Genomic DNA, 57,671 nt, shown 5'->3' on the forward strand with positions numbered 1-57,671 from the left:
GAATAAGTCCGAAGACCTGCCAATTGCACATTGTGTAATGATTCTCTTTCGAGGACGAGAGAACACATATTTATCTTTTTAATGCAATTGACCTTAAAGAAGTCACGGTGTTTCATGCCGTTGTTTGTGTGGATGGTTCTGCATTCGTTGAGTGCGGAGGCTGCCGTTGCTTCGGTGCCCGATGACTCCATAACGATGCAGCGCATTGACGATGTAGTCATAGAGGCCCGACGCTCTCCCATAAAGGTTTCTACGGCGGCTCCTGTGCAGACTCTCTCAGGAACGGAGCTTACCCGGCTGGGTATCCAGAACATGGCCGACGCAGTGCGACGCTTTGCCGGTGCCAATGTGCGTGACTATGGCGGCGTGGGAGGATTGAAGACGGTGTCGGTGCGTAACATGGGTGCGGCCCACACAGGAGTGAGTTACGACGGAGCGCCTGTAAGCAATTGTCAGGCGGGACAGATTGACATAGGGCGTTTTTCGCTCGACAATGTGTCGATGCTGTCGCTTGCCATCGGGCAGAACGAGGATCTGCTACAGCCCGCAAAGCTCTATGCATCGGCGGGAGTGCTGAGCATCGTTACCCAGCGGCCCGTATTCGACGGCGACGACAAGTCGGCATTTCAAGTGAAGATAAAGGGCGGCTCGTTCGGCTACATAACTCCCGCAGTGCGTTGGTGGCAGAAGTTGGGCGAAAACACCGTCACTTCGCTCGAAGGCGATTACATGAGAGCCGATGGCAACTATCCCTTCAGGCTTGTCAACGGAAAGTATGTCACCGAGGAGCGACGCAACAATTCGGCGATAACATCATGGCACGGCGAAGGCAATCTGTATCACACATTTGCCGACAGCAGCAACTTGCAGGTAAAGGGTTACTACTATTACTCCAAGCGAGGACTGCCCGGCCCCGTGACATTGTATAATCCCGTTTCCGATGAAACGTTGTGGGACAAGAACGCATTCGTTCAGGTGAAATACCGAAAGGAGTTTTCCGACAAGTGGAACTTTCAGGCTCAGGCCAAGTATAATTACGGATGGAATCGTGACCGTGATCTCGGACCGCAGTATTCCGACGGAGTATATTCGGCCACACATCGCCAGAACGAGTACTACGTGACGGCTTCGGCCGTGTATCGTCCCGTGCAGCCCCTTCAGATTGCATTGGCGCAGGATGCTGCCGTAAACACTCTCCACAGCACTATGCCCGAATGTCCGTTCCCTACGCGTTACACCTCACTGACTGCGCTCAATGTGCGTTACCGCCTCAATGGGCTCACCGTCAACGGAGTGTTGCTCGGAACCTATATCAACGAAAGGGTTAAGGCGGGCAAAAAGCCCGACGACCTGAGCCGGCTCTCGCCCGGAGTGTCGGTGAGCGTGCAGCCTTGGCGTGACGAGCAGCTCTATTTCAGGGCAATGTACAAGAGCACGTTCCGCACTCCCACGTTCAACGACCTCTACTACTATCGCCTCGGCAATCGCAAGCTGCGTCCCGAGAAGGCCGATGAATATAATATAGGTGTGACATGGAGCATTCTGCCGGCATCGTTCATGGATTACCTCTCGTTTACCGTCGACGGATATTTCAATAACGTAACCGACAAGATTGTCGCTTTCCCCACAACCTATGCATGGACGATGGCCAACTACGGCAAGGTGCATGTGACGGGAGTCGACATCACGCTTGCCTCGGCATTCTCGTTAAGCCGCAAGGTGCAGCTGACGCTTTCGGGTGCCTACACGTTTCAGAAGGCTGTCGACCTCACCGATCCCGACTCAAAGAGCTACAAGCATCAGTTGCCTTACACTCCCAGGCACAGCGGGAATGTGTCGGCTGTAATCGACATGCCCTGGGTTGATGTGGGCTATTCGATAGTGGGGGTGGGCAAGCGTTACTGCCTGTCGCAGAACATTCCCGTGAATAAGATTGACGGATATGCCGAGCACACCCTCACATTGTCGCATGAATTCCTGTTCCGCGGGTACAGACTTGACCTGCAGGGCGAAATAATAAATCTCACCGACAAGCAATATGATGTCATAAAGTACTATCCCATGCCCGGACGGTCATGGCGTGTGACTGGTACGTTCAAATTTTGATAGAGCATAACAATCAACTTAACGTAATAACCTTATGAAAGCAAAAAAATTATTTTTGAGTATGCTCGGTGTGCTTGCAATGGCAACCGCATTTACTTCTTGCAGCAGTGACGATGATGACGATTGGAACGATGACGGCTCGAAGCTCGTGCTTCCGAAGGCTCGTGCCTATATAATGAATCAGGGCACTCAGTCGGAGAACAACTCGGGAATTGAGTTCTATGCTCCCAATCACGACGGTGAAATAATCGATGACATATTTTACAAGCAGAACGGTGCCCGTCTTGGCGACACAGGACAGGCTATGATAGAGTACGACGGCAAGGTGTTCATAGCCGTACACGGCTCCAACTATCTTTCGAGAGTTAATGCCGCTTGCGTCGAGGATGGCCGCACAATGTTCTCGGCCGATCCGGAGCTGAAGGGCGGTGTGCGCGCAATAGTCGCCGAGGACGGTTATGTATACGCTTCGTTCTATGGAGGTATCGTTGCCAAGATCAACGCATCGACCATGAAGATTGAGTCAAAGCTCACCAACGTAGGCAAGAATCTTGAGAACATGGCTGTGTGTGACGACATGCTCTATGTGTCGAATGCCTACGAGATTGTCGACGGCAACTTCATTCACCTGAACAATGTCGTTGTCATCGATCTTAACACCTTCAAAGTGAAGGAGAGCATCGAGGTGACGCCCAATCCCAACCAGCTGGTTGAGGAAGACGACAAGGTGTTCCTCATTTCATGGGACTACTCGGCTGAAAGCTATGTGCTTCAGATGATTGATCCGAAAAACGGCAACAAGGTGTCGCGCATCGGTTATGCAACTGAGATGGCTCCCAACGACGGCGTTGTCTACCTGCTTGACTCACGCACCGACTATTCAAACTGGCCCGATGTGTCGACTATCAACACCTTCTCGTCCTATAACGTGAAGACCGGAACTATGAATAGCACATCGTTTTTGAAGAATGCCCCCGCCGAACTTATGTCGACAAGTATCTCGATGATTTCGATTAATCCCGGAAACGGTGACATCTACATCGCTACCACTTTCTACAACAAAAGCAACGGAAATGTGTACCGTTTCAAAAAAGATGGTACTTTTGTAGAGAAATTTGATTGCGGAGGCCAGAATCCTAAGGCTGCCGTATTCTTCAACTGATAATTGATGACCGGATTATTAAAGTTTTTATATTGTTTTTCATTCTTGCTTCTTGCCGCTTGCAGTGGCGGAGGCAAGAATGTCATTGTTGAGGCGTTGCCCGATGTGCCGTTACGTTATGCCGAAAACATAACGCTGAAGGATGCCGGCGATTACACGGTGGCAGTGGTGCGTAACCCGTGGGACACCACCAAGGTGTTGCACACATATATACTGGTGCCTTCGGACACGGAGATGCCTTCCGACCTTCCCGAGGGGACTGTCGTGCGCACACCTCTTGAGAGTTCGCTTGTGTATTCATCGGTTCACAGCAGCCTCATAAGCGAGCTTGGAGCCGGCGACGCCATAACGGGCGTGTGTGACGCTCAGTACATCCATACGCAGCGGCTTGCCGAGCGCATCGACTCGGGCATTATCGCCGATTGCGGCAGCGGAATGTCACCCAACATCGAGCGCATTATCGAGCTGCATCCTCAGGCGATATTGTTGTCGCCTTACGAAAATTCGGGAGGTTACGGGAAGATTGAGCAGCTCGGAATACCCTTGATCGAGTGTGCCGACTATATGGAAACGACTCCGCTCGGTCGCGCCGAGTGGATGAAGTTCTATGGAATGCTTTACGGCCGTTACGACGAAGCCGAAAAGCTGTTCAACGAAACCGAACACGGCTACAACTCATTGAAGAGCGCGGTTGACTCGATTGCCCGCCGACCCAAGGTCATGATGGACAAGAAGTATGGCCAGGCGTGGTATGTGCCGGGCGTAAATTCCATCGTGACGCATTACCTCAACGATGCCGGTGGTGCCAATCCGTTTTCGGTCAATGAGAATCGGTCGGGCAGCATCGCGCTGTCGCCCGAGCAGGTGCTTGCCGGCGCTCAGGATGCCGACATCTGGATACTTCGTTACAATCAGGCCGATGACATGACGCTCGCTTCGCTGAGCGCCGACGATGCGATATACTCGCAGTTTGAGCCGTGGAAACGCGGAGTGGTCTATGGATGTAACACCAACTACAGACACTACTATGAGGAGGTTCCGTTTCATCCTCACTGGCTGCTTAACGACCTGATGCGCGTGATTCATCCCGAACTGTCGCTGACCAATCCTGATTGGCCTCACTATTTCTCAATCATAAAATAGGCGGTGTCATGCGGTTTATAATACTCACTGTCACTCTTCTGTTGCTGTTTGTGATGAACCTTTACTTCGGTTCGGTGGCAATATCGGCAGCCGATGTCACGGATATACTTCTGGGACATGACGGTGATTATGGTGCCGCACGGTTCATTGTCACGGGCAGCCGGTTGCCTCAGGCTGTCACAGCGCTTCTTGCCGGTGCCGGACTGGCCGTGTCGGGACTTATGCTGCAGACCGCATTCCGCAATCCGCTTGCAGGTCCGTCGATTCTCGGTATCAATTCGGGCGCAAGCCTCGGAGTTGCAATCGTGATGCTGTTTCTTGGCGGAACGATAAGCGCCGGCGGCTATTCGGTGGGCGGTTACGTTGCCGTCATGGCGGCGGCATTTGCGGGCAGTATGCTCATCATGGGGCTCCTGCTTCTATTCTCGTCATGGCTTAAGAACGACCTGATGCTGCTCATAACCGGTATAATGGTGGGCTACATGACCTCGTCGGTAATATCGCTGCTCAACTACATGTCGTCGGCCGACGGCGTACAGAGCTATGTAATGTGGGGAATGGGCAATTTCAACGGTGTGTCGTTGAGCCGGTTGCCGCTGTTTGCCCTGATTACGCTGGCCGGCATAGTGATGGCTCTCCTGCTCATAAAACCGTTGAACATAATACTCCTTGGCTCCAACTATGCGCGCAATCTCGGCATAAGCATGCGTCGTGTGCGCAACCTCCTTTTACTTGCCACCGGATTGCTTACAGCCGTTATCACGGCCTATTGCGGGCCTATATCATTCATCGGCCTTGCCGTGCCTCACATAGCCCGATTGCTATTCCGCACCGACAATCACCGGGTGCTGATGCCGGCCACCCTGATCTCAGGCGCAATCGTGGCGCTCGGATGCAATCTTGTGTGCGTGCTGCCTGAAAGCACGATACTTCCCATCAACGCCGTAACGCCGCTTGTGGGAGCTCCCGTAATCCTTTATGTGATACTGCGTGAACGGCACGGCCGTCATTGATGCGTCATGTTACTGATCCTTCTCCGAGAGCTCGAGCCAGCGCATCTCCTTCTCGTCGAGCAAAGCCTTTATCTCTTCATATCGTGCCGACTTTTCAATAATGTCGTCGACCACCTCGCCGCTGTTGAACACTGCGTCGAGTGCAGCCTTCTCGGCATTAAGTTTCTCTATTTCATTGGTCAAAGCCTCAAATTCGCGCATCTCCTTGTAGCTCATGCGGTTGTCGGAACTGCGTCGGGGGCGTTCGCGCACCGTTTTGGCTGCCTGCTTTTCGGCCTCGGCCTGAGGCTTGGGCTGTGCATTGAGCCATGTGCGGTAGTCGGTGTAGCCTCCGGGGAAATCCTTGATTGCACCGTCGCCCTCAAACACAAATAGATGGTCGACTATGCTGTCGAGGAAGAATCGGTCGTGACTCACTACAATCAGGCATCCCTTGAACTTGGCGAGGTAATCCTCGAGGATGCCGAGGGTCATGATGTCGAGGTCGTTGGTAGGCTCGTCGAGTATCAGGAAGTTGGGCGACCTCATCAACACAGCCGCAAGGTGAAGGCGGGCGCGTTCGCCGCCACTGAGGGTGTGGATGTACTTCTGCTGGTCGGTAGGCGAGAAGAGGAAGTGGGTGAGAAACTGCATCGGGGTGTAACGCACATCGCCGTTTACCACGATGTCCTCGGCTATCTCGGTGATTGCGTCGATGACGCGCTTGTTGTCGTCAAACTCGATTCCCTCCTGGCTGTAGTAGCCGAATCGCACCGTTTCGCCAACGTTCCACTCTCCGCTGTCGGCCGGCACTATGCCTTGCAGCATCTTGATGAATGTCGATTTGCCGGCTCCGTTGTGGCCTATTATTCCAAGCTTTTCGTAACGTGCGAATGTGTAGTTGAAGTCGTCGAGAATCACCTTGTCGCCAAACCGCTTGTTTATGCCCTTTGCCTCGAATATCTTTGAGCCGATGTAGGATGACTTCACGTTAAGCTCAACGTTGTCGTCCGACAGGTCGACATGCGAGCGCTTCTTCAGGTCGTAGAATGCGTCGATTCGATACTTGGCCTTGCCGGCGCGTGCCTGAGGCTGTCGGCGCATCCACTCCTGCTCCTTGCGCAGGGTGTTTTTCACCTTTGCCAGCTCCGATGTCATGGCATCGATGCGTTCCTGTCGGCGACGCAGGTAGTAGTCGTAGTTGCCTTCGTAGGTGAATATCTGCTGACGGTCGATTTCGATTATCTTGTTGCACACACGGTCGAGAAAATAGCGGTCGTGGGTCACCATCAGCAATGTCACGCGTGAGCGTGTCAGATAGTTTTCAAGCCATTCGATTATCTCGATGTCGAGGTGGTTGGTGGGCTCGTCGAGGATTATAAGATCGGGTTCGCCGAGAATCACGCGGGCGAGTGCCACTCTCTTGGCCTGTCCGCCCGAAAGATTGTCGGTCGATGCCGTTATGTCGTGTAGATTCAGTTGGCCGAGCAGCTGCTTCATTTTGTCCTCGTAGTCCCATGCCGATGCTGCATCCATGCCGTGTATGGCCTCGTTGAGCCTGTCGTTGTCGCCCGAGAGCAGGGCGGTTTCATATTCGGCGATTGCGTGACACATCGCGTTGTCGCCGAGCAGGCATGCGTCCATGATCGATGATCCGGGAGCGAAGCGCGGCGTTTGCTCCAGAATACCCACCTTAAGTCCGTTGCGGAATGTGACATCGCCCGAATCGGCGTTTTCAATGCCGGCTATGATGTTGAGCAGTGTCGATTTTCCCGTGCCGTTTTTTGCGATAACGCCTATCTTGTCGCCTTCATATACGCCAAACGTGACGCCGTCAAACAGCATCCTGTCGCCGTAACTTTTAGTGAGATTGTCAATCTGGAGGAAGCTTGTGGCCATATACCATTAAAATTTTGTACAAACTTACGTATAATTATTGGTATAGTGTGGAATATTATATTTAAATTTGCAATAAACCAATCTTAAACAATGAGGAAATATCTGACCCTTCTGTTATTACTGACCATAATCCCCGGTATGATGTGTGCGTCGACATTGCGCAAGGTGAGCGTGCCGAGCCGTGTCATGGGTAAAAACGTGGATGTAAATGTCATCACACCCGACTCCGAAGGCCGTCATCCTGTGGTGTATCTGCTGCACGGGTGGGGCGGAGGCTGTGACAACTGGCTCGGCGTAAAGCCCGAAATCAAGCGCATAGCCGATGAACGTGACATGATAATCGTGATTCCGAGCGGAGAGAACAGCTGGTATTGGGACAGCCCCGTGAATCCGGCTCTGCAATATGAAACATTCACCGCCAAGGAGCTTGTGAAGTATATCGACGATAACTTTCCCACGCTGCCGTCACGCGACAAGCGCGCGATAACCGGCTACAGCATGGGCGGCCAGGGTGCATTGTGGCTGGCTATGCGTCACCCCGACACATTCGGAGCCGTGGGCAGCCTTAGCGGGGGAGTCGACATAAGACCGTTCCCCAACAACTGGAACATGAAGGATGCCATAGGGCCGAAGTCGAAGTATCCCGAGCGGTGGGAGCAATACGCATTGCCCAACCACATCGACGACTTTGCCAAAGCCAATCTGGCAATCATCATATCATGCGGAAGCGACGACTTCTTCTTTGAAGTCAACGAGGAGTTTCATAAAGCATTGAAAAAGGCCGGAGTGAAGCACCACTTCATCGACAGTCCGGGAGTACACGACAGCAAGTACTGGAACGAGCTTACCGACTATCAGCTGGAATTTTTCAACGACTACTTTGACGGACTGTTGTGACACTCAGGTAAAATTTTTTGCCTGTCGATGCTACTTTTTTCGGTTTTAAGTGTTACTACTATAGTTATACTATTATCAACAAATAAATAATCAATAAAATGAAACCATTACACATCGTTTTAGCAGTAATAGGCGGTGCAATCGCCGGTGCAACAGTAGGATTACTTCTCGCCCCCGAAAAAGGTGACACAACACGCGACAACATCATGGAGTTCCTGAAGAGCAAGGGCATCAAGCTCCACAAAAGCAAGATGGAAGAACTCGCTGACGAAATCGTTGAAGAAATTGGCAAGTAATTAATAACATACTTTACTGAATAGAACAATGAACAACAATCTTGGAATACTATATGCATTTCTCGGCGGAGCCATTGTAGGCGCCGGAGCCGCATTGCTTTTTGCTCCCGAAAAGGGTGCCGACCTGCGCAAGCGCATCGTTGAACTGCTTCGCAGCAAGGGTATAATATGCAGCGAAAGCGATGTAGACGAACTTGTAGAACAGCTTACGCGCGACCTTGACGACTAACCGTCATAGAAGTGCCGAGATTTCAATAATTTATAAGCGGCATCGGCTCGTCTGACAAGGTGTGCCGATGTCGCTCTATGTAATTTCAACTATTGATTATGGGCGATAAAAATGAAGAATTGAAGACGACGCTGGCCAACGCCATGAGGCTGGCCCGACTATATGCCGAAAACCTGAAGCTTATATCGACCGAAAAGACCACGGTGCTGCTGTCGAGCGGAGTGCTGGCGGTGGTGCTTCTCATCCTTGCGGCTTGTGCGCTGTTTTTCTGTTCGATAGCCGTGGTTTATCTGCTTGCGTCGGTGCTGCCCATCGCCTGGTGCTTCTTGATTGTCGGCGGATTCTATTTGCTGCTCGGGGTTGTGGCTGTTTTACTGCGCACCACGCTGTTTGTCAATCCCATCGCACGGTTCCTCTCGCGACTGTTTCTCACTCCACCCACCGATTTTAAAAACAAAGAGATTGAAAAGCCATGAAGTCCAATTTGAATATTAACAACGAAACCGAAGGCTGGCAGGGCTTCTCGCTCGAAGAGTTGCGCTATCAGCGTGCGCTCAATCACGTGAGAATCGAGGTCGAGAAGGAGCGCATAATGTCGAAGACCTCGCAGATGTACAACCGCAGTGCGGCAATGACGTCATCGACCGGAAATCTGTTCAAGAAACTGTCGACCGGCTTTTCAGTGCTCGACTATGCGCTGCTTGCATTTCAGGCCGGGAAGCAGATACATAAGATATATCGATTCTTTCACAAGAAATAGACACCAATATTATCAATCAGGAAAAATTTTTGACTTGCAATGAATGATTACACCGAGGTACGCATCGACATGTCGCCTTGTAACGAAACCATGACCGATGTCATGGCGGCGTTGTTGTGTGAACATGGCTATGAGAGCTTTGTACCCGACGAGAACGGAATGACCGCCTACATAAAGCTTGAGGATTTTGACAAGAAAGTGCTTGACGAAGTGACGGCCGAGCTGCCGTTTGACACATCGGTCACGGTGAAATGTGAAACCGTTGAGGGGCGTGACTGGAACCAGGAGTGGGAAAAGAACTACTTCAAGCCTATAACTGTCGATGGAAAGTGCGTGATTCACAGTTCGTTTCACACCGATATTCCGTCAATGCCCTACGACATTGTGATCGACCCCAAAATGGCTTTCGGCACGGGACATCATCAGACCACCACGTTGATAATACTCCGTCTTCTCGAGCTGCCTCTTGAGGGGAGTTCGGTAATCGACATGGGCACCGGCACAGGCATCCTTGCCATTCTTGCCGCCATGCGCGGAGCCGGCCCCGTGACGGCTATAGAGATTGATGAGTTTGCTCATGTCAATGCCGTCGAAAACGTGTCGTTGAACCGTCACCCTGAAATCAATGTAGTGCTCGGCGATGCTTCGGCACTCGCCGGTGTGGAGCCTGTCGACCTGTTTCTTGCAAATATCAACCGCAACATAATCGTGGGCGACCTCCAAGTCTACGCCTCCCGCCTGAAGGAAGGCGGCACGATGCTGCTGAGCGGATTCTATGAGGACGACATTGCGATCGTGCTTGACGAGGCCCGCAAGCATGGCCTGGAATATGTGGGGCACACGGTGCTTGAGCGTTGGAGCTGTCTTGAATTAAAAAAGTAATTTTGTTATAGATAATATGAATTTTATTGAAGTAAAGGATGTGGTCAAGCAGTATGACGGTCATCGCGCTCTTGATCATGTCACGCTTGATGTTGGCGAAGGTCAAGTCTACGGACTGCTTGGCCCCAACGGCGCCGGAAAGACATCGTTGATACGAATTTTAAACCACATAACCCGTCCCGACAGCGGGGAAGTATATCTTGCCGGAAAGCCGTTGACCGCTTCGGAAGTGCGTCACATCGGTTATCTGCCCGAGGAGCGAGGCCTTTACAAGAAGATGAAGGTGCTCGACCAGATCGTGTATCTCGGACGACTGAAGGGCATGTCGAAGAACGATGCCCGCACATCGGCTCTCCGCTGGCTTGAACGATTTGAGCTTACCGAATGGAGCAACCGAAAGATTGAAACATTGTCCAAGGGTATGGCCCAGAAGGTGCAGTTCATCTCCACGGTCGTACACTCGCCCCGGTTGCTGATTCTCGACGAGCCATTTTCGGGATTTGACCCGGTCAATACCGAGCAGCTGAAGCGTGAGATTCTTAATCTGCACCGCGAGGGAGCCACTATACTCTTCTCGACCCATAACATGGCGTCGGTCGAGGAGGTGTGTGACGACATAACGCTTATCAACAACGCCAAGGTGGTGCTGCAGGGCAATGTCCATGAAATACGCCAGCAGTTTAAGAAAAATCTGTTTACGTTGCATATCGCCGAGCCTGTACTTGCTCCCAATGAGAGCCTCTACAGCCTGGAGTCGATAGAGAAGCACCCCATGTCGGGCAGTGTGGCCGTGATACGCCTAAAGCCCGGAGTGACTATGCGTGAGGTGGTCGATCAGCTCAACCGTGAATACACGCTTCTCGGCTTCGACGAGCTATTACCCACAATGAATGAAATTTTTATCGAAACAGTAACACAAGGCGATGGACAGAAATAGATTGTTTTTAGTGATGCAACACGAGTATTTGTCGATTGTTGCAAAGAAGTCGTTTATCGTGACAACAATACTCGTTCCCATAATAATGATAGCTTTCATGGCCGTCCCCATAATACTTTCCGAGTTCAACAAGTCGGATGCCCGGCTTGTGGCGGTGGTTGACCGCAGCGGACAGTATGGCAACGTGTTTGAGGACAACGAGGACTACACTTTCAAGGTGATGCCCGACATGGAAATCGGGTCGATGAAGGGAGAGTTTGACAAGGCCGACGGCGACATATACGCTTTCCTTGTGATTCCGGCCAATGTCGATTCAATGACTACGGTCAATGTCTACTCCGAGAAGCCTATAAAGATGTCGCTCTCCGAGCGCATCGAGGAGTGTCTTAACGCAAGCATGACCGATAACCGCATAGCATCGTATAACATACCCGAGCTTAACAATATAATATCGACCTGCAAGGTCAATGTCAACGTCAAGAGCCACACATGGAACGAGGACGGCGAGGAGTCGGTGTCATCGAGCGAGATAGCGTTGATTACAGGATTGATACTGGCCTTCATGACCTATATGTTTGTGCTCATGTACGGAGCCATGATCATGGGTTCGGTTGTCGAGGAGAAGACCAACCGCATCGTTGAGGTAATCGTAAGCTCATGCCGTCCCATAGAGCTGATGCTCGGCAAGATACTCGGTGTGGCATTGGTGGGATTGACCCAGATAGCCGTGTGGGTGGTGCTTGTGAGCATCGTATCGCTTGTGCTTGGCATAGGAAGCGCGTTCTCGGCTACCGACATGACGGCCGGCGCCATACCTGATGTGCCTCAGGGCGAAGCCTCCGAGATAATCCAGGCCATAATGGGTGTGAACTGGGTAAGACTGATAGGCATCTTCGTCCTATACTTCATTGGCGGATACCTGCTCTACGCATCGCTGTTTGCCGCATTCGGTTCGGCTGTCGACCAGCAGAGCGATGCCAATCAGTACACGATGCCGGTGATGATGATAATAATAATCGCAATGGTTGTGGGTCAGTCGTGCATGGAAAATCCCGACGGTCAGCTTGGAGTCGTGTGCTCGCTCATTCCTTTTACATCGCCGATTGTGATGATGATAAGGCTGCCCTACGAAGTTCCCGTATGGCAGATTGCGCTGAGCCTCGGATTGCTCTACGGCACCGCGCTGCTCCTTGTCTACCTCGCATCACGCATCTACCGCATAGGCATATTGATGTATGGCCGCAAGGTTTCGTTCAAGGACATGCTGCGTTGGCTAAAATAACGCTGCCGTGAACAAATCGTAAGGAAAATGACATTAAATATTGCAATTTATAGCGAAAATGGTGCGAATATTCGGTATTTGCTTGATTATGTCGCATAATGGTGCTAATTTTGCAAAACTTTTTCAGATAAAACAAGAATTAATATATGAGCGATAGACTGTTTATCTTCGACACTACTTTGCGTGACGGAGAGCAAGTGCCGGGATGTCAATTGAACACTGTCGAGAAAATCGAGGTCGCCAAGGCCCTTGAGGAGCTTGGCGTGGATGTAATTGAAGCCGGTTTCCCTGTATCGAGTCCGGGTGACTTCAATTCGGTGGTTGAAATTTCAAAATCGGTGACATGGCCCACTATATGTGCGCTGACACGTGCGGTTGAAAACGACATAAAGGTCGCAGCCGATGCGTTGCAGTATGCCAAGCGCAAGCGCATTCACACCGGAATAGGAACATCGGACTACCACATTAAATATAAGTTCAACTCCAATCGCGAAGAGATACTTGAACGTGCCATAGGTTGTGTCAAGTATGCCAAGCGATTTGTCGAGGATGTCCAGTTCTATGCCGAGGATGCCGGACGCACCGATAACGAGTATCTTGCACGTGTTGTCGAGGCCGTCATAAAGGCCGGAGCTACCGTAGTCAACATTCCCGACACTACGGGTTACTGTCTGCCGTGGGAGTTTGGCGAGAAGATCAAGTATCTCATGGAGCATGTCGACGGCATTCACCGCGTCACCATAGCCACCCACTGTCACAACGACCTTGGCATGGCTACCGCCAACACCATATCGGGTATAACCAACGGTGCCCGTCAGGCCGAGGTTACCATCAACGGTATCGGCGAGCGCGCCGGCAACACTTCGCTTGAGGAGGTGGCAATGATATTCCGTTCCCACAAGGAGCTCGACATAACGACCAACATCAACACCACCAAGCTGTGTGGCATAAGCCGCATGGTGTCGAGCTTGATGAACATGCCCGTTCAGCCCAACAAGGCTATCGTGGGACGCAACGCATTTGCCCACAGCTCGGGCATCCATCAGGACGGCGTGCTCAAGAATCGTGAGAGCTATGAAATCATCGACCCCAAGGAAGTGGGAGTCGACGAGAACTCAATCGTGCTCACCGCGCGTTCGGGCCGTGCCGCCTTGAAGCACCGCCTGCATGTGCTCGGCATCGAGCTTAGCAAGGAGGCGCTCGACAAGGCTTACGAAGGATTCCTTCGCCTGGCCGACCGCAAGAAGGAGATCAACGACGACGACGTGATGATGCTTGCCGGTGAACACCACAAGGCTTCACATCGACTGAAACTCGACTTCCTCCAGGTTACATCGGGCGTTGGTGTCAAGTCGGTTGCTTCGGTGGGACTGGACATCGCCGGTGAAAAGTTTGAGGCTTGTGCCTCGGGCAACGGCCCCGTTGACGCCGCCATAACCGCCATAAAGCAGATAATCCATCGCCGCATGCTTGTAAAGGAGTTCCTTATTCAGGCTATCAACAAGGGCAGCAACGATATCGGCAAGGTACACATGACGGTGGAACACGAGGGCGTAAGCTACTACGGATTCTCGGCCAACACCGACATCATAGCCGCAAGTGCCGAGGCATTCATCGATGCGATAAACAAAATTGTACATTAATAAAAACGAATCACAATAACGACTTATGGCCCGTACTTTATTTGACAAGGTTTGGGACGCCCATGCGGTAAATGTCATTGAAGGTGGCTCGACACAGCTTTATATCGACAGGCACTACTGTCATGAAGTGACGACACCGCAGGCATTTGACGGACTTCGCCGTCGTGGATTGAAGGTGTTCCGACCCGAGCGTACGATATGCTCGCCCGATCACAATGTGCCCACTATGCATCAGGATCAGCCCATTGCCGATCCAGTTTCGCGCAAGCAGGTTGAAACTCTTCTGCGCAATGCCGATGAGTTCGGGCTTACATTGTTCGGACTGTGTCATCCCAAGAATGGAATCATACACGTGATAGGGCCGGAGAACGGACTTACGCTTCCAGGCTACACTATAGTGTGCGGCGACAGCCACACTTCGACTCACGGAGCATTTGGTGCCGTGGCTTTCGGCATCGGAACAAGCGAGGTGGAGATGGTGCTTGCCTCGCAGTGCATCCTTCAGCCCAAGCCCAAGACAATGCGCATAACCGTCAACGGAAAGCTTCGTGACGGGGTGACTGCAAAGGACATGGCCCTCTACATCATCTCGAAGATGACCACCGGCGGTGCCACAGGTTACTTTGTGGAATATGCCGGCGAGGCAGTGCGCAACCTGTCGATGGAAGGGCGCATGACATTGTGCAACCTCTCGATCGAGATGGGTGCCCGTGGCGGCATGATAGCCCCCGACGACACTACATTTGAATATATAAAGGGGCGCGAATATGCTCCGAAGGGCGAGGCCTGGGACAAGGCCGAGGCCTATTGGCGCACGCTGCGCAGCGACGACGATGCCGCATTTGACAAGGAAGTGGTGTTTGATGCCGCCGATATAGAGCCTCGCATAACCTTCGGTACCAATCCCGGAATGGGCATGGGAATTTCGGAAACGATTCCGGCCTACAACGGTGATGATGAAGCCGGACAGCTTTCCTACGACAAGTCGCTTGACTATATGGAGTTCAAGGTGGGACAGAAGATGGAGGGTGTGCCGGTCGACTATGTGTTCCTCGGAAGCTGTACCAACGGCCGCGTTGAGGACTTCCGCGCTTTCGCTTCAATAGTAAAGGGCCGCCGCAAGGCCGACAATGTTACGGCCTGGCTCGTGCCCGGCTCATGGGCTGTGCTAAAGCAGATAAAGGCCGAAGGACTTGACCGTGTACTTGCCGATGCGGGATTTGAGTTGCGCGAGCCCGGATGCTCGGCGTGTCTTGCAATGAATGACGACAAGGTTCCTGCCGGAAAACTTGCCGTGTCGACCTCCAACCGAAACTTTGAAGGCCGTCAGGGGCCCGGTGCGCGAACAGTGCTCGCCGGACCGCTTGTGGCAGCCGCAGCAGCAATCACGGGAGTTATCACCGATCCCCGCAAACTTTAATAATGAGTAGAGTTATGAAAGAGAAATTTGATGTCATCACTTCCACCTGCGTTCCACTGCCGATGGAAAATATCGACACTGACCAGATAATTCCTGCACGTTTCCTTAAGGCGACATCGCGCGAGGGCTTCGGCGACAATCTGTTCCGCGACTGGCGGTTTGACTCGGAGGGCAATCCCATTGCCGGATTTCCCCTGAACAACCCCATCTATTCGGGCCGTATTCTTCTTGCAGGAAAGAACTTCGGTTGCGGTTCGAGCCGTGAACATGCGGCATGGGCCATCCACGACTATGGATTCCGTGTAGTGGTGTCGAGCTTTTTCGCCGACATTCACAAGAATAATGAGTTGAACAACTTCGTGTTGCCCGTAGTGGTGAGCGAGCCGTTTCTTAACGAATTGTTCAACACCGTAAATGCCGACCCCAAGGCCGAGGTGAAAGTCGACCTGCCGTCACAGACGATAACCAATCTGTCGACCGGGAATTCCGAATCATTCGAGATAAACGGATATAAGAAGCATTGCCTCATGCACGGCCTTGACGACATCGACTATCTGTTGACACGCAAGGACGACATCGTGGCATGGGAGAGCAAACGCGACAACTATTAATCACACGACATAAATAAAGATGAATTTCAATATAGCAGTATTGCCGGGCGACGGCATAGGCCCCGAGATTTCAATTCAGGGTGTTGATGTTATGGCCGCAGTGTGCCAAAAGTTTGGCCACAGTGTTGATTTCCAATACGGAGTTGTGGGTGCAGCCGCAATAGAGAGTGTAGGCGACCCGTTTCCTGAGGAAACCTATAAATTGTGCAAGAGTGCCGATGCTGTGCTGTTTTCAGCTGTAGGCGACTTGAAGTACGACAACGATCCCTCGGCTAAGGTACGCCCCGAGCAGGGACTCCTTGCCATGAGGAAGAAGCTCGGCCTCTATGCCAATATCCGTCCCGTGGAAACGTTCAGTTCGCTCCTTCACAAGTCGCCTTTGCGTCCCGAGATAGTGGAGGGCGCCGACTTCGTGTGCATCCGCGAACTTACCGGCGGAATGTACTTCGGCGAGAAGTATCAGGACGACGACAAGGCTTACGACACCAACGCCTACAGCCGTCACGAGATTGAGCGCATACTCCGTGTGGCATTTGACTACGCGATGAAGCGCCGCCGTCATCTTACGGTGGTCGACAAGGCCAATGTGCTTGCGTCGTCGCGCCTTTGGCGCAAAATCGCGCAGGAGATGGCTCCGCAATATCCCGAGGTGACTACCGACTTCATGTATGTCGACAATGCCGCAATGCGCATCATCCAGGATCCGCGATTCTTCGATGTCATGGTTACCGAAAATACATTCGGCGACATTCTCACCGATGAGGGTTCGGTTATCACCGGCTCGATGGGACTCCTCCCCTCGGCTTCGACAGGCGAGAGCACTCCGGTGTTTGAGCCTATCCATGGCTCATGGCCTCAGGCTAAGGGAATGGATATCGCCAATCCGCTTGCCCAGATATTGTCGGTGGCAATGCTGTTTGAGTACTTCGACCTCAAGGCCGAGGGCGCTTTAATACGTGAAGCCGTGAGCGCGTCGCTTGAGCAGGGTGTAACCACTCCCGACATCAATGAGTCGGGTCGTCGTTACGGTACACGCGAAGTGGGCGCTTGGATCGTGGAATACATCAGGAATCATTAAGAGCCTGTTCGACAATAACCTTATAACGAGGGGCTGCGTCGTAAATTACGGTGCAGCCCCTCCTGTATAATGACACACCGGCCACAGCATCTACGTGGCGATGAAAACATTGCACAGGCAATCGTTGTTTTATATTCAATGAAGATAGCAGTATGTGATGAGCGGAATCAGAGAAAATATCGACCGGAAATTGCATGATATGACCTATTCGCTTAAGAGTTGGCGTGAGCGTTATATTCCTGAAGTGACATTTTTGTTCATTGTCGCTTTTGTCATAGGACTCGTTTCGGGATTTGCCGCATATCTGATGAAGAGCATTATCGACTTCATTTCGCGCTATGCCTTATCTGGATTCAAAGTCACCGAGAGCAACTACACGTTTCTCATTCTCCCGCTCACCGGTATATTTCTTGCCGCACTTTATATGCGTTACATCTCCCATGATGATCTTGAGCATGGCACGGCACGTATCAGGGATGCTATAAAGACACGACAGGCGAGGATGAAGCCGAGGCTCATGTATGATTCTATTGTGGGAAGCTCAATTACCCTCGGACTTGGCGGTTCGGCCGGTTCGGAGGGCCCAATCGCCTATACGGGGGCTGCCATAGGCAGCAATATCGGTCAGGCGTTCAGGGTGTCGCCCCAATACCTGCTCATTATGGTGGGATGCGGAGCGGGAGCCGGTATAGCCGGCATTTTCAAGGCTCCGGTGGGAGGAATGTTGTTTACGCTTGAGGTGCTTGGGCTCGGCATGACTACCGTATCGGTGATGGCGCTTCTGCTTTCATGCCTCACAGCTGCTATTACTTCATTGATTCTCGACGGCGGTAGGCTCGACATCAATTATGCACATCCTCTTCCGTTCGACATGTCGATGATGCCTTATGTGCTGTTGCTTGGACTCTTTTGCGGATTGTATTCGCTCTATTATTCCGAAGTCATGAAGAAGTTCGACCGCTTTTTCAAGAACATGAACAATCCTTGGCTCAAAAACCTGGTTGCGGGAGTGTCGGTGTCGGTGCTCGTATTCTTGCTGCCGCCTCTTTTCGGCGAAGGCTATACCACCATTTCAAGCGTTCTTAACGGCAATCTTCATTCGGTGGTCGACGGCAGCCTTTTCTTTTATAAGGTCGATTCTTCGCCTTGGGGAGTGGTGGCGTTTGTGGGAGCGGTGCTTCTGGCCAAATGTTTTGCCACATCGGCCACCAACAGCGGTGGTGGTGTGGGCGGTGAATTTGCCCCCACGCTTTTTGCAGGATGTATGGCCGGACTATTTTTTGCTCTTGTGATGAATACCGCGCTTGACCTTAGGCTCGACACCGGCGACTTTGCATTCTTCGGCATGGCCGGAATCATGGCCGGAGCCATTCATGCTCCTATGACTGCAATATTCCTTACCTTGGAGTTGACGGGCAACTATTCGTTGATATTGCCGGTTGCCATCGTGTCGGGTGTGTCCTACGGAATATCCCGCATGGTATCGCCTCAAAGCTTCTTCACGTCACGCTACAGCGTGTCGCAGTTTGCGCTTGACGATACTGTCAATCCTCCGAGTAGTGGCGAAGCACCCGACGATAAGAGTTGAAAATCTTTGATTTAGACACGAAACCCACGTAGCGGTCCTCCTCGTCGACTACCGGCAGATTCCATGCTCCCGTGCGGTCAAAGGTCTTCATTACCTCTTCCATTGCGTCGCCGATGCGTATTGTGGCCGGAGGCATTGACATGAATTTGGACACGAACATTCGTTTATATAGGTCGGGACGGAACATGATGTTGCGTATGTCGTCAAGCAGCACTACGCCCACGAGTTTCTGTTCGCCGTCAAGCACCGGAAAGAGATTTCGGTTGGACTTGCTGATTACCTCTACCATCGATTTCAGATTCATGTCGGGTGTCACCGGCATGAAATCGTTTTCTATCACTGAATTTATCTTAAGCAGTCGCAGCACCGACTTGTCCTTGTGATGGGTTAGCAGTTCGCCTCGCTTGGCCAGTCGAATGGCGTATATGCTGTAGGGCTCGAATATCTTTATGGTTCCGTAGGATATTGTCGACACAATGAGCAGCGGCAGGAAGAGTTCATAGCCTCCGGTGAGCTCGGCGGTAAGGAATATCGACATGAGCGGTGCATGCATAACGCCCGACATAACGCCGGCCATGCCCATTAAGGCGAAATTCTTTACCGACAGGTCTATGTCAAATCCCAATTGGTTCAATGTGAACGCAAAACAGAATCCGGCCATTGAACCTACGTGCAGCGCGGGAGCGAATGTTCCGCCCACGCCGCCGGCACCGTTGGTCGACGAAGTGGCAAATGCCTTGGCGAGAGTAAGGCCAAGCACATATAGCGAAATTACCCATGCCGTGTTGCGGTCGTTGTAGAAGAAGGAGCCGTTGAGCGCCGAACCGGCATCGCCGTTGATCATCAGTGTGATTACATCGTAACCCTCGCCGTAGAGCGGGGGAAATATGAAGATTAGTATTGCGAGTATGGCACCGCCTGTCACGGCTCTCACCCAGGTGTTTTTTATCGAGCTGTAGAATCCCTCCATCATGTTGATGACCCTGATGAAGTAGAGCGACACGAATCCGCAAAGCACTCCGAGCGCAACGGCGTAGGGTATGCGTGCCGGCAGGAAGTACTCGCTCTGAGTGAAGAAGAACTCTACATCATATCCCGTAAACACGTAGGCTACGGTGGCGGCGGTGATGGATGAGATGAGGAGCGGCATCACCGACACCGTGGTGAGGTCGATCATGAGCACCTCGAGGGTGAACAGCGCACCTGCAAGCGGAGCCTTGAAAATGCCCGACAGACCGGCCGCTGCGCCGCATCCCACCAGCAGCATGAGCAATCGCGGTGACAGACGGAACGCCTGGCCGAGATTGGAGCCTATGGCCGCGCCGGTGTAGACGATGGGGCCCTCGGCTCCCACCGAACCGCCAAAGCCGATGGTTATGGAGCTGGCCACTACCGAGGTGTAGCAGTTGTGGGCCTTCAGTCGGCTCTTGTTTTGAGAGATGGCGTAGAGCACACGCGTTACTCCGTGGGAAATGTGGTCACGCACCACATATCGCACGTAGAGGCTCACGATGACTATGCCCACGAGCGGATATATGAGATACATGTAGTTGGCTCCCGTTGTGTCGATGTTCAACAGCAGGGTGCCCGATATGTAGTGAATCAGCCATTTGAAAATCAAGGCTGCGAATCCGCACAGGATTCCGGTGAAAAAAGCAAGAATCATCACAAAAGTCCTCTCCTTTACGTGCTTCTCACGCCACATGACAAGCGAGAGAAACATAGAGTTGAACGAGTGTGACAAATTATTTATGTACTGTTTCATTAGATGCCTTTTCCGTTGAAAATTGTTTTTATTGATTTCATCATTATCTTGAAGTCAAGACTCGTCGAAGCGTTTTCGAGATATTGCAGGTCATGATGCAGTCGCTCTACCATGCTCTCGATGTCGGATGCATATCCGTAGTTCACCATTCCGGCCGATGTGATACCCGGTTTCATCACGTGCAGATTACTGCTTTCGGGCTCGGCGATGCGCAGTTGGCGCAGATAGTGTTCGCGCTCGGGACGCGGCCCCACGAGCGACATGTCGCCCTTCAATATGTTCCAGAACTGCGGCATCTCGTCAAGATGATACTTGCGCAGCAATCTTCCCACCGAAGTTACGCGTGGGTCGTTTTTCACCGACAGCGACGGGCCGTTGATTTCGGCATCCTTCTCCATCGTGCGTAACTTATAGAGCATGAATGGTTTGCCTCCGAGCCCTATGCGTTGCTGCCTGAATAGAGGCGAGCCGTTGCTGTTCAGGTTTATGATGACGCATAGCACGACTGTGAGCGGAAGTGTTATCACTGCGGCCGGCAGTGCAACTGCTATATCGACAACGCGCTTCAGCCGGCGGTAGGCTACATTGCTCCGATAGGGAAAATTCGGAGTGCGCTGATTGCTCGACAGGGTAGCGTTGTCGCTGACCACATTGTTACCTGACGCTTTCAAGGTCGTAGTATTGTGATATTTCCGTTGTCCTCTACTTTGATGACTCTTGACGGTTGACGGGCCTCGGTTTCATCGCGCCGCGATGTGCATATATAGTCGACCGTATCCTTTATCACATCGCTTATCTCGTCAAATGTGGCGGGAGTGGGGTAGCCGCTTACATTGGCCGAGGTTGACACTATGGGACGGCCGAAATGTCGACACAGCTGCGACGAGAACTCCTCGTGGGTGATTCTTACGCCCACGGTGCCGTCCTCGGCGAGCAGCTCGGGAGCAAGACCGATGTAGGCCTTTGTCACCACGGTTGTGGGGCGTGAGCTGTCGTTGAGCAGCAGTTCCGTTTCCTTGCTTAGCGGAGTCAGATAGTCGGCTATGTTGTCGATGGAGTCGCTCAGCACGATAAGTGCCTTGCTGTCGGAACGGTGCTTTATTTCGTAGATGCGTTTTACCGCATAGCTGTCGGTGGCGTCACAGCCGATACCCCACACCGTGTCGGTTGGATATAGTATGATTTTGCCACGCTCCAGTAATTCGCACGCCTTTATTATGTCGTCAGTCATCTTTTTTACCTAATAGAGATACAAAGATAATGCTTGGCTGTTAAAAAACGAAATTTAAGCCCTCTTAAAATTTTTTGTAGTGATGCGGTGGCGGCCCTATGCTTCAATTTGTCATATTATGTGTAACTTTGCAAGTTCAATCCTGATTAACTGAATTTAAACAACACATTCTTAGAATGGCTGAACGTAATATTCTTGTAAAGGGCGCACGCGTCAACAATCTTAAGAACATCGACATCGAGATACCGCGCAACAAGCTGGTTGTAATCACCGGACTTTCGGGTTCGGGAAAGTCGTCGTTGGCTTTTGACACGCTCTATGCCGAGGGACAGCGCCGTTATGTCGAGAGCCTGTCGGCTTATGCGCGACAGTTCCTCGGAAAGATGGCCAAGCCTGAAACTGATTTTATAAAGGGACTTCCTCCGGCCATAGCCATTGAGCAGAAGGTAAATACACGAAATCCCCGATCGACCGTGGGAACTTCGACTGAAATATACGATTACATCCGATTGTTGTTTGGCCGTGTAGGCAAGACCTACTCGCCTGTCACCGGCGAGCTTGTGAAGAAGCACACCGTGGAGGATGTAATAGCCGTGGCACGCAGTTATCCCGAAGGTACGCGCATGGCGGTGATAACTCCTGTCACGCTTCCTGAAAAGCGCCGATTCAGGACTCAGCTCGAGGTGCTGCTTAAAGGCGGATATTCGCGTCTTGTCAAGGACGGGGAATTCATTGACATTGAGCATCTTCTCGCCGATGACAGTCTGCCTGAAACGGCTTCGGGCTATGACCTCCTTGTCGACCGTTTGTCGGTGGCCTACGAGGGTGATGAGCTGAGCCGACTTGCCGATTCGGTGGAAACGGCGTTTTTTGAGGGACATGACGAGATGAGTCTTCTCGTGTGGGGAACCGACGGATTGCACCGACATGACTTCTCCAAGCGATTTGAGGCCGACGGTATTGTGTTCCGCGAGCCCTCGGAGCTGATGTTCAACTTCAACAACCCTTATGGCGCTTGTCCGCGGTGTGAGGGTTTCGGAAGGGTGATAGGCATCGACCCCAATCTGGTTGTGCCCGACCCGTCGTTGTCGGTCTACGACGATGCCGTTATGTGCTGGCGAGGCGACAAGATGAGCGAGTGGAAGCGTGAACTGATACATCTGGCTCCCCACATCGGGTTCCCGATTCATCGTCCCTATTGCGACCTTACTCAGGCCGAACTGGATGTGCTGTGGCACGGCAACGGACGGTTCAAGGGCATCGACGGATTTTTCAAGATGGTCGAGGAGAACCAGTACAAGATACAGTATCGTGTTATGCTGGCACGTTACCGAGGCAAGACCCGTTGTCCCGAGTGTAACGGGTCGAGGCTTCGCAAGGAGAGTGAATATGTAAAGGTGGGCGGTGCCACGATTTCGGAGTTGGTGAAGATGCCTGTCACCGACTTGAAGGAGTGGTTTGCAGCTCTTAAGCTTGACGATAACGACAAGCTCGTTTCGTCGCGATTGCTCGTGGAGATAAACAATCGCATCGGTTTCCTGTGTGATGTGGGGTTGGGTTACCTGACTCTCGACCGCCTTTCGTCGACATTGTCGGGCGGTGAGAGCCAGCGCATCAATCTTGCTACATCGCTCGGAAGCAGTCTTGTGGGATCGCTCTACATTCTCGACGAACCGAGCATAGGACTTCACTCGCGTGACACGATGAAGCTGATCGGCGTGTTGCGAAAGTTGCAGCAGCTCGGCAACACCGTGGTGGTCGTGGAGCACGACGAGGAGATAATGCGTGCCGCCGACTATCTTATCGATGTGGGTCCCGAGGCGGGTCGACACGGCGGCGAGATAATATATCAGGGCGATGTCGACAAGCTCATGACAGCCACCGACTCCTATACGGTGCGTTATCTTAACGGCGAGCTGTCGATACCCGTGCCTGCGCGTCGTCGCAAGTGGCGCGACTACATAGAGGTGACGGGAGCCCGGGAGCACAACCTCAAGAATATCGATGTGAAATTTCCGCTGGGGGTGATGACGGTTGTTACCGGCGTGAGCGGATCGGGAAAGTCGACGCTTGTGCGTGACATTCTTTACCGTGCAATGGTGCGTCATCTGGGCAACCCGTGTGACGCTCCCGGATTGCATCGCGCACTTGGTGGCGACCTTAACCGTATTTCGGCTGTGGAGTTTGTCGACCAGAATCCCATAGGAAAATCGTCACGCAGTAATCCTGCAACCTATCTTAAGGCTTTCGACGAAGTGCGCCGACTATTCTCGGAGCAGCAGGGAGCCAAGCAGATGGGATTCACTCCCGGATATTTCTCATTTAACGCCGAGGGCGGCCGTTGCGAGGAGTGTAAGGGCGAAGGCACGATAACGATTGAGATGCAATTTATGGCCGACATCGTTATCCCCTGCGAGGCATGTCACGGCCAACGCTTTAAGAGCGATGTGCTTGAAATAACCTACAACGGCAAAAACATCAACGATGTGCTGAACATGACCGTGAATCAGGCTGTGGAGTTCTTCGGTGAGTCGAGTGACTCGATATGTCGCAAGATTGTGCGACGGCTGAAGCCCCTGCAGGATGTTGGCCTTGGATATATAAAGCTCGGACAATCGTCGTCGACTTTGTCGGGTGGAGAGAACCAGCGTGTTAAGCTCGCTTACTTCCTCGCTCAGGAGAAGCCCGAGCCCACTATGTTTATTTTCGACGAGCCTACAACGGGATTGCATTTCCACGATATAAACACATTGATGGATTCGTTTAACCGACTCATCGCACAAGGTCACACCGTTATTATAATCGAGCATAACCTCGATGTGGTGAAGTGTGCCGACCATGTAATAGACATTGGTCCCGAGGGCGGCGAGCTTGGAGGCGACATCGTTGCAGCCGGCACCCCCGAGGAGATAATGGCATGTGACGCAAGCTACACCGGCCACTTCCTGAAAGAAAAACTCTAACTCCTGCAATTAGCCCACACCGATAAACCATATAGCCTATAAGTTTCGACAGGTTATATGAAATCGGTGTGCGGGTACTGTTGCCAACATTATCCTCAAGCATAATTCTGACCGAAATTCAACTCCAATCACCTAAAAATCTTCCCTAATTGTAAATAGAAGAGCCAAAAAATTTCCCTATTTGTAAATATAAAAAATGGTGATAGTTTATTTGAATATTTCTACACCGATTTGATGCTTAAGTCTAAGCGTATCAGGGTGTTACCTGCGAATGGCGTGCCGTTATGGGGGAAATATCATGTTATAACCGGTGAATGTCAGGTGAAATAATCAAATTTGCATGTCAACCGGGAGGAAAATCGGTTGAGGTTATGCAAAAAGAGCGTGCTTGTGATGTTACACAGGCACGCTCTTTTTTTATGGGGTTGATGTTATTTACTTGGAAAGGGTTGAATAATCCTTGGAGTAACGCAGCATCTGGGGCAGATAGCCTTCGCCGTATGTGATTGTGACATCGGTGACATTGCCGTTGGCATCCTTGACGAGGTTGTAGACGGGGTTGACGAAGCCCTTGTAAGGTGCAATGCTGAGGTGAGCGTAACGCTTGAGAATTTCGTCATGAATCTTCGGATCGACTTTGACTGCATATTTCTCAACGAGATTGCGTCCTGCTTCGTAGTCGCCCTCGCTCTTAATGCGCTGGATTTCACCGAGAAGCTGACCTATCAGCTCACGCATGCGCTTGTAGTCGTTGATGCGTATGTAGGTCTTTCCGTCGATAGTTACATACTCTACCACATTGTCGGCCTTGCCGTGCTCAAGCACCCATTCGGCAATCAGTTTGCGGTTGCGCATGTGGGCCTCTTCTACATCCTTGCCGGGCTCGATTCGCATGAGCTGAGTCATAAGTCCGTTAAGCATATACTTGTAGTATTCAGCCTTGTAAGCGTCGGGGTTGTCGAGAAGACCAAGCTCAATCAATTTGGGATCGGCAAGATAATATAGTGCAAAAAGGTCGGCACGCGCTTCCTCAAGGGTTGAGCCATGGGCCTTCAATGCATCGGGGTCTACACCGGGGAGTATTCGTCCCGAACCGTGTCCGAGGCACTCGTGAAGGTCGGTGTGGAGGTTGTCGGTTATGAACAGGTAGTCATCGAGAAGCTTGCGTGTAGGCTCGTCAATTACGAACTCTTCGTTGAATCCGTCGCCATGTGACGCTTCATCGTAGGCCTGGGTTATGTTTTCAAGCGTAACCGACTTAGAGCCGTGAGCTGCACGAATCCAGTTGGCATTGGGGAGGTTGATGCCGATAGGAGTTGCGGGATAGGAGTCGCCGGCAAGAATTGCGGCGGTAATCACCTTGGCCGATACGCCCTTAACCTCCTCTTTGCGGAATCGGGGGTCGATGGGGCTGTGACTTTCAAACCATTGCGCATTTTTGCTTAGGGTTTCGGTGCGGGCCGAGGCCTCGTTGTTCTTGAAGTTGACGATTGACTCCCAAGAGCCGGTCATGCCGAGGGGATCGTCGTAGGTTTCGATGAATCCGTTGATGAAGTCGACTTGTGAATCGGTTTCCTCGGCCCACATGATCGAATAGTCGTCAAATGCCTTCAGGTCGCCTGTCGTGTAGAACTCTACAAGCTTCTTGATATAGGCTTTCTGTGCAGGATTTTCGGCATATTCGGCGGCTTTGTTCAGCTCGCTTACAATGCGTTCGATGGCGGGTGAGTAGAGGCCGCCCACTTTGTAGGGCTGCTCGACAACCTTGCCGTTGACCTTGGTCTTGCGCGTATTCAATCCGTAGGATATGGGTGTGAGGTCGGTAGTGTCCTTCAATGCTGCATAATAGGCCTCGACTTCGGGCTGTGTCACGCCTTCGTAGATGTTGGTCGACGAAGTTACTATGAGGTCCTGACCTTCGGCCTGATTTACCTTCTTAGGCATAACCGTAGGGTCGAATATCACCGAGAGGAGAGTGTCGATGTTGGCGGGCTTATTGGTGATGTTGCTCAACAGGAACTCGCGCGAGAACTCGGGCGAGAACTTGTCCATCGAATAGTGGTGATGGAGTCCGTTGGCAAACGATATTTGCTTAAGATACTTTTCAAGGGCCTTGAACTGAGGGTTGTTGCGGTCGCCATTGTAATTAGTGTAGGCCGACTCGATAAGCTTGCGAATCTCAAGATTGTACTTGCCGTTCTGGTCCCACAGGATGTCACGACCTGCAATAGCCGCCTCGGTAAGGTGATATATGAGCAACTTCTGCTGTAACGACAGATTTTCAAAATCGGGAACTTTGTAACGTAGGACTTCGATGTCGGCAAAACGGTCGACTACGTAGTCGAAGTCCGATGAATCCTTTGCCATAGCTGATGATGTTATTGTCAGTGCCAAGGCCGCAGCCGTGGTGATGTTGGTGAATTTTGACATATTGGATATTGATTTGTTATTCGACATAAAGTATCAGTCCCTTCAGATACTCGCCTTCGGGATGGTAGATGTTGACCGGATGGTCGGCCGGCTGAGTCAACTGATGCAGAATGCGCACCTTGCGTCGACTCTGGGCTGCCGCCGAGAACACCGCCAGTCGGAATTGCTCGCGGCTCACGGCCTGTGAGCAGGAGAATGTGAAGAGGATGCCTCCGGGCTTGATCTTCTCGAAAGCCTTGGCATTTAACTTGCGGTAGCCTATGAGCGCGTTTTTCAATGCGCTGCGGTGCTTGGCAAATGCCGGCGGGTCGAGTATGATCAGGTCGTAGTCGTCGGTCATGTTGCCGAGGAACTTGAAGGCATCTTCGGCAAAAGCCTTGTGGCGCGTTTCGGTGGGGAAGTTGATTTTCACATTGGCTTCGGTCAGCGCAACGGCCTTGGCCGAACTGTCGACCGAGTGTACGAGATTGGCCTCGCCGCGCAGGGCGTAGACCGAGAAGCCGCCGGTGTAGCAGAACATATTGAGCACATTGCGGCCTCGGGAATACATTTCAAGCAGCTTGCGGTTGTCGCGTTGGTCAACGAAGAAGCCCGTCTTTTGGCCCTTAAGCCAGTCGACATGGAATTTAAGCCCGTTCTCAACGGCAATGTTGGTCGAGTAGTTGCCGATTATGTAATCGTTCTGAGGGTCGAGATGTGCCTTGTAGGGGAGGGTGGTTTCCGACTTGTAGTAGACATTCTTTATCCCTGCATCGGGAAGCTCCACAAGATTGCGGGCTATTATGTCACGAGCGAAGTGCATTCCCGGGGAGTGGGCCTGCAACACGGCAGTGTCGCCGTACACATCCACGACGAGTCCCGGCAGGAAGTCGCCTTCGCCGTGTACAAGACGGTAGGCGTTGTTGTCATGTCGAATCAGGTTGAGGGTCTTGCGCATCTTGAACGCTTCGTTGAGGCGCTCGGCATAGAACCTGTCATCTATTTCGGCATCGCCCCATGCCAGGATTCTCACTGCGATGCTTCCTATTTGGTAGTGACCTACGCCTATCTGTCGGCCGTCGCCTGTGACGACACTCACGATGTCGCCCTCTTCGATGTCGTCGGGTTGCTTGGCTATGGCACCTGAAAATACCCAGGGATGCAGTCGTTCAAGCGATTGCTCCTTGCCTCGTCGAAGTGTTATTACAGGATATGACATGATGTTATGGGGTTATTGTAATGTATAGGGCTTATTTGAAAATGAATCGGTAGAGGTCGTTGCCGTTGGCATAGAGCAGGAGCACCAGCAGGAACGCCATGCCGCATATCTGGGCATACTCCATGAACTTTTCGCTCGGCTTGCGGCGCGACACGATTTCGTAGATGAGAAACATGATGTGGCCGCCGTCGAGAGCAGGAATGGGGAGAATGTTCATGAAGGCGAGAGCTACCGACAGGAATGCTGTTATCTCCCAGAACGACAGCCAGTTCCACTTGTCGGGGAAGAGGTTGCCTATTGCACCGAATCCTCCGAGGCTCTTGGCGCCTTCGGCTGTGGCTACATATTTCATCGAGCTTACGTAGGACGACAGGCGGTTGGTGCCGATTTCCCATCCCTTGGGTATGGACTGAAGGAATGTGTAATGGCGTGTGACAACCGGATATATGTCGGTTATCGGTTTCAGCTGAATGCCTATTTTGCCGCCTGAAGTGGGGGTTATGGCTACATCCATCGGCTTGCCGTCGCGGATTATGCCCATCGTTATGTCCCTACCGGCATTTTTCTGCAATTCGGCCGTAAACTCGGTGTAGGCCAACGTGGGAGCACCGGCTACACTTACTATTCGGTCGCCTTTTTGCAGTCCGGCTTCCTTGGCCGGCTCGCCGTTGACAATGTCGCCTATGTAAACTGGCAATCGGTAGGTTAGGAAGCGCTCTTCGTCATTAAGACGAAGAATGAAGTTTTCGGGAATAGCTATGTCGATGGTGTCCTTGTGGTTGCGCAGCACTGTCACGGTTTTGGCTTCGGCCATTTCAAGCAGATAGTTGCCCTTGGCTACTTCGAGCTTCTCGCCGTCGGCAAAGAGGGGTATGTCGCCGTTGCGGAATCCGATTTCCTGAGCAGCTTCGGCGTAGTCCATACCTTCGTAAGCCTTGTCGAGAGGAATGTATTTCTCGCCCCAATACCATGCGATGCCTGCATAGATGATGATAGCAAGGATGAAGTTCATCAGCACGCCGGCAACCATCACGAGCAGTCGCTGATAGGCCGGTTTTGAGCGGAATTCCCACGATTTGGGCTCCTGGGCAAGCTGCTCCTTGTCCATCGACTCGTCGATCATGCCTGCGATTTTCACGTAACCGCCGAGGGGAAGCCATCCTATGCCGTACTCGGTGTCGCGCCATGTGGCACGTTCCTCGCCGTTGGGGTCGGTTTTTGTCGATTTTTTCTTGGGCTTATATTTGAACAGCGAGAACCAAGGATCGAAAAACAGATAGAATTTTTCGACCTTGATGCCGAACATTCGGGCGAATATGTAGTGGCCAAACTCATGGATGATTACCAATAAGGCGAATGCGGCTATGAGTTGGGCGGCTTTTATGAGAAATGTTTCCATTGTCGTTTATAAATTGTAGATGGGTAGGATTAGTGTATCAGTGATTCAGCGTAGAGCCTTGTCGCGCTATTTGTGTTGACATAATCTTCATAGCTCGGTGTTGCTATGTAGGGCATTGATGAAAGTGACGATTCGATTATCGACGGAATGTCGATGAATCTTATGCGTTGCTTCAAGAACGCCGCTACGGCTATTTCATTGGCGGCATTGATTATGCACGCTACGTTGCCTCCGCGTTCAAGTGCGTAATATGCAAGGTTTATCATCGGGAATTTTTCAGTGTCGGGAGCGAAGAACTCGAGCTTGGAGTAGTCGCTCAGCTGTAGGCCTCGTTGTGATGTGGGCAGGCGGTGGGCCTCGCCGAGTGCATAGCGTATCGGGAGGTGCATGTCGGGCAGTCCGAGCTGGGCCTTTACCGATCCGTCGACAAATTCGACCATCGAATGCACTATCGATTGCGGATGAACAACAGCCTCGATCTTGTCGGGCGATATGCCAAAGAGCCAGTGAGCCTCGATTATCTCAAATGCCTTGTTGAGCATAGTCGCTGAATCTACAGTGATTTTTGCGCCCATTGACCAATTGGGATGTGACAGGGCATCCGACACCGTAACGTGCTGAAGTTCTTCTACGGTTTTTGTGCGGAACGGGCCGCCCGATGCCGTTATGAGCAGTCGGCGTATCGATTCCCGGTTTTCACCTACGAGGCACTGATATATAGCCGAGTGTTCCGAGTCGACGGGGATGACTTTTGATGATGACGATTTCAGCTTCTCGGTTACAAGCTCTCCAGCCACAACGAGGGTTTCCTTGTTGGCGAGGGCTATCTGCTTTCCTGCCTCAATTGCGTGGAGTGTGGGCTCAAGTCCGCTGTAGCCCACTGTTGCAGTCACTACGATGTCGATTTGAGGCAGTGACATGGCTTCGGCTATGGCTTTGGCTCCGCTTGCGGTGGCTATTCCGTAGCCTTTTAGCGCTTCTTTTAATGTGGAATAGAGGCTTTCGTTGGCTATTATCGCAAGGTCGGGTTTATATTTAATGGCTTGTTTTATAAGCAAGTCGACATTGTTGCCGGCTACGAGAAGGCAAGCTCTGAATCGGTCGGGATACTCCGATATTATGTCGAGAGTCTGTACGCCTATCGAGCCTGTGCTGCCTAATACGGCTATTTGTTTCTTGGGTGTCACGTTGTGATTGCTATATATAATAATGAGTATGCAAATTTAGCTGAAATTCTACGATTATGAAAATGTAGGATTTTAAATTTGTCAAAACGGGATGTATTCCTGCGGATTGAGCCGGGTGCCTTTGTTCCAAAGCTCAAATGTCACGAGATTCTGTGCCGAGTTGGCGTTGTCGCCGGTAAGACCTATGGCCGAGCCTGTGTCAACATGTTGTCCTTTGTCGGCAAATGCCGAGCCCAGCCCCGAGTATTTCGACATGAATCCGTTGGGATGTTGTATTATATATGTGTATCCTCGGCCTACTGTGTAATAGCAGTCGACAACCGAGCCGTTGTAAATCGACGACACCGGTGCGTTGCGCGGCACAATCAACGTTATCTCAGCCGGGCTGCCGTCCTTGGGCGACATAATCGATGCTCCGTTTACCGGTGTGAAAAATGTCACACCTTCGGCCGCAATGGGCGACAGTACGTTGAGGTTGAATTTCTCTCGCTCCTCAAATTGTCTTACAAACTGCTTTTCGGCCGAGGTCGCTCCTATGAGCGAGTCAGTAGGGGCGGGGGATATCGTGTCGTTATAGTGAGCCGGCGATGCTTCGTCGACTCGGTCGTTGAGTATTCGCTCAAGATTGGAAACGTAGGCATTGTGTATGCTCACCTCGGTCGACAGCGAGTCGATGCGCATTGAGTTGAATATGTTTTCCTGCCTCTGCGACTCCTTTAAGTAACCGGGAAGCAGAGTGCGTATAGGTGTGAATATTATAAGAGTGGCCACCATGCAGCCTATTGCAATAAGCAACATAAGCAATGCAAGCACCACCTTGCGCTGTGACATTTTAACTGTCCACACTTCGTTGAACGTATTTTCATTGATGAATGACAGCCTGAAACGTGGATTGGTCTTGAACGAATGTGCTCGTTTAACGGTGTTCTTTGCCGTTGTGTCGGACTTTTCTTTCATTCGCGGTTATTTTTATTTCTGCAAATATAAGTAGAATATTTGAGGAAACATAATGGCAGGCACCTTGGACAGTCGGGGAGCAGGTTGCCAATCCTGTTCAGGTGACGGTGCTTTCATTTGATTATGCCGTTTAATGAATGAGGGCTGCTTATTTGCTGTTAAATAAAAATTATACAACAATATAAATATTAGTGATTAGCTTGATTTTAGTTATGCTAAACCCAATGATAGTTAACATTATGATGTTAAATTATGTCCAAAAAAGTTGCAGGGTATTCATTAAAAACATAACTTTGTAGAAAATTTTGTTGAACAAAGACAAGATACTTTGTGTTAATATAGCAAAACTGACAAACCTAAGGAATAACATTCACTAACGTTTGTCGGACTAATTGACGATAACGGGTTTAAATAATTTGTATAAATTAAAATTAAAGAAGAATGAAAAAGAACATCCTTTTTGGTTTTGCTGCATGTGGCGCGATGCTCCTTTCAGCAAACGTTGCTAAAGCTCAAGAGGCTGTAGTAATTGAGGAAGCTACATTTACTGAAGTCGCTGACTGCACTGACCAGTACTATTCAGAGAAGGGATCAAACTGGTTCATCCAGTTGGGTGCCGGTATGGAACTCCCCATGGTTGACTGCTACAAGGCCGGTCCTAAAGGACAGAATGACGGCAAGCGCGGTATCACAGCTGCTTACGGTGTAGGTTTCGGTAAGTGGTTCAACCCCTACTTCGCATGGCGTTTTGGCGTTCAGGGCGCTGCTTATCACTGGGACGCTAACAATGCTTATCAGAAGGCAAAATTCGTGAATGCAAACTTTGACCTTATGTGGGATATGTTCAACTCTCTCGGAAGTGTTGACGCTGATCGTTTCTTCAGCATCGTTCCTTACGTAGGTGTTGGTGCAACTTATTCTTGGGACTTCAACCACGCTTATGTGCCCATCAACAACGGTCATCGCAAGGATCGCGTATGGCAGATCCCCGTATCTGTAGGTTTGCAGCTCCGCTTCCGTCTTAGCAAGTATGTTGACTTCTTCGCTGAAGGTCGCTTCCAGGCTTACGGTGATACTTTCGACGGTATCGCTTACGGTAGCGAGTCTATCGACATGAACCTCACTGCAATGGGCGGTCTTACTTTCAAGCTTGGCGGAAAGAGCTTCAAGAGCTTCAACCCCTGCGCTTACATTGGCTACATCAACCAGCTTAACGGTCAGATCAACGACCTTCGCGGCGAACTTTCTAACTGCAGCTCACGCCTTGCTGCTGCCGAGGCTCAGCTTCCTTGCCCCGAAATCGTAGCTGTTGAATGCCCCGATGCTTCTGCTCCTTTGATGTCAACTGTACGCTTCACCATCAACTCTGCCAAGATCTCTTCAATGGAAATGGTTAACGTATACAACATCGCTCAGTGGATGAAGGCTAATCCCGATGCTAACGTAGTTATCAAGGGTTACGCTGACAAGGATACCGGTACTGCCGCTTACAACCTCAAGCTTTCAGAGCGTCGTGCACAGAACGTTTACAATGTCCTCACTAAGGAATACGGTATTCCTGCTGACCGCCTTTCTATCAAGGCTGAGGGTAGCGCTTCTCAGATTTACGACACTAACAACTGGAACCGTATCGTAATCTTCTCACAAGACTAATAAACCACTAAGTTTATAAACCCTAAGGAGGCCGCACCGGTTGGTGTGGCCTCCATTGTTTTTGCCGAATCCATGTCACGCCCTATGGCTGATAATGTATTCGGCTAAGTATTTTTATATAACTTTGGCATAAGTTTTGCTGTAGCGATTGTTGTAATATTATTAATGTATAATCAACGTAACCATGGCATCAATACATATAAACGACATACCATCCAAAGTCGAGCACTACGTATCACGACATCGATTGCGCGATGCGTTCAAGTTGCTGCGTCATTACAGCTCGCATCTCGGCGACTGGAGAATAACCGATGAAATAGACAGGATGGAGGAGTCCTACTCTATGATGTTGCGTTACGCTACACAGGGAGCCGTCGACCCCGAGCGCGATGAGATGTATTCGTCGATTGTTCGCAAGATATATGCTATGCTTGACCGAATCTCGCGTCAGATTTCCAAGCCAAAGTCATCGAATATGTACTTCAGTACTGTGCGTTATGAGGAGATGCAGGCTGGTGACACGGTAGGCTCTTTGATGAAAAATTATAAGACCGCGTCCAATGAAGCCTCGCCCTATAACATGATAAACGCTTCGTCGGCTCAGATGAGTGAGCGCATGATGGCCAAGGAGGATTTGGAGAAGCGAATCTTCAACAAAGTCTGGACGCTCTATCCTGTATCGTCCGATGACGACGCTGCTCTACGTGAGGCATTTGAGTCACCTGTGCTTCCCGATTATTTTAAAGATATGCTTATCTCGGCTGTGCTTCTCGGTCTTACCCACTATTACGACGAGCGCCGTGTCATGATGCTTCTCGACATATATGAGAAGTCGCAGTCGGTCAACCTGTCGATGCGTGCGCTGTGTGCCACGCTTCTTGGTATGTATATGAACCGTTCGAGATTGTGGGATCGCAAATTGCGTCAGCGAATCGATTCGTTACGTGAGCTAACATCATGGAGCAGCGATGTAAAGCTTGTGTTCATGCAGTTCATACGCTCACGTGACACCGAGCGAATCAACCGCAAGATGCAGGAGGAGGTGTTCCCCGAGATGTTGAAGCTTCGTCCCGACATCGCACGAAAGATAAGCGGTGGTGACGGACTTGGTGACATTGCCAATCTTGAGGAGAATCCCGAGTGGCAGGAGTTGCTCGACAAGTCGGGTATAGCCGATAAAATCAAGGAACTCAGCAAGATGCAGGAGGATGGCGGCGATGTGTTCATGAGTACGTTTGCCAATCTCAAGTCATTCCCCTTCTTCTCCGATGTTGTCAACTGGTTCATGCCTTTCCATCTCGACAATCTCACGGTCAAGAATGCACTCGGCTCCGAACTGTCGGCTATAGGCAATCTGGTGTTGTCATCGCCTTTCCTGTGCAACGGCGACAAGTATTCATTTATCCTCGCGCTGTCATCGGTTCCGGCCATGCAGCGGCGCATGATGCTCTCGCAGTTTGACGCGCAGAATCTCAATGAGCTTGAATTGCGCAACGCGAGCCTCGGATTGCCCTCGGGCGAACGTGATAATGTGGCCAACAAGTATGTACAGGACCTTTACCGTTTCTTCAAGCTTTATCGCCGCAAGGGCGATTTCAACGACCCCTTCATCCGCCCTATAAACTTGCTTCAGCTTGCCGTGCTTGCCCCTGATCTTACCGATGTCGACACACTGTCGGTTGTGGGCGAGTTCTATTTCAAGCGCGGTTACTATGACGATGCCTATCACGTGTTTGAGATATTGGGCGAAATTCTTCCACCCGATTCTCAGCTTTATCAGAAGATGGGTTATTGCTGTCAGAAATCAAAGAATACGGCCAAGGCTTTGAAATATTACGAGCAGGCCGAGCTGCTGAATGCCGACAGCCTGTGGACTATGCGTCGTCTTGCCGCCTGCTACAAGCTTATGGGCAATCCCGCCAAGGCGCTTGAATACTTTAAGCGTATCGAGGCCAAGAAGTCCGACGACCCCGGTGTGGCTTTGAACATCGGTCACTGCCTGCTTGAGCTTGACCGCCCCGATGAGGCCTTGAATTACTACTTTAAGGCCGATTTCATCGATGAGAAGTCGACACGTGCATGGCGTCCGCTTGCCTGGTGCTCGTTTATTGCCGGCGATATGGTTCAGAGCGAGGAATACTACAATAAGGTACTGACCGACAATCCATCATCGGGCGACTATATGAACATGGGACACCTGAATCTTGCCAAGGGCGACATTCGTGAGGCGATAAACTTCTACAATCTTGCGATTGACGCCAATAACGGCGATGTGGAGTCGTTCATAAATAATTATAATGCCGACCGCAACCACTTGCTTAAGGCCGGTGTGGAGGGCTCGCTGCTTCCGCTTGTCGTGGATGCGATTCTATATTCGCGCGATTAGCGGCAGGCAGTTAAAATTTGTATTATGGATAGTTATGTGATGTTTTCCTATTATCTTTGTCTATGGAAATGACATCACATAACTTTTAATATATGAGAAAAGCGATTTTAGCCTTTTCGGTAATGTTTTCAATTATGTTACAGGCTCAACAACAACCAACTGCCAATCCGTTTTTTGACGAATTTGCAACCGTGCACAATTCAGTACCCTTTTCATCGATAGAGAATAAGCACTATGAAGAGGCGATAGACCGTGGAATTGAGATTCAAAATAAAGAGATTGCCGATATCGTGAATCAGTCGGCCGCTCCCACATTCGAGAACACCATTGTGGCTCTTGAGCGTTCGGGAAGCGATCTTAATCGTGTACTTAACGTGTTCTATCCCATGTTGTCGGCGTTGAGCGATGACGAATTGATGGACATTTCGCTGCGCGTTTCAGGCAAGCTTTCCAAGCACTCCACCGACATTTCCCTTAATGAGGGGCTTTGGAAGAGGATAAAGACGGTCTACGACATGCGCGACAGGCTGAATCTCAATGCCGAGGACAGCATGTTGCTCACCACGACCTACGACTCGTTTGCACGTTCGGGTGCCGAGCTGAAAGGGGAGAAGCGTGACGAATACCGCCGGTTGTCGGCTCATCTGTCCGATCTAACTACCAAGTTCGGACAGAATGTCCTTAAGGAGCTGAATACCTACGAGATATGGCTTACTGCCGACGATCTGAGCGGTTTGCCTGAAAGCTCGGTTGAGGCCGCCGCTCTCGCAGCCAAGGAGAAGGGGCGTGAAGGCGAGTATCTGTTTACGCTCGCGCAGCCTGTCTACACCGCTTTCATGAAATATAGCGACCGCCCCGACCTTCGTGAGCGCTTATACCGTCTATATAACGGACGAAACACCAAGGGCGAATATTCCAACATGGAGATTCTCGCCGACATAGCCGAAACGCGTCGCGAGATTGCTGCACTGTTTGGCAAGAAGAACTATGCCGAGTACAGCCTTGAAAAGAGCATGGCCGAAACTCCCGAAAATGTCTACAAGCTCCTTAATGAACTCGCCGAGGCCTATCGCCCGGCTCAGCTGAAGGAGTTTGCCGAGATTGAGAGTTATGCCTCTCAGCTTGAAGGCCGTCCCGTCAAGATTAAGGCATGGGATTACAGCTACTACTCCAATAAGCTACAGCAGGCCAAGTACAGCTATAACGAGGAGGAACTTCGTCCCTATTTTGAACTTAACAATGTGATAGACGGTGTTTTCGGATTGGCTACAAAACTCTACGGATTGACATTTGAGCCTAATGCCGACATCGAGGTCTATCATCCCGACGTGAAGGCCTACGATGTAAAGGATGCCGACGGCAGTTATCTCGGAGTGATATATACCGACTTCTTCCCGCGCGAAAGCAAGCGCCCCGGAGCATGGATGACCGGTTTCAAGGACGAGTGCGTCACCGCCGACGGCACTCAGGTGCGTCCCCACGTGACGATTGTCATGAACTTCACAAAGCCCACAGGCACAAAGCCGGCATTGCTTACTCCCTACGAAGTGGAAACATTCCTGCATGAGTTCGGACACGCTCTTCACGGCTTGTTGGCCGACACTAAATATGCGTCGCTGTCGGGTACGAGCGTCTACCGTGACTTCGTGGAGCTCCCGTCGCAGTTCAATGAGAACTATCTTACACAGAAGGAATTTCTTGACGGATTTGCCCGCCACTATGTTACAGGCGAGCCGATTCCGCAGAATCTTGTCGATAAAATCGTGCAGTCGTCGCAGTATGGAGCCGCCTATGCGTGCTTGCGTCAGCTTGGATTCGGATTCACCGACATGGCATGGCACACTATCGAGAGCCCTGTAGAGGATGTTGTCGGTTTTGAGCGCAAGGCATTGGAAAGCGTGTCGATGTTTGACGATGTTGACGGATGCATCTTCTCGCCCCAGTTCAGTCACATATTTTCGGGCGGATACGCAGCCGGATACTATAGCTATAAGTGGGCCGAAGTGCTGGATGCCGATGCATTCTCACTTTTCCTGAAGAACGGATTGTTTGACAAGGCCACTGCCGACTCGTTCCGCCGCAATGTGCTTATGAAAGGCGGCACCGAGCATCCCATGACGCTGTACAAGCGATTCCGCGGCCAGGAACCAACAATCGACGCTCTTCTTGAACGTGACGGCATAAAGTCGCCGTCGGAGTCACCCAACCTTCCTCAGGACCTGCCTGCGCGCAAGGATTGACACGCTACGGCCTCTTGTTGAGGTGACGCGGAAATTTGAACAGAATCGACAGCACTACCATCCCTATAAGCATCCACGAGTAGTACATGTAGGGCCACGGCGCCACGGGTGATATTCCCGCAAGTGCCGTGGCGAGCAGGGTCTGTGCTCCGTAGGGTATAAGGCTCTGCACGATGCATGAGCATGTGTCGAGCAGCGATGCGCTTTTGCGCGGGTCGATGCCGAATCGTTGCGATATCGACTTCGACAGCGAGCCCACTGTTATGATGGCTACGGTGTTGTTGGCCGTACACATGTTCACGAGGCTCACGAGCATGGCTATCGAAGCCTGCGCGCCTCGCTGTCCGTTGATGCGGGCGGTGAGCAGCGACAGGATGTAGTTGATGCCTCCCGCAGCCTTTATAAGTCCGAGCATTCCGGCGGCAAGCAGCGTGATTATCACCAGATTGCCCACCGAGTCGATTCCGGCTCCCATGAATCCGAACAGATCCAGAATCTTGAATCCGCTTAGCAGTCCCATTGTTATTGCCGTCACTATTCCGAGCGACAGCACTACCGTGACATTGATTCCCATCAATGCCGTCGCTATGATCACGATGTAGGGTATTATAAGCCATGGATTGGTGTCGGCGATTAGCTCGGCGTGTGATACTCGGGCTCCTATGAATATGTACAGGACGAGGGTTGCTATTGCTGCCGGAAGCGCTATCCACAGGTTGGCCTTGAACTTGTCGTTCATTTTGCATCCCTGGGTGCGTGTGGCGGCTATGGTGGTGTCGGAGATGAATGAAAGGTTGTCGCCGAAAAAGGCTCCGCTCAGCACCGTGGCCACAAAGAAGGGTATGGAACCGCTTTCCGACTGGGCCAGCTCGACGGTGAGGGGAGCGAGTGCCACTACCGTACCCACCGATGTTCCTATCGACAGCGATATGAAACATGCGGCAAAGAACAGCCCCGGGATTATCATCTCGGCCGGCAGATACTTCAACGCGAGATTTACGGTGGCTTCAACCGCGCCGATCTCCTTGGCGAGTGAGGCAAATGCGCCGGCAAGCAGAAATATCCATATCATATACATGACATTGGACGACCCCGCGTCACGTGAGAAGATCTCGACACGCTTCGACAGCGGCGTTCCGCGCATTATGACGACTGCCCATGCCGATGCCACCATCAATGCCACGGCTATGGGCATTTTGTAGAAGTCGCCTACGATTAGCGACACGGCGAGATAGAAGAGCAGGAATACGGCGATGGGCGATATTGCAACAAGTCCGTTTATGTGGGCTGTATTGTTATGTGACATAGCAATGGAGATGCTGATTTGTTGAAATTGACTGCAAATTTAATCAAAACTATCCATATAAGCGGCATCACCCGGTGTTGTAACTTCATGAAAGTATGTGAAAATTACTGATATATAAAAAACCGGGGACGACCCTGTGTCGCCCCCGGAAACTGTCAGTCATCCATGCTCATGCTTTTGAATTGTCCGAGGAGATTGAACTTCAGTTCCACTCCGTCCGACAGTTCGAGTTCATATCCCCATGACTTCTTCTCGATTTTCACTACCTTCTCGTCATTGAAATTCTTCTTCAGGTAATTGCGAATCGGTTTCATGATAAGTCCCTGAGGCACTTCTCGAGTCTTGCAGTCGACCGATGTCCATTTGCCGGCGTTGTTGAACTCTATTTTGGTTCCGTTTACCAGCTTCACATCGTAGTCGGTCTTTTTAAGCAGATGCTTGTCTATTTTTATCATGCTCACTTTGGCTTTCGGGAAGTACTCCTGAAGCATGTCCTGTGCAGCTTGCGGCAGATTGCTGCGATCGATTGTGTATTTATCGAAAGCGGCATGGGCTGCAGTTGCAGTTGCCATAATAAGTAATATGGCCATAATCAGTTTTTTCATTCCTATAATTTATTATTGTTCGATATTTAAACAATTGAAATCGCTAATTGTCGGCCTCTACCCATTGTTTTTATCCTTTTATTACGGCTATCGGCATCAATTTGGTGCGTATCTTAACGAGATCCGATTGAGCCTCCATCACTTCGTCGATGTTTTTGTAGGCGCCGGCCGCCTCTTCAAGGTCGGTTTTTGTGCGTATCGAGTGAACGATTCCCTGCCGTTCAAGCATTGCTATCTCACTCTCCATCGACAGGGTGTTTACCGCCTCGGAGCGCGACAGCCGTCGTCCTGCGCCGTGTGAGCACGACATGAACGACTCCGGGTTGCCAAGCCCTTCGGTTATGTAAGAGCATGTACCCTGTGAACCGGGAATGATGCCCACGGCTCCTTCGCGTGCGAGAGTGGCTCCCTTGCGGTGAACGATGACATCCTCGCCGAAGTGGTTCTCAAATGCGGCATAGTTGTGGGCTATGTTTATCATCGGCTCAAATACGGTGCCGGGCATAACTTCGCCTATCACTTCCTGGATGCGCTGCATCATCAGTCGGCGGTTGGCGAGAGCGAAGTCGATGCAGTAGCTCATCTCGGCCCAGTATTGGCGGAACTCGTCGGTGCGCATGGGCAGAAACGGCAATTGTATTTCGGAGGGAACCGATGAGAACCATCGACGGTTCAGTGCCTCGGCCTTCTCGTTGTAGTAGTCGCCCACCTGTTTGCCGAGATTGCGCGAGCCCGAGTGGATCATTATCCAAAGGTTGCCCTCCTCGTCGCGCTGCAGCTCGATGAAGTGGTTGCCTCCGCCGAGAGTGCCTATTTGCTTCATGGCCGACATCTGCTGTCGGGCCACCACTACTGTGGCTTCGAGATTGTGGCCTTGGGGCATGAACTCTTCGGGCTGAGCGATTTTGTGGTGGGCGCGTCCGAGCGGAATCTGCTTGCGTATGCCGCGCAGTATCTTTTTGCGGAGCACTTCCTGGGTTATGTCGGCGACTTTTACATTGGTCTTTACCGCACACATTCCGCAACCTATGTCGACTCCCACGGCGTTGGGAACGACTACGCCCTTCGTTGCCAGCACTCCGCCTATCGGCATCCCTTTTCCTCCGTGGGCGTCGGGCATCAGGGCTATGTGCTTGAATACAAACGGCAGTTTGCACAGATTTTCCACCTCCTGAACGGCGTGTTGGTCGAGGCCTGTCGCCCAGTTCTTTACCACGATGTTGTTGATTGTTGTTACTTCCATGATTGATATGTCTAAGTTTCTGCGACAAAGTTCAGGGGCATCTGCGCAATGTTTTTGCGTAGATGAATAAAAAATGATATTTTTGTAAAAAATTTATTCCGGTATGTCGCAAAACAAGAACGCTCTTTTACGCTATCACACCATTGACTGTTGTCTGCGCAACACAGCCAGGCGATGGACTTTGAAGGATCTCGTTGATGCATGTTCCGACGCGCTGTATGAGTATGAGGGGAAGGACGATCAGGTGAGTGTGCGCACCGTGCAGCTTGACTTGCAGATGATGCGTTCCGACCGCCTCGGCTACGAAGCTCCCATAGAGGTGTATGAGCGAAAATACTATCGTTACTCCGACCCTGATTACTCGATAAGCCGGTTGCCGTTGTCGAGCCACGACATTGAGCTGCTCAACGGTGCAATCGACATCTTGCGCCGGTTTGACGAGTTTGATCGTTATCACGACATGGCCGATGTGGTAAGCCGGTTGCAGGATAGGGTGGCGTTGACCGAGCGGCGGCCTATCGTTGACTTTGAGCGTAACCGCCGGCTGAAGGGGCTTGAATGGCTCAACGTGATATATGATTTCATATCGTCGCGCACTACAATCAGGGTGGTGTACCATTCATTCAACGCGCGTCATCCGAGTGAGTATTTCATATTTCCCTATCTGCTGAAGGAGTATCGCAACCGATGGTTTGTCTTCGGCTCTCGTGCCGGCGACATGAAGCTGTTTAATTTCGCGCTTGACCGCATCCTGGAGGTGAATCCTTGTCCCGACATCCCATATCGTGACGACCCCGACTTTGACGATCATTTCTTTGACGATGTTATAGGCGTCACCAAGCATTCCCGGTTGCCAAAGGCTACTGTGAGGTTTTGGGCCGACAGTTTGCAGGCTTCCTACATTCTCACCAAGCCCGTTCATGACTCGCAGCGTTGTGTTTATAGGAGCAATGACGACGGTTCGATGACATTTGAGGTCGATGTGGTGTTGAACCCTGAATTCTATGCCGTTATGATGAGTTTCGGCGGCGGAGTGAAGGTGTTGTCGCCCAAGTCGGCGGTGACCCGCATGAGGGACATGTTTCGTAAAGGTGCGAATATTTACGGTTGACGGTAAACGACTTCATTCTATTTTTGTTATTAATATACTAATTTAATGATTACATTATATGAAATTAGCTGAAGCTTTACAGATAAGAGCCGACCTGCAGAAGCGTATCGCACAGATGCCGATGCGACTTAACAATAACGCCAAGGTTCAGGAGGGCTCCTCGCCAAGCGAGAATCCGCAGGAGCTGCTCGATGAACTCAATCGACTGCTTGAGCAACTTGAGCAACTCGTAGTGAAAATCAACATCGCCAACAGCCGTGTGGTGGCCGACGACGGCACTACGATGACTGCACTTATTGCACGGCGTGACACATTGAAGCGTCACATCGACATAATGCGCGGATTTCTTGACGCGGCGAGCGATCTTACTCCGCGACACACTCTTACCGAAATAAGGGTCATAAGCACTGTCAACGTGGCCGAGTTGCGCAAGAAGTGCGACGCACTATCCAAGGAGTTGCGTGAACTTGAAATAAAAATACAGTCGTTGAACTGGACATTGGAAATGGACTGAACGACTTGACCTTAGGGGGAATCGGGACCGTCGGGGGCGATTGTCAAAATAGAAGATTTTGTGCTTCATTTATGTGGGGGCTGAGGTGAAGGCCCGTTGTTAATTGTAATTCACAGCACGATGCACACTTGCACTTCTTATCACTAACACCTTATTACCGTGACTTTGACCCGGCCTCCCGTTTCCCCCCCTTTTTTCATATTGCAAATAACCTTCTGACGCCATGATAATCATAATCCATATTGATTATCTTTGATTTTATACTGTTGGCTGGATCTTTTTATCGGCGAGGCAGGTCAGGTAAGGGCATAAAAAAATTGATTGTCGTCACGACAACCAATCTTAGTTAACCTTAAATCTAATACCATGAAAAACACGTTACAAAGGTATGGCTTTTTATGGTATCTGCAAAATATATTTGAACAAATTGTTGCTGTTTTAACAATATTTTGCTTTTGTGTATTTTATAAGGGGTGAAAATGTAGCAAATTTCTATTTTTATGCAAAGTTTGCTTACTCATTCATTTGATTGAAATCAAATGTGCCATAAATGGTGACAAATTGTAATCACCATTTGTCATGCACTTGCTCACGGATGTAGCGATTGTAGATGTCACGCACGATTGCCATCTGTTCGGGGGTAAACGGCGGCAATTGTGTGGCATTGGCATTGTTGACAATCTGTTGTGGAGAGCTTGCGCCGGGGATGACGGTGCTCACTTCGGGGTACATGAGAATGTAGCGCAATGCAGTTTCGGCCAAATTATCGGTGCCGAGGGCTTCTTTAAGTTCCTTGGCCGCTTTTACGCCGGTCATATAGTCGATTCCCGAGAAAGTTTCGCCTTTGTCAAAGAATTTTCCGTCGCGATTGTAGTTGCGGTGATCGTTTTCGCCGAATACGGAGTTCTCGTTAAATTTGCCCGTAAGCAGACCGCTTGCCAATGGAACGCGGACGATGATGCCGACATTGTTTTCATGAGCCGCAGCAAAGAGCTCGTCGGCCGGTCTGAGGCGGAACATATTGAATATCACTTCAATGGCCGATATGCCGTATTGCATTGCCGCGATGGCTTCGTCGATGCGCTCCACGCTTACGCCGTAGTTGCGGACTATGCCCTGCGACTTCAGGTTGTCGAGGGTTGTGAATGCCTCGTCGCTATGATAAACAGCGGTGGGCGGACAATGAAGCAGCAGCATGTCAAGGCTTTCCACACCAAGATTCTTGAGCGAATCGAGTGCAAAGCGGGTTATGTTGTCCTTGTTGTAGCCTTCGGCAACGTGCGGATTGAGTTTTCGTCCGCATTTGGTAACAACGTATATTTTGTCAGATTTGCTTCTTACGAATTCGCCTACAGCCTTTTCGCTCATGCCGTCCTGATATATGTCGGCCGTGTCAAAGAGGTTGATGCCTTGTTCATAAGCAGCTTCAAGTGTGTTACGTGCAACTTTTTCGTCAAATGGATCGCCCCATTTGCTGCCGAGTTGCCATGTGCCGAGTGAGATTTCGCTCACCTTATAGCCGGTCTTTCCTAAAATCCTGTAGTTCATAATCCTAATTTTTGGTTTAGTGCAAAGATACGAATAAGTCGAGCGCAAAAGCAAAATTTATTTTGATTTTGCCGAGCGAGAGTATCTTGGGCGCAGCCAACGATCGAATAAGTCGAGTGCAAAAGCAAAATTTATTTTGATTTTGCCGAGCGTGAGTATCTTGGGCGAAGCCAACGATCGAATAAGTCGAGCGCAATGCCAAATCTTGGCTGACATTTACACAGATGTTTATAAATAAGTATCGAACACGAAATTTGGAGTATTTTGTGTACATTTGCATACTCTTAACCCCGACATAAAATGTCTGTTTAAGTGGATATGTTTGAAGACAGTATAATTATATGTGCCTAAATATCAGAATGATGATATGAATATCAGAAAGTTACTTGCAAGGATGTCTTTCCGTACAGGTGTCATCATCCTCTCATTGTGTATACCGTGTTATATAATATCGTTTGCCCAGATGGCTCTTCCTATCAGTGCTGGAATAAAAGGCATACTATGGGTAGTGTTTTTCGGTCTGGCAAAAACATTTCAGTACGGTGGACTTACAATACTCGGAGTTGAAGGCATAGCAAAATTGAAAACATTTTTTCGTAAGAAGTAATATGGAAAATAAGCAGCACAATTGTGATAAATGTCCTATTTGGGCACAGCCAACAATCGAATAAGTCGAGAGCAAAAGTAAAATTTACCGATTTAAAATGCGCTTCGCGACATTATGGGGTGAAATTCGGGATTTCGGCGCACTATATTTGCAGAAAAAACAAAATTATGGAAAATACAACAATGAATGCACAGTGCCGAAAAGGTAAGGGATTAAAATTTGATCAGGAGTGGAAAGATGCCGTCGACCGCCTGCCGAAACACTATCGTGACGAAATATGCGCCGCAATCGAAGCCTATCAGCGCGACTTGACGGTAGTTGAGGTGACGCCCGGCGTGCCACGCGCCATATTCATGCTAATTATGCCAACGATTCGCCGTCGCTACCGCGCACGTGAATTGCGCCGCCTCGCCCGCGCCCGCAAAGCCGCAGCAAAGGCTGCTCCATTGCCTCGCCCGAAATCCGCAAAGTCGGCATCTGTCGCCCCTGCAGCCGCGCAATCAGCATCACAACCGGTTCATTCCGCATGCACCCAACTCCCGACTCCGGCACCCAATCCCCAGTCAAAACCCGGCCGAAGCCCCCTCGACAAGCTGCTCCGACACCGCAAACGTAGGGACGCGATACATCGCGTCCGCAAATAATAAATTACCATTATCGACATATCCGCAAATAATTTGCCTCTGCAAAAATTGCCCATTTTCGATGCGGACGCGATGTATCGCGTCCCTACCGGCTTTTGTTGTATATGTAAAAACCGACTATTGATAGGGCGGTAAGGATTTCGGATATGCCTAATGCGAGCCATATCCCTGTTGCGTTCAGTATTGTTGGAAGTAATATGAATGCCGGGACGAGAAATATCAAGCCTCTCAGCAATGCAAATACAATGGACGGCGTGACCTTTTCAACGCTCTGAAAATAGCCTATTGCTGTAAGATTAAAAATGAAAGCTATGAAGGCGACGGAAAAAACGGGGAATCCTTTGACTGCGATTTTGGCAGCAGCCAGATCCGGGTCAAGAAACAGATGAACCATAGCCGAGGGGGTGAATATGAAGGCGGCTGTTATTGCAAGTCCGCAGCCCAAAGCGGCAAGGATGGCGAGCTTTTCAGTCGCAATAACTCTTGATTTGCTTCCTTTTCCGTAATTGTAGCTGATTATTGGCTGGGCTGACTGGGCAATTGCATTGCCTATCATAAAGACAAACGGACAGTAGTAGCAGGCAATGCTGAATGCACCCACACCGTCGTTGCCGATGTACTTCATGAACATTAGGTTTCCCATCAACATTAATACACCCATCGTGGCCTCGCCAAGCAGGGCGGATATTCCTATCTTACATTGATAGCCGATGTTGCGCAAGGTAAGCCTAAGGCTTTTGCGGCTCATCTTTATCTTTATGAGGCGTAATGTGCGGGCAAAAAAGAGGAGATAACACATCACCATGACGCCTCCTACCGCACAACTGATGCATGTAGCGATTGCAGCACCTTTGATCCCCATTTGAAGGGGAAATATGAAAATGTAGTCAAGCACTACATTGAGTAGTCCGGGAAGCACATTGCACCACATGGCATATTTCGGTGAGCCGTCAAGCCTGACCACAAACAGGCCAATGCCACACCATGACTGAAACAGACAGCAAACAAATATCCAGGGCATATAATCCCTGACTAAAGGCATGAGGGTGTTGGAACTGCCGAGCGCACGGCCGGTGGTGTCGATTGAAATGAGTGTCAACCCAAGGAAAATGATGACAATGAGAGTTGCTGTAGCCAATGCCTGCGTCACATTGAGTCGTGCAGCCTTGACATTTCCGGAAGCGAGATGGATTGAGGAAACTACTGATGAACCCACGCCCAGCATAAGGCTGATTCCCATCATTACCATGGTCGGGGCTATGCAGATGTTGACTGCCGCAAGCGCATCGCTACCTACACCGCGGCCTACAAATATGCCGTCGGTAGCCGTTACCGCGCAAAGCGACAACATTCCCAAAAGAGTCGGAATTAGATAGAGCCTGAAAAGTCGGGGAATTTTTACAGTCCCCAAATCAATTGAATCACGTTGCATTATGAATCTTCGTTAAGGGTTTTACATAAAAATCGCCGCATAAGAATCGTGGTTTTACCCGGTCATCTTATCCGGCATCATGTCATGCCCTCCGATGAGGATTACAAAACGCAGTCTTGAATCGGCACTGCAAAGTTACAATTTTTCAGCCAAATATGCAACCCTGACTGCGCTGCTGCCCGCCGTCGATAGGTATTCCGCCGATTCATTCTCTCATTACACGACTATCGCGTCCCTACCGGGTGGGGCGGCGACCCGCAAAAAAGAAGTCCTTGCAAGGGTCGCTTGCAAGGACTTGGGGTTGTTGTTAGCGGAGAGAGAGGCTCCAGAACCTACGCTTTCAGAAAATATCATAAAATTGCAAATCACTGATAATCATATATTATCTACAATGAAGAGTAAATCTAAATCTTTCTAAATGCCTTTTGCTATTTCAATTTTTGGGTGTATATTTGGGTGTAGAATTTCAAACGCACCCAATTATGAATATCAAACGTAACATCATTTTTGCATTGGAGAGCCGGAAGAAGAACGGTGTGCCAATCGTAGAGAACGTGCCTATCCGTATGCGTGTCATATACGCAAGCCAACGCATCGAGTTTACAACAGGCTACCGGATTGACGTAGCCAAATGGGATGCCGACAAACAACGGGTAAAGAACGGATGCACCAACAAGCTGAAACAAAGCGCATCCGAAATCAATGCAGACTTGCTGAAATACTATGCCGAAATGCAAAACGTATTCAAGGAGTTTGAGGTGCAGGAAACCATACCTACCACCCAGCAGCTAAAGGATGCATTCAATCTGCGGATGAAAGACAGCAGTGAAGAACAACAGGAAGAAGTACAGATTAGTTTTTGGGAAGTGTTTGATGAGTTTGTAAAAGAGTGTGGCAACCAGAATAATTGGACGACATCCACCTATGAGAAATTTGCAGCGGTAAGAAATCACCTCAAAGAATTCAAGGAAGATGTAACCTTTGAATACTTCAACGAGTTCGGGCTGAACGAGTATGTTAATTTCTTGCGTGATAAAAAGGACATGAGAAACAGCACTATTGGCAAACAGATGGGGTTTCTCAAATGGTTCCTGCGTTGGAGCTTCAAAAAAGGGCATCATCAGAACATTGCATACGACGCATTCAAGCCCAAATTGAAAACAATCCCTAAAAAGGTAATATTCCTGACATGGGATGAACTGAACAAGCTGAAAGATTATCAAATACCGCATGACAAGCAGTATTTGGAACGTGTCAGGGATGTCTTTCTGTTCTGTTGCTTCACGAGCTTACGATATTCGGATGTCCGTAACTTGAAAAGAAGTGATATTAAGCCCGACCACATTGAAGTCACCACAGTCAAGACTGCGGACAGCCTGATAATCGAACTGAACGACCACAGCAAAGCCATTCTTGAAAAATACAAGGATGTTCATTTCGAGAACCACATGGCATTGCCCGTCATCAGTAATCAGAAGATGAACGATTATCTGAAAGAACTGGGTGAACTGGCGGAAATCAACGAGCCTGTACGGGAAACCTACTACAAGGGAAATGAGCGCATAGATGAAGTCACACCCAAATACGCATTGTTAAGTACCCATGCCGGAAGAAAGACTTTCATCTGTAATGCGTTGGCACTCGGAATTCCGGCGCCGGTGGTTATGAAATGGACTGGACACAGTGATTACAAAGCCATGAAGCCCTACATTGATATAGCGGATGACATCAGAGCAAACGCCATGAACAAGTTTAATCAACTATAAAAGTATCAATTAGTTTCATAGATTACCACCATTGAAGTATATTTGTATTCTGAAAATATCATAAGATGAGCAACAACGGACATAACATAGAAAAGACGAATTTTGATGCATTTATAAATGCTGTCGGTTCGGAAATACAACAGGCGCAAGTACGGCTGATTACCGCTGCCAATGCGCAAATGTTGTTCCATTACTGGAAAATGGGCAACTATATTCTCTATCATCAGCAACTGCACGGATGGGGAAGCAAAACCATCAAACAGTTGGCAAAGGCTATCCGGCTGAATTTCCCTGAAAAGAAAGGCTATTCAGAACGCAACCTTACCTATATGTGTCAGTTTGCAAGAACATATCCATTGAGAGCATTGCAGAATTTCATTGATACGGATGCAAGACTGTCTGTTCCAAACATACAGAATGTAACAAATGAAGTATTAAAACTGAACGACAAGCAATTTGCGCAGGAACTTACTGCGCAAATACAATCCGTTGATTGTCAGTCTTTAGAATTTACGCAGGAAACTCCTGCGCAAATTCAGGACGTAGAGAAAACCGTTTCTGCCATTTACAGAATGGGAATTAGGGAGATAGAAAAAATTTTCTTGAACTCCCCTGTCGCCAGAATAAACTGGGCAAGCCAAATGGTTATACTTGATGGCTCGTTACCGTTAGGCATAGGATATTGGTACATGAAACAGTCCGTGGAAATGGGCTGGAGCAGTAATGTTCTTAAAATACAAATTGAGACCAACTTATATAGCAGACAAATCAGCAACAACAAGGTAAACAATTTCACAGCCACGCTTCCTGCACCGCAAAGCGACCTTGCCAATTACCTGTTGAAAGACCCGTACATCTTTGATTTGGCTGGAACGAAGGAAAAGGCGGACGAAAGGGACATAGAAGAACAATTGGTTAAGCACGTCACCCGTTACTTGCTGGAAATGGGCAATGGCTTTGCCTTTGTTGCCCGACAAAAACACTTTCAAATTGGTAACAGCGATTTCTATGCAGACTTGATTCTGTATTCCATCCCCCTGCACGCATACATCGTAGTGGAATTGAAAGCGACCCCATTCAAACCGGAGTATGCGGGGCAACTGAACTTCTACATCAATGTGGTGGATGACAAACTGAGGGGAGAGAATGACAACAAGACTATCGGGTTGTTGCTGTGCAAGGGGAAAGACGAAGTTGTAGCGCAATACGCATTGACAGGCTACGACCAGCCGATAGGCATCAGCGATTACCAACTGAGCAAGGCTATACCTGAAAACTTAAAATCGGCTCTGCCAAGTATAGAAGAAGTGGAGGAAGAACTGACTTCCCTTCTTGATAAAGATAAGAATCCATAAACCAAGCGTATATGGCAGGAGAAATACAGATTATGATTCCCCAATACGGCGAACTCAACCGGATATACAGCGACTTTATAGTCAGCCATACTTTCTCTTTTGACAAGCAGAAATTCATCACGGACTTCTATAAGCAATACAATGACACAAAAGCTTTTGAAGCCGCCATCCTTGAACTGGTGCTTGACAAACAGAAAGAAAAATATACTCTGATTCTCAACAGCCTGAGAACCGAGATAGAGAAAAACATACTCATTTATGAAAAACATCCATTGTTTGATGATGAGATAATTTCTCGTGTGTGCTACAACTTTGCCGACAGATATGACGCTGATATAAAGGCACAATTGGAGGTTACACAAAAATTAAGCAAGCCTTTGAATGAAGCATACAACAGGTATGATTCCATTGGCTACAGGGTACATACGGCAGCAGAAGAAAAGCAAGCCGAAAAGGAGTATGAACGCTGCAAGGCTGAATATGAGAAGGAAAAAGAAGAACTGGACAGGCTTTATGAATTGGAAAGGCAGGCAAGAAAGGAATCTCTCCAATATATTGAGAACTGTTGCGGAGATATTTATAAACTGAGTTTCCATTTTATGGAAATATTGGCAAAATATATTCCCGTAGAAAAAGACAAGCCGGATGAACCGAGCAAGCAAGAGAAACAGCAGGATGCGCCAAAGGAGCAATCCGAATATTTCGATGCAGAATTACTTTCGCTTATTCATAAAGTCTGTGTGGGGGAACAGTTTGAAGATATTGCAACGCAGGACTTCTATGCCAACATGAACCTATCCTCCTGTAAAAAGGAATTAAAAATCAAGGCACGAGAAAAAATACGGGTGTGTTACCTGATATTCCTGATGAGTGAAAGACTGCCCAAACAAGACAGGGATAAATGGAAGAATATAATCCTGAAACAGTTGGATATTGACGAGAACTACTACAAGTCAAAGTACAAGGAACCGGTGTCGGATTTTCCAAGTGACAGTAACCAGAAGTTCGCCAAAGAAATGGACGCAATATTCCGATAATCCGTGATACACCCTGATATTTTACGAAATTACCACTTTTACCACTCAAATTAATTTTTGAGTGGTATTTTTATTATCTGATATTCAGAGAAATAATAAAACATTCCATTTATACCAACCACATCCTTTCCACTCACTCCCCTATCTAATTTTGCATCGTTCGAGAACAGAGATAACAGCCAGTGCGCAGGGCTGATTGTTTAACGGCTAAATAGATTGAACGATGACAAATCTTCAAGAGTTATTATTAAAACCCGTCTGGCAGATGACAGGCGAAGAGTTCATATTCCTGAGCAAGCACGCTTCCGGTCAAACGGAAACGCAACCACGACCCGTTACGGACACAGAAAGAAAATATGTGTACGGAATACTGGGCATAGCCAAACTGTTCGGGTGCAGCCTGCCCACCGCCAACCGCATAAAGAAAAGCGGAAAGATAGACAAAGCCATTACGCAAATAGGGCGCAAGATTATCGTGGATGCGGAACTTGCCCTTGAACTGGCAGGAAAGAAAACCGGAGGACGGAAATAACGGGAGGAATGGCTATGGACTACATGAAAGAGTTTAAGGACATATCGGCAGAAGAAGCCGTAATCCTTTGGCAAGCCTCACGTTTGAGCCTGTCGAAAAGTTATGAGAAAGCACCCGAAATCCTCAAAGTGCATGGTTCTGTCATTGGGACATTGGGCAATTTCAGCGCATCCATCGGCAAAGCCAAAAGTAAAAAGACATTCAATGTTTCGGCTATTGTAGCCGCCGCATTGAAGAATGGCACAGTGTTGCGGTATGTAGCGGAACTCTCCGACGGGAAGCGGAAAGTGCTTTATGTTGATACGGAGCAAAGTCCTTATCATTGCCTGAAAGTCATGAAACGCATTTTACGGATGGCTGACTTGCCTGATGACAGGGATAATGAGAACCTTGAGTTTCTCGCCTTGAGAAAATACACACCTGAACAGCGTATCAGGATTGTCGAACAGGCTATCTATAATACGCCCGACATTGGTCTTGTAATCATAGACGGCATCCGTGACATGGTATATGACATCAACAGCCCCGGCGAATCCACACGCATCATATCCAAACTGATGCAGTGGACGGACGACAGGCAGATACATATCCATACGATACTGCACCAGAACAAAGGGGATGAGAATGCGAGAGGGCATATCGGCACGGAGTTGAACAATAAGGCGGAAACCGTATTGCTGGTGGAAAAAGACAAAAGCAACGGAGATATAAGCAATGTTTCAGCCATGCACATCCGGGCAATGGATTTCGAGCCTTTTGCCTTTCGTATCAATGACAGTGCCTTGCCTGAACTCATAGAGGGTTACAAACCCGAAGCGAAGAAACCGGGAAGACCGGAAGAGGAAAAGTTCGACCCTTACAGGCATATTACCGAGCAGCAGCACCGTATCGCATTGGAAGCCGTTTTCGGGCTGAAAGAGGAATACGGTTACAAGGAACTGGAAGATGCCTTAATCAAAAGCTATACGTCAATAGGTGTAAAGCTGAACCATCAAAAGGCGGTACCGCTCATCACCATGCTTCGCAACAAACGGATGATAGTGCAGGAGAACGGCAGAAAATACACATTCATGCCCGACTTCCACTATTAACCCGTTACCTGCACTCGCTTCACTTTATTCTGTGGGTCTATATATTAAGGATAAAGCGAAGTGATGCAAGGAATGGATAAACCGCTTCACTTTATTGCCGTACTCTATATATACGACAATTTAGTGAAGTGGTTATATAGACCGTACTTCTTAAAATGGTACGGGCGAAAAGAAAAATAAATCAATTCATTAACTACTCAAACAATTATCTTATGGATATACAGACAGCCAAGCAAATCAGGATAGCGGATTATCTGCACAGTTTGGGATATTCTCCCGTCAAACAACAGGGTATCAACCTATGGTATAAATCACCGTTAAGGGAAGAAACCGAAGCCTCGTTCAAGGTAAATACCGAGCGCAACCAATGGTATGATTTTGCACTCGGCAAAGGCGGCGGCATCATCGAACTGGCTTCACACTTATATGCTACCGACCATATACCTTATATATTAGAACGCATAGCAGAACAGACACCACATATCCGTCCTGGTTCTTTCTCTTTTGGCAAGCAGTCATCTTCCGAGCCACGTTTTCAACAACTGGAGATTGTACCGCTTTCTTCTCCTGCCCTGCTCTCCTATTTGCAGGAAAGGGGAATAAACACGGAACTGGCGAAAAGAGAATGCCGCGAAGCTCATTTCACCAACAACGGCAAACGGTATTTCGCCATTGCCTTTCCAAACATATCGGGCGGCTATGAGATTCGTAACCGTTATTTCAAGGGCTGCATCGCCCCAAAGGAAATCTCCCATATCAGACAGTCGGGGAAAGCAAGGAATACCTGTTATGTGTTCGAGGGATTTATGGACTATCTTTCATTTCTTACTTTGAGATTGGAAAATTGCCCGAAATTTCCCGAACTGGACAGACAAGATTATATGGTATTGAACTCTGTATCGAATGTGAGCAAGGCTCTCTATCCGTTGGGTAGTTACGAGCGCATACATTGTTTCTTTGACAATGACCGTGCAGGGATGGAAGCACTCCGGCAAATCCGTATGGAATACGGCAGAGACTTATACATCCGTGACGCTTCGCAGACCTACAGCGGATGCAAGGACTTGAACGAATACCTACAGAAACAGGCTGAAAGAAACAGGCAAGTCCAGTCCGTAAGAGAGACGCACACCCAGCCACCGAAAAAGAAGAACGGCTTTCGGTTATAGCCCACTATAACTACACGCTCCGCTTCCGTAGTTGTGGGCTCTCCCGAGGGGATTAGGGCTTTGCCCTAATGACCCACTCAGGGCGTTTCACCCCTGAGAACCCCGAGCAAAGAGTGACCCTCTCTTTGCAATCTCCGCTTATGGGTTACCCCTAAGAACCCCGTTACGGAAGCGGACAAAGTAATCTAATGTAAACAAAAAAAGAAGCTATGGCAACAAAATCAAGCATACACATAAAGCCTTGCAACATCGCATCGAGTGAGGCGCATAACCGAAGGACTGACGAGTATATACGAAACATCGGGGTGTCCAAAATCTATGTTGTGTCCGAACTTTCTGCCGACAACGAACAATGGATAAACCCGAACTTCGGCACTCCCGAACTGCAAACGCACTATGACAATATCAAACGGATGGTCAAGGAAAAGACCGGACGTGCCATGCAGGAAAAAGAACGGGAACGCAAAGGAAAGAATGGTAAAATAATCAAGGTGGCAGGATGTTCACCTATCCGTGAGGGAGTGTTGCTCATCAGAGCGGACACCACATTGGCAGATGTGCGTGAATTTGGCGAAGAGTGCCAAAGACGCTGGGGCATCACGCCACTCCAAATATTCCTGCATAAGGACGAAGGACATTGGCTGGGTGAAAAACCTGACGCAGAAGACAAAGAGAGTTTTCAAGTGGGTGAAAAATGGTTTAAGCCGAATTATCATGCCCATATTGTTTTTGACTGGATGAACCACGATACAGGAAAGAGCCGTAAACTCAATGACGAGGATATGGCAAAAATGCAGACTTTGGCATCAGACATTCTAATGATGGAACGTGGGCAATCAAAAAATGTTACTGGCAAAGAACATCTGGAACGCAATGACTTCATCATTGAAAAACAGAAAGCCGAACTGCAACGCATAGATGCTGCAAAGCGGCATAAAGAACAACAGGTGGAACTTGCCGAACAGGAACTCAAACAGGTAAAATCGGAGATACGCACCGACAAGCTCAAAAGCGCAGCCACCGATGCTGCCACAGCCATAGCAAGCGGTGTAGGTTCTCTTTTCGGCAGCGGAAAACTGAAAGAGCTGGAGCATAGCAATGTGGAACTGCATCAGGAGATTGCCAAACGGAACAAAAGCATTGACGATTTAAAAGTCCGTATGCAACAGATGCAGGAACAGCATGGCAAACAGATTCGTAATCTTCAAGGAGTGCATAATCAAGAGCTTGAAGCCAAAGACAAGGAAATATCACGATTGAATACCATTCTTGAAAAGGCGTTCAACTGGTTCCCTTTACTCAAAGAGATGTTGAGAATGGAAAAACTCTGCTATGCCATCGGATTTACCAAAGATATGGTAAACAGTCTTTTGACAAAAAAGGAAGCAATCAGATGCAATGGAAAAATCTATTCTGAAGAGCATAGGCGAAGATTTGAAATCAAGAATGATATTTTCAAGATTGAGAAAAGTTCGGTTGATAATAATAAACTGGTGCTTACAATAAACAGGCAACCGATAGGCGAATGGTTCAAAGAGCAATGGGAGAAACTTCGGCAAGGTTTACGGCAATCAGTAGAAGAATCAAGAAAAAGTAGAGGATTCAAGCTATAATTCCGCTCTATATAATGCAAAACATCAATAAAATAACTAATTTTGCATTCGGATAGGGGCAACTCTTTCCAAGAAATAAGAAAATAAGAAGCGTTATGCTCTCTTGTAAGTCGAGAACGTAGGAAATTCACCAGTGTACTGGGATTGCATAGTGGTTCTCACGCATACAGCATGGGCTGCTACCTCTACATCTGTACACAAGGTTTCCTACGACTTTCGACTTCGAGTGTTGCATCAGTAGTTTGTGCTTCTGCATTTATAAATCGCTCCATCGTGCTATGGAGCATTGTATTATTTTGTAGATGAAGAATATCGAAGCAGATAAAGAACTCATAGCGGCATCGGAATCAAGGATATAAAGGACTATGAAATTGAAATCAACATCGAAAATGGTATAGTAGTAAGATAAAAGTAATGGCAGAATCTTTTAAAAATATGTTTGATAAGCCATTCTTTGGAAGGTTTGTCAACGACTTGTCTCTTGTTCTCCAGAACATGAGTGTAGACAAGTTTGTAACTTTAGTTATGGATGAAGAATGGGAGAACAGAGGTTATAAGCAGCGGATTGCACACATAACTACTGTTCTGCACAAGTTTATGCCAACCGAGTATAAAGAAGCTGTTGCGAAAATCTTTAAATTATTAGACTGTGTAAAAGTTAGACTGCTCGATTTTTCAAAGATAGACGATAAAAATTTCAATTTGCTGACATTAGAATATGGGGTTATTTTGGACCATTATGTGGAGCGATATGGAATAGAGGACTATGAGACATCAGTGAAAGCCATTGAGCGAATTACGCAATTCACGACTTGCGAATTTGTGACCCATGCCTTTATTGTGAAATATCAAGATGAAATGATGAAACAGATGTTGGCTTGGTCAAAACATCCGCACTGGGGGGTAAGGAGGCTTGCATCGGAAGGGTGCAGACCTCGTCTGCCGTGGGCGATGTCATTGCCTAAATTAAAAGAAAATCCAGCTCCCATCATTCCGATTATGGAAAATCTGAAAAACGATCCATCCAGGTTTGTAAGGTTGAGTGTTGCCAATAACCTGAACGATATTTCAAAGGATAATCCACAAATCGTAATTGCTTTGGCTAAAAAATGGAAAGGGCAATCAGAGAATATTGATTGGGTTATCAAGCATGGATGCCGAACATTGCTTAAGCAGGGGAATCACGAGATATTGAACCTGTTTGGACTGAGTTTGAATGACAATATCAGCATAGGTGACTTTAAGATTCTTACAAAAAGAATAAAAATGGGTGATTCTGTTGAATTTTGTTTTAATCTAAACAATTATAATACGGAAAAACGGACAATAAGATTGGAATACGGAATCTATTATCGGAAAATGAATGGAGAGATGACGAGGAAAGTCTATAAAATCAGTGAGAAGGAATACAAAGGAAACTCCATTACGGAAGTCAATAGGAAACATTCGTTTCGCCCCATAACGACAAGAACTTTTTATCCCGGCATTCATCAGATTGCTGTTATATTCAATGGATGTGAATCGGGAAAATGTGAATTTGAACTTGTTGAATGACAGTTTTTAATAGTTGAGATTAATCCGTAAATTCCCCGTTATATCCAAGAAAAAACAAGTGGTTTGCACGTTAAAAGGGAGGTTTTCCACTTACCTTCCCATACTATCAATCTTAAAGAATACAAAAACACCCAATTTTACATTCTTGGGTGTAAAATTGGGTGTTTGCTTTGCAATTTGCTGATTTTCAGCGTTTATTGCGGAGAGAGA

General features: G+C 49.3%; 47 protein-coding genes and 1 riboswitch (1 of these 48 only partly in view). Of the genes, 33 read left to right on the plus strand and 14 right to left on the minus strand.

Going from position 1 to position 57,671, the window contains the following annotated elements; translation table 11 throughout:
• Window positions 1–39, plus strand: a riboswitch (cobalamin riboswitch); it begins 168 nt to the left of the window's first position.
• Between the two features lie 93 nt (window positions 40–132).
• The 4 genes from E5354_RS09295 (at window position 133) to E5354_RS09310 (ending at window position 5,424) form a co-directional block, all read left to right on the plus strand.
• Window positions 133–2,106, plus strand: a complete 1,974-nt coding sequence (locus E5354_RS09295) for a TonB-dependent receptor plug domain-containing protein (RefSeq protein ID WP_246863793.1) — start codon at window positions 133–135, stop codon at window positions 2,104–2,106.
• A 61-nt stretch (window positions 2,107–2,167) separates the two neighbouring features.
• Window positions 2,168–3,268, plus strand: a complete 1,101-nt coding sequence (locus E5354_RS09300) for a DUF5074 domain-containing protein (protein WP_246863785.1) — start codon at window positions 2,168–2,170, stop codon at window positions 3,266–3,268.
• A gap of 6 nt (window positions 3,269–3,274) precedes the next feature.
• Window positions 3,275–4,411, plus strand: a complete 1,137-nt coding sequence (locus tag E5354_RS09305; protein WP_135947284.1) for an ABC transporter substrate-binding protein — start codon at window positions 3,275–3,277, stop codon at window positions 4,409–4,411.
• Window positions 4,412–4,419: 8 nt separating this feature from the next.
• Window positions 4,420–5,424, plus strand: coding sequence for an iron ABC transporter permease (locus E5354_RS09310; protein WP_135947285.1), 1,005 nt, complete (start codon window positions 4,420–4,422; stop codon window positions 5,422–5,424).
• A gap of 9 nt (window positions 5,425–5,433) precedes the next feature.
• Here the strand turns inward: E5354_RS09310 and E5354_RS09315 are convergent, their stop codons facing one another.
• On the minus strand, window positions 5,434–7,302 hold the full coding sequence (locus E5354_RS09315) for an ABC-F family ATP-binding cassette domain-containing protein (RefSeq protein WP_123396431.1): 1,869 nt from the start codon (window positions 7,300–7,302) through the stop codon (window positions 5,434–5,436).
• Window positions 7,303–7,392: 90 nt separating this feature from the next.
• On the opposite strand from E5354_RS09315, the gene E5354_RS09320 reads away from it, so the two are divergent.
• From E5354_RS09320 to E5354_RS09380, 13 genes are all read left to right on the plus strand, one after another.
• On the plus strand, window positions 7,393–8,199 hold the full coding sequence (locus E5354_RS09320; protein WP_123396432.1) for an alpha/beta hydrolase: 807 nt from the start codon (window positions 7,393–7,395) through the stop codon (window positions 8,197–8,199).
• Between the two features lie 98 nt (window positions 8,200–8,297).
• On the plus strand, window positions 8,298–8,495 hold the full coding sequence (locus E5354_RS09325; protein WP_123396433.1) for a YtxH domain-containing protein: 198 nt from the start codon (window positions 8,298–8,300) through the stop codon (window positions 8,493–8,495).
• A gap of 28 nt (window positions 8,496–8,523) precedes the next feature.
• A complete protein-coding gene (locus E5354_RS09330; protein WP_123396434.1) occupies window positions 8,524–8,724 on the plus strand; it encodes a YtxH domain-containing protein in 201 nt (66 codons plus the stop codon).
• A 98-nt stretch (window positions 8,725–8,822) separates the two neighbouring features.
• Complete coding sequence (locus E5354_RS09335; RefSeq protein WP_123396435.1) at window positions 8,823–9,200, plus strand: phage holin family protein; 378 nt, start codon at window positions 8,823–8,825, stop codon at window positions 9,198–9,200.
• Window positions 9,197–9,484, plus strand: coding sequence for a hypothetical protein (locus tag E5354_RS09340; protein ID WP_123396436.1), 288 nt, complete (start codon window positions 9,197–9,199; stop codon window positions 9,482–9,484). The genes E5354_RS09335 and E5354_RS09340 overlap by 4 nt, the downstream gene beginning before the upstream one ends.
• 39 nt (window positions 9,485–9,523) lie before the next feature.
• On the plus strand, window positions 9,524–10,366 hold the full coding sequence (gene prmA / locus E5354_RS09345; protein WP_123396437.1) for a 50S ribosomal protein L11 methyltransferase: 843 nt from the start codon (window positions 9,524–9,526) through the stop codon (window positions 10,364–10,366).
• Between the two features lie 16 nt (window positions 10,367–10,382).
• Window positions 10,383–11,303 carry an ABC transporter ATP-binding protein gene (locus E5354_RS09350; RefSeq protein WP_123396438.1) on the plus strand — a complete coding sequence of 307 codons (921 nt, stop codon included), beginning with the start codon at window positions 10,383–10,385 and terminating at the stop codon, window positions 11,301–11,303.
• A 13-nt stretch (window positions 11,304–11,316) separates the two neighbouring features.
• The gene (locus E5354_RS09355; RefSeq protein ID WP_168353872.1) at window positions 11,317–12,585 is read left to right on the plus strand and encodes an ABC transporter permease; all 1,269 of its coding nucleotides are present in this window, start codon (window positions 11,317–11,319) and stop codon (window positions 12,583–12,585) included.
• A gap of 146 nt (window positions 12,586–12,731) precedes the next feature.
• The gene (locus tag E5354_RS09360) at window positions 12,732–14,228 is read left to right on the plus strand and encodes a 2-isopropylmalate synthase (RefSeq protein WP_123396440.1); all 1,497 of its coding nucleotides are present in this window, start codon (window positions 12,732–12,734) and stop codon (window positions 14,226–14,228) included.
• Between the two features lie 25 nt (window positions 14,229–14,253).
• Complete coding sequence (leuC, locus tag E5354_RS09365; RefSeq protein ID WP_135947287.1) at window positions 14,254–15,648, plus strand: 3-isopropylmalate dehydratase large subunit; 1,395 nt, start codon at window positions 14,254–14,256, stop codon at window positions 15,646–15,648.
• 14 nt (window positions 15,649–15,662) lie between these two features.
• A complete protein-coding gene (leuD, locus tag E5354_RS09370; protein ID WP_135947288.1) occupies window positions 15,663–16,259 on the plus strand; it encodes a 3-isopropylmalate dehydratase small subunit in 597 nt (198 codons plus the stop codon).
• Window positions 16,260–16,278: 19 nt separating this feature from the next.
• Window positions 16,279–17,337: a 3-isopropylmalate dehydrogenase gene (gene leuB, locus E5354_RS09375; protein WP_135947289.1), complete on the plus strand. Its 1,059-nt coding sequence runs from the start codon at window positions 16,279–16,281 to the stop codon at window positions 17,335–17,337.
• A 199-nt stretch (window positions 17,338–17,536) separates the two neighbouring features.
• Complete coding sequence (locus tag E5354_RS09380; RefSeq protein WP_168353873.1) at window positions 17,537–18,925, plus strand: chloride channel protein; 1,389 nt, start codon at window positions 17,537–17,539, stop codon at window positions 18,923–18,925.
• On the opposite strand, the gene E5354_RS09385 is transcribed toward E5354_RS09380, so the two are convergent.
• Genes E5354_RS09385 through E5354_RS09395 form a run of 3 tightly spaced genes read right to left on the minus strand, consistent with a single transcriptional unit; the run spans window position 18,882 to window position 21,921 of the window.
• Complete coding sequence (locus E5354_RS09385) at window positions 18,882–20,690, minus strand: chloride channel protein (protein ID WP_135947291.1); 1,809 nt, start codon at window positions 20,688–20,690, stop codon at window positions 18,882–18,884. The two genes, E5354_RS09380 and E5354_RS09385, sit on opposite strands and share 44 nt — an antisense overlap.
• On the minus strand, window positions 20,690–21,361 hold the full coding sequence (locus E5354_RS09390; protein ID WP_135947292.1) for a sugar transferase: 672 nt from the start codon (window positions 21,359–21,361) through the stop codon (window positions 20,690–20,692). Before E5354_RS09390 ends, E5354_RS09385 begins: the two co-directional genes overlap by 1 nt.
• Window positions 21,358–21,921 (minus strand): L-threonylcarbamoyladenylate synthase, encoded by a 564-nt coding sequence (locus E5354_RS09395; RefSeq protein WP_135947293.1) that lies wholly within the window; start codon window positions 21,919–21,921, stop codon window positions 21,358–21,360. Before E5354_RS09395 ends, E5354_RS09390 begins: the two co-directional genes overlap by 4 nt.
• Before the next feature lie 176 nt (window positions 21,922–22,097).
• Between E5354_RS09395 and uvrA the strand changes: the two genes are divergently transcribed.
• Entirely contained in the window at window positions 22,098–24,884 is a 2,787-nt protein-coding gene (gene uvrA, locus E5354_RS09400) for an excinuclease ABC subunit UvrA (protein ID WP_135947294.1), read from the plus strand.
• 435 nt (window positions 24,885–25,319) lie between these two features.
• Here uvrA and E5354_RS09405 read toward each other — a convergent pair whose 3' ends face one another.
• From E5354_RS09405 to E5354_RS09425, 5 genes are all read right to left on the minus strand, one after another.
• Complete coding sequence (locus E5354_RS09405; protein ID WP_370271596.1) at window positions 25,320–27,314, minus strand: dipeptidyl-peptidase 3 family protein; 1,995 nt, start codon at window positions 27,312–27,314, stop codon at window positions 25,320–25,322.
• 16 nt (window positions 27,315–27,330) lie between these two features.
• The gene (locus E5354_RS09410) at window positions 27,331–28,512 is read right to left on the minus strand and encodes a class I SAM-dependent rRNA methyltransferase (RefSeq protein WP_123396449.1); all 1,182 of its coding nucleotides are present in this window, start codon (window positions 28,510–28,512) and stop codon (window positions 27,331–27,333) included.
• A gap of 31 nt (window positions 28,513–28,543) precedes the next feature.
• Window positions 28,544–29,911 carry an RIP metalloprotease RseP gene (rseP, locus tag E5354_RS09415; protein ID WP_135947295.1) on the minus strand — a complete coding sequence of 456 codons (1,368 nt, stop codon included), beginning with the start codon at window positions 29,909–29,911 and terminating at the stop codon, window positions 28,544–28,546.
• Between the two features lie 29 nt (window positions 29,912–29,940).
• Window positions 29,941–31,098 (minus strand): 1-deoxy-D-xylulose-5-phosphate reductoisomerase, encoded by a 1,158-nt coding sequence (locus E5354_RS09420; RefSeq protein ID WP_123396451.1) that lies wholly within the window; start codon window positions 31,096–31,098, stop codon window positions 29,941–29,943.
• 81 nt (window positions 31,099–31,179) lie between these two features.
• A complete protein-coding gene (locus E5354_RS09425; RefSeq protein WP_123396452.1) occupies window positions 31,180–32,055 on the minus strand; it encodes a murein hydrolase activator EnvC family protein in 876 nt (291 codons plus the stop codon).
• Between the two features lie 441 nt (window positions 32,056–32,496).
• On the opposite strand from E5354_RS09425, the gene E5354_RS09430 reads away from it, so the two are divergent.
• The 3 genes from E5354_RS09430 (at window position 32,497) to E5354_RS09440 (ending at window position 38,334) form a co-directional block, all read left to right on the plus strand.
• Entirely contained in the window at window positions 32,497–33,708 is a 1,212-nt protein-coding gene (locus tag E5354_RS09430) for an OmpA family protein (protein WP_135947296.1), read from the plus strand.
• 184 nt (window positions 33,709–33,892) lie between these two features.
• Window positions 33,893–36,094, plus strand: coding sequence for a tetratricopeptide repeat protein (locus E5354_RS09435; RefSeq protein ID WP_135947297.1), 2,202 nt, complete (start codon window positions 33,893–33,895; stop codon window positions 36,092–36,094).
• Between the two features lie 134 nt (window positions 36,095–36,228).
• Window positions 36,229–38,334, plus strand: a complete 2,106-nt coding sequence (locus E5354_RS09440) for a M3 family metallopeptidase (RefSeq protein WP_123396455.1) — start codon at window positions 36,229–36,231, stop codon at window positions 38,332–38,334.
• A 4-nt stretch (window positions 38,335–38,338) separates the two neighbouring features.
• On the opposite strand, the gene E5354_RS09445 is transcribed toward E5354_RS09440, so the two are convergent.
• The 3 genes from E5354_RS09445 to E5354_RS09455 form a co-directional block, all read right to left on the minus strand.
• Window positions 38,339–39,640 (minus strand): Na+/H+ antiporter NhaC family protein, encoded by a 1,302-nt coding sequence (locus E5354_RS09445; RefSeq protein ID WP_123396456.1) that lies wholly within the window; start codon window positions 39,638–39,640, stop codon window positions 38,339–38,341.
• Window positions 39,641–39,795: 155 nt separating this feature from the next.
• Window positions 39,796–40,245 (minus strand): PepSY-like domain-containing protein, encoded by a 450-nt coding sequence (locus E5354_RS09450; RefSeq protein ID WP_123396457.1) that lies wholly within the window; start codon window positions 40,243–40,245, stop codon window positions 39,796–39,798.
• A 70-nt stretch (window positions 40,246–40,315) separates the two neighbouring features.
• A complete protein-coding gene (locus E5354_RS09455) occupies window positions 40,316–41,491 on the minus strand; it encodes an RtcB family protein (protein WP_370527915.1) in 1,176 nt (391 codons plus the stop codon).
• 100 nt (window positions 41,492–41,591) lie between these two features.
• Between E5354_RS09455 and E5354_RS09460 the strand changes: the two genes are divergently transcribed.
• Both E5354_RS09460 and E5354_RS09465 read left to right on the plus strand, forming a co-directional pair.
• Window positions 41,592–42,599 carry a helix-turn-helix transcriptional regulator gene (locus tag E5354_RS09460; RefSeq protein WP_135947298.1) on the plus strand — a complete coding sequence of 336 codons (1,008 nt, stop codon included), beginning with the start codon at window positions 41,592–41,594 and terminating at the stop codon, window positions 42,597–42,599.
• A gap of 58 nt (window positions 42,600–42,657) precedes the next feature.
• A complete protein-coding gene (locus E5354_RS09465) occupies window positions 42,658–43,113 on the plus strand; it encodes a DIP1984 family protein (RefSeq protein WP_123396460.1) in 456 nt (151 codons plus the stop codon).
• A gap of 567 nt (window positions 43,114–43,680) precedes the next feature.
• On the opposite strand, the gene E5354_RS09470 is transcribed toward E5354_RS09465, so the two are convergent.
• On the minus strand, window positions 43,681–44,661 hold the full coding sequence (locus tag E5354_RS09470) for an aldo/keto reductase (protein ID WP_135947299.1): 981 nt from the start codon (window positions 44,659–44,661) through the stop codon (window positions 43,681–43,683).
• 367 nt (window positions 44,662–45,028) lie between these two features.
• Between E5354_RS09470 and E5354_RS09475 the strand changes: the two genes are divergently transcribed.
• Together E5354_RS09475 and E5354_RS09480 are read left to right on the plus strand one after the other, a co-directional pair.
• Window positions 45,029–45,268, plus strand: a complete 240-nt coding sequence (locus E5354_RS09475) for a hypothetical protein (RefSeq protein ID WP_135947300.1) — start codon at window positions 45,029–45,031, stop codon at window positions 45,266–45,268.
• 167 nt (window positions 45,269–45,435) lie between these two features.
• A complete protein-coding gene (locus tag E5354_RS09480) occupies window positions 45,436–45,912 on the plus strand; it encodes a hypothetical protein (RefSeq protein WP_135947301.1) in 477 nt (158 codons plus the stop codon).
• Window positions 45,913–45,997: 85 nt separating this feature from the next.
• Here E5354_RS09480 and E5354_RS09485 read toward each other — a convergent pair whose 3' ends face one another.
• Entirely contained in the window at window positions 45,998–47,344 is a 1,347-nt protein-coding gene (locus E5354_RS09485; RefSeq protein ID WP_135947302.1) for an MATE family efflux transporter, read from the minus strand.
• A 482-nt stretch (window positions 47,345–47,826) separates the two neighbouring features.
• On the opposite strand from E5354_RS09485, the gene E5354_RS09490 reads away from it, so the two are divergent.
• The 8 genes from E5354_RS09490 (at window position 47,827) to E5354_RS09535 (ending at window position 57,461) form a co-directional block, all read left to right on the plus strand.
• Window positions 47,827–49,110: a site-specific integrase gene (locus E5354_RS09490; protein WP_008664955.1), complete on the plus strand. Its 1,284-nt coding sequence runs from the start codon at window positions 47,827–47,829 to the stop codon at window positions 49,108–49,110.
• A 65-nt stretch (window positions 49,111–49,175) separates the two neighbouring features.
• Complete coding sequence (locus E5354_RS09495) at window positions 49,176–50,465, plus strand: YhcG family protein (protein WP_008664958.1); 1,290 nt, start codon at window positions 49,176–49,178, stop codon at window positions 50,463–50,465.
• Between the two features lie 11 nt (window positions 50,466–50,476).
• Entirely contained in the window at window positions 50,477–51,502 is a 1,026-nt protein-coding gene (locus E5354_RS09500; RefSeq protein ID WP_008664959.1) for a hypothetical protein, read from the plus strand.
• A 223-nt stretch (window positions 51,503–51,725) separates the two neighbouring features.
• Window positions 51,726–52,034 (plus strand): DUF3853 family protein, encoded by a 309-nt coding sequence (locus tag E5354_RS09505; RefSeq protein WP_008664960.1) that lies wholly within the window; start codon window positions 51,726–51,728, stop codon window positions 52,032–52,034.
• A 14-nt stretch (window positions 52,035–52,048) separates the two neighbouring features.
• Complete coding sequence (locus E5354_RS09510; protein WP_016269990.1) at window positions 52,049–53,125, plus strand: AAA family ATPase; 1,077 nt, start codon at window positions 52,049–52,051, stop codon at window positions 53,123–53,125.
• 212 nt (window positions 53,126–53,337) lie between these two features.
• The gene (locus tag E5354_RS09515) at window positions 53,338–54,294 is read left to right on the plus strand and encodes a toprim domain-containing protein (RefSeq protein ID WP_135947303.1); all 957 of its coding nucleotides are present in this window, start codon (window positions 53,338–53,340) and stop codon (window positions 54,292–54,294) included.
• Between the two features lie 209 nt (window positions 54,295–54,503).
• A complete protein-coding gene (locus tag E5354_RS09520) occupies window positions 54,504–55,907 on the plus strand; it encodes a mobilization protein (RefSeq protein ID WP_135947304.1) in 1,404 nt (467 codons plus the stop codon).
• A 414-nt stretch (window positions 55,908–56,321) separates the two neighbouring features.
• The gene (locus E5354_RS09535; RefSeq protein ID WP_065538229.1) at window positions 56,322–57,461 is read left to right on the plus strand and encodes a DNA alkylation repair protein; all 1,140 of its coding nucleotides are present in this window, start codon (window positions 56,322–56,324) and stop codon (window positions 57,459–57,461) included.
• The last annotated feature ends 210 nt before the right edge of the window (window positions 57,462–57,671 follow it).

The sequence above is a fragment of the Muribaculum sp. NM65_B17 genome, from assembly GCF_004793735.1.
In the GTDB taxonomy this organism is placed as follows: domain Bacteria; phylum Bacteroidota; class Bacteroidia; order Bacteroidales; family Muribaculaceae; genus Muribaculum; species Muribaculum gordoncarteri.

What these genes read in the sequence shown, in the direction of transcription:
- E5354_RS09485 (WP_135947302.1), bottom strand. Translation starts at nt 47,344, where the DNA reads ATGCAACGTGATTCAATTGATTTGGGGACTGTAAAAATTCCCCGACTT.
- E5354_RS09295 (WP_246863793.1), top strand. Translation starts at nt 133, where the DNA reads ATGGTTCTGCATTCGTTGAGTGCGGAGGCTGCCGTTGCTTCGGTGCCC.
- E5354_RS09445 (WP_123396456.1), bottom strand. Translation starts at nt 39,640, where the DNA reads ATGTCACATAACAATACAGCCCACATAAACGGACTTGTTGCAATATCG.
- E5354_RS09350 (WP_123396438.1), top strand. Translation starts at nt 10,383, where the DNA reads ATGAATTTTATTGAAGTAAAGGATGTGGTCAAGCAGTATGACGGTCAT.
- E5354_RS09505 (WP_008664960.1), top strand. Translation starts at nt 51,726, where the DNA reads ATGACAAATCTTCAAGAGTTATTATTAAAACCCGTCTGGCAGATGACA.
- E5354_RS09440 (WP_123396455.1), top strand. Translation starts at nt 36,229, where the DNA reads ATGTTACAGGCTCAACAACAACCAACTGCCAATCCGTTTTTTGACGAA.
- E5354_RS09315 (WP_123396431.1), bottom strand. Translation starts at nt 7,302, where the DNA reads ATGGCCACAAGCTTCCTCCAGATTGACAATCTCACTAAAAGTTACGGC.
- E5354_RS09380 (WP_168353873.1), top strand. Translation starts at nt 17,537, where the DNA reads ATGACCTATTCGCTTAAGAGTTGGCGTGAGCGTTATATTCCTGAAGTG.
- E5354_RS09475 (WP_135947300.1), top strand. Translation starts at nt 45,029, where the DNA reads ATGAATATCAGAAAGTTACTTGCAAGGATGTCTTTCCGTACAGGTGTC.
- E5354_RS09470 (WP_135947299.1), bottom strand. Translation starts at nt 44,661, where the DNA reads ATGAACTACAGGATTTTAGGAAAGACCGGCTATAAGGTGAGCGAAATC.
- leuD (WP_135947288.1), top strand. Translation starts at nt 15,663, where the DNA reads ATGAAAGAGAAATTTGATGTCATCACTTCCACCTGCGTTCCACTGCCG.
- E5354_RS09495 (WP_008664958.1), top strand. Translation starts at nt 49,176, where the DNA reads ATGAGCAACAACGGACATAACATAGAAAAGACGAATTTTGATGCATTT.
- E5354_RS09535 (WP_065538229.1), top strand. Translation starts at nt 56,322, where the DNA reads ATGGCAGAATCTTTTAAAAATATGTTTGATAAGCCATTCTTTGGAAGG.
- E5354_RS09480 (WP_135947301.1), top strand. Translation starts at nt 45,436, where the DNA reads ATGGAAAATACAACAATGAATGCACAGTGCCGAAAAGGTAAGGGATTA.
- leuB (WP_135947289.1), top strand. Translation starts at nt 16,279, where the DNA reads ATGAATTTCAATATAGCAGTATTGCCGGGCGACGGCATAGGCCCCGAG.
- E5354_RS09395 (WP_135947293.1), bottom strand. Translation starts at nt 21,921, where the DNA reads ATGACTGACGACATAATAAAGGCGTGCGAATTACTGGAGCGTGGCAAA.
- E5354_RS09510 (WP_016269990.1), top strand. Translation starts at nt 52,049, where the DNA reads ATGGACTACATGAAAGAGTTTAAGGACATATCGGCAGAAGAAGCCGTA.
- E5354_RS09405 (WP_370271596.1), bottom strand. Translation starts at nt 27,314, where the DNA reads ATGTCAAAATTCACCAACATCACCACGGCTGCGGCCTTGGCACTGACA.
- E5354_RS09360 (WP_123396440.1), top strand. Translation starts at nt 12,732, where the DNA reads ATGAGCGATAGACTGTTTATCTTCGACACTACTTTGCGTGACGGAGAG.
- E5354_RS09330 (WP_123396434.1), top strand. Translation starts at nt 8,524, where the DNA reads ATGAACAACAATCTTGGAATACTATATGCATTTCTCGGCGGAGCCATT.
- E5354_RS09300 (WP_246863785.1), top strand. Translation starts at nt 2,168, where the DNA reads ATGCTCGGTGTGCTTGCAATGGCAACCGCATTTACTTCTTGCAGCAGT.
- E5354_RS09490 (WP_008664955.1), top strand. Translation starts at nt 47,827, where the DNA reads ATGAATATCAAACGTAACATCATTTTTGCATTGGAGAGCCGGAAGAAG.
- leuC (WP_135947287.1), top strand. Translation starts at nt 14,254, where the DNA reads ATGGCCCGTACTTTATTTGACAAGGTTTGGGACGCCCATGCGGTAAAT.
- E5354_RS09465 (WP_123396460.1), top strand. Translation starts at nt 42,658, where the DNA reads ATGAAATTAGCTGAAGCTTTACAGATAAGAGCCGACCTGCAGAAGCGT.
- uvrA (WP_135947294.1), top strand. Translation starts at nt 22,098, where the DNA reads ATGGCTGAACGTAATATTCTTGTAAAGGGCGCACGCGTCAACAATCTT.
- E5354_RS09410 (WP_123396449.1), bottom strand. Translation starts at nt 28,512, where the DNA reads ATGTCATATCCTGTAATAACACTTCGACGAGGCAAGGAGCAATCGCTT.
- E5354_RS09450 (WP_123396457.1), bottom strand. Translation starts at nt 40,245, where the DNA reads ATGAAAAAACTGATTATGGCCATATTACTTATTATGGCAACTGCAACT.
- E5354_RS09515 (WP_135947303.1), top strand. Translation starts at nt 53,338, where the DNA reads ATGGATATACAGACAGCCAAGCAAATCAGGATAGCGGATTATCTGCAC.
- E5354_RS09310 (WP_135947285.1), top strand. Translation starts at nt 4,420, where the DNA reads ATGCGGTTTATAATACTCACTGTCACTCTTCTGTTGCTGTTTGTGATG.
- E5354_RS09520 (WP_135947304.1), top strand. Translation starts at nt 54,504, where the DNA reads ATGGCAACAAAATCAAGCATACACATAAAGCCTTGCAACATCGCATCG.
- E5354_RS09435 (WP_135947297.1), top strand. Translation starts at nt 33,893, where the DNA reads ATGGCATCAATACATATAAACGACATACCATCCAAAGTCGAGCACTAC.
- E5354_RS09460 (WP_135947298.1), top strand. Translation starts at nt 41,592, where the DNA reads ATGTCGCAAAACAAGAACGCTCTTTTACGCTATCACACCATTGACTGT.
- E5354_RS09425 (WP_123396452.1), bottom strand. Translation starts at nt 32,055, where the DNA reads ATGAAAGAAAAGTCCGACACAACGGCAAAGAACACCGTTAAACGAGCA.
- E5354_RS09305 (WP_135947284.1), top strand. Translation starts at nt 3,275, where the DNA reads ATGACCGGATTATTAAAGTTTTTATATTGTTTTTCATTCTTGCTTCTT.
- E5354_RS09430 (WP_135947296.1), top strand. Translation starts at nt 32,497, where the DNA reads ATGAAAAAGAACATCCTTTTTGGTTTTGCTGCATGTGGCGCGATGCTC.
- E5354_RS09320 (WP_123396432.1), top strand. Translation starts at nt 7,393, where the DNA reads ATGAGGAAATATCTGACCCTTCTGTTATTACTGACCATAATCCCCGGT.
- E5354_RS09340 (WP_123396436.1), top strand. Translation starts at nt 9,197, where the DNA reads ATGAAGTCCAATTTGAATATTAACAACGAAACCGAAGGCTGGCAGGGC.
- E5354_RS09355 (WP_168353872.1), top strand. Translation starts at nt 11,317, where the DNA reads ATGCAACACGAGTATTTGTCGATTGTTGCAAAGAAGTCGTTTATCGTG.
- E5354_RS09500 (WP_008664959.1), top strand. Translation starts at nt 50,477, where the DNA reads ATGGCAGGAGAAATACAGATTATGATTCCCCAATACGGCGAACTCAAC.
- E5354_RS09325 (WP_123396433.1), top strand. Translation starts at nt 8,298, where the DNA reads ATGAAACCATTACACATCGTTTTAGCAGTAATAGGCGGTGCAATCGCC.
- prmA (WP_123396437.1), top strand. Translation starts at nt 9,524, where the DNA reads ATGAATGATTACACCGAGGTACGCATCGACATGTCGCCTTGTAACGAA.
- E5354_RS09335 (WP_123396435.1), top strand. Translation starts at nt 8,823, where the DNA reads ATGGGCGATAAAAATGAAGAATTGAAGACGACGCTGGCCAACGCCATG.
- E5354_RS09385 (WP_135947291.1), bottom strand. Translation starts at nt 20,690, where the DNA reads ATGAAACAGTACATAAATAATTTGTCACACTCGTTCAACTCTATGTTT.
- rseP (WP_135947295.1), bottom strand. Translation starts at nt 29,911, where the DNA reads ATGGAAACATTTCTCATAAAAGCCGCCCAACTCATAGCCGCATTCGCC.